The organism is Consotaella salsifontis (assembly GCF_900167365.1).
In the GTDB taxonomy this organism is placed as follows: Bacteria; Pseudomonadota; Alphaproteobacteria; order Rhizobiales; family Rhizobiaceae; genus Consotaella; species Consotaella salsifontis.
Map to the genome: position 1 here is coordinate 1 of NZ_FUXL01000009.1, position 56613 is coordinate 56613.

A 56613-nucleotide genomic window follows, 5' to 3' on the forward strand; every position below is an offset into this window, starting at 1 on the left:
CACCGTCGATCTTGGGGAAGCGGGTGAGCAGCCCCTGCATCACGGCGAAGCCACCCTCGCGGCTCGCCTTGCCATCCTGGTTGTCGGAAAGGACATTGATGCCGGGAGCGTCGGCAAAGGCCTTCTTGCAGCCCGTGACGCGATCCTGAATCGAGGAGATCGGGGGGCCGTTGATGATGACGACATCGCCCTTGCCCTTGAGCTGATCGATCAGATACTGACAGGCGATCTGCCCGGCCTGGACATTGTTGGTCATGACCGTGACGTCCGCCCCGGCCGCCGAAACATCCGCCGCGCCGACCGCGATCCCCGCAGCCTTCGCGCGCTGGACCGCGGGGGCGATGGCCACCTGATCGACAGCGTTCAGCATGATCATCTTCGCGCCCGCGGCGATGAAATTGTCGATCTGCGACGACTGCTTGGCGAGCTCGTAGTCCGCGCCGACCACCGTGATCTCGGCGCTCGGATTGGCCTTGAGAATGGCGTCCTTCATCCCCTGCACAAGCGGCACGAAGAATGGGTTGCCGAGCGTTCCGACGGTGATGCCGACGCGATCGGGGCCATCGGCGAGCGCACCGCTCGAGAAGGAGGCCGCCGCCAGCGCTGCTGCCGCCAGCAGTTTCAGTTTATGCATCATGTTCCTCCACTTCCGTTGGATGTCTCGCGCCCACGCCGGTTGCGAGACGAGCATTCGCCATGGCGAGGCGATCTGAACGATCAGCGCAATCCCGCCCTGTCGATCTGCGCCCGAAACGGGGACAGACCAACTCCCGATGACACGATGCCGTCGGACGAGCCGCGACTGGTCGGATCGATCGGACCTCCCGTCATTCTCCGCCGGATGCAACACGCGCAGCGTTGCGCGTCCAGCGCCTCGGCATGCCGTTATTGTCCGTACAAACATGACGATACGAGTGGATTCGGCGCATTGTCAAGGGCGTTGACGGAGACACAACGAGAGCATAGAAGTTTTTTGTCCGTACAATACGGTCAATTTGGATGCTGCAGTCGCGGTATCTTCGAAGTGGTCCGCAATTTGGGAGCGAGCGATGGCGCACCGCCTTTCCACCAACTACCGCATGAACCGCATCTTCCGGCCGGACAGGGCGTGCCTGATCGTCCCCGTCGACCATGGCGTCGTTTGGGGGCGCGTGCCGGCGCTGGAGTCGCCGGTCGACGTGATGCATCGTTTCATGGGCGAAGACATCACCGGCTTCATGGTGACGACCGGCATCGTCCGCGCCACCGAAGCCGACCTTGCGCGGCACCCTGCCCTGGTGCGCGTTCTGGCCATCGACGCATTCTGGCCGACCGGCAAGCCCGAGACCGGGACCGGAACGCTGGTTGCCCAGGTGGAAGACGCGGTCCGTCTTGGCGTCGATTGCGTCAAGCTGTTGCTGCCCTGGAACGTCTCGGACGCCGAGAAGGTCCTCTATTGCGAGCGCATCGGCCGGGTCATCTCCGAGGCTTCGCGTTGGGAAATGCCGGTGATGGTCGAGCCGGTCCTGCTCGCGGCTCCCCGCAGCGAAGAGGTGTTGGAAGCCGAACTCGAAGTTGCTCGCGTCGCCTATGATCTCGGCGCGGACATCATCAAGATCACCTTCCCGGGCGCGGAAGGCACCCGCAAGCTGGTGGCAGAGCTTGGCGTGCCGATCGTCGTGGCGGGTGGCGCCTTGTCGGGCGACTCGGATTCCACGATCAAGGATGCCGATGCGGCGATCTCCGCCGGAGCCCAGGGTCTCGTCGTGGGCCGCAAGGTCTGGCAGCGGCCGGAAGCCGAGGCCAAGCGCGTGATCGGCGAGCTGGCGCGCGTCAGCCGGGAAAAGTTCAAGCGCGCCTGGTGAGGCAGAAGATGGACGGCCTTTTCTGCGGCATCGACATCGGCTCGACGAACGTCAAGGTGGCGATCGTCGACGCTGGCGGCGCCACGCTCGCCGCCGAGGCGCGCCCGACGCCGCGGATCATGGCCGAGGGAGCGGTCGAAACAGACGCAGCCTATTTGACGTCGGTCCTCGAGGACATGATCGTGCGGGCCTGGCGGCGTCTTTCGACCCCCCGGCGCATCCTCGCCATCAGCGCCGCGGGCGTTGGCGAGGATGGGCTCATGGTCGATGGCGACATCATGCCGGTCGGCTATTCGATTCCCTGGTTCGACCGCCGGGCCGAGGCGGAGGCAGCACTTCTAGCCGAACACCACTCGCTGGAAGGAAGGACGGGCATTGCCATTGATCCGACGAGGACGGCGGCAAAATGGCTGTGGTCGGCGCGCCACCGTCCGCAGGAGTTCGCGCGGGGGCGGTGGTGGATTTCGCTCACCGACTACCCCCTGGCCAAGTGGGCCCATCGGCCATTCTTCAGCGAGTCGCTGGCGGTGCGCAGCGGATGTTACGACATTTCCCGGCGCGCCTTCCTTCCCGAACTTCTGGAGGCCTCTCGCGCCCCCTCGCTTGCCGACGTGGCGCTGGCGGGGAGCCGGATCGGAACCGTGGGCGGGCAGTGTTCACTCGTTCTGCGCGGCGCCGTCGCGCCCGGCGCGGCGCTCATTGCGGGCGGGCATGACCACCCGGTGGCGGCGGCCCTGATCCGCGCCGGCGCTCCGGATGCGATCGTCGACTCGCTCGGAACCGCCGAGCTGCTTCACGCGGAAACGGGAACGTGCGTGCAGCACCATCCCCCTCTCGTGCGTTCGACGGCCTTGCTCGCACCCGCTGGCGAAGCCTGCCTTTACGTCTTCGAACTGGCGTCCCAGCTTCGAGCGGTGCCGGGCCCTGCGCTGCGCGATCTTCTCGACCGTGGCTGGCCGGAGCACGCCTTCAGCGGCAGGGAGCAGGCCGCGGCGCTGATCGGCGGAGAGGCGAGACCCGAGGCATTGACCGGGGCGCTGCAGTCAGGCGAACCGGGCACGGTTTGGCAGCTTCTGGAAGCCGTGACCTTTGCCGCGCGACGGATCGTCGAGGAGATGAAGCGGGCAGGCATCCCTGCCGGCGCATTCTACACGACCGGAGGCTGGAGCCGGTCCGACGCATTTGTCCGCCTCAGAGCAAACGTTCTTGGCCAGACCATCCACCGGGTCAACGAGCCGGAGCTGGTGGCGCTGGGCGCGGCGTTTCTGGCAGCGCGGGGAAGCGGACACCCCATCGCCCGGACGCTCGACACCGCGCTGTTCCCGCCGGACCGCGCCGCGGCCGAGATCCACGAGGCCCGCTATCGCGACGCCAAGGAGCCGATCAGCCGTCTTCTAGGGCTCTCGCATCCACCGCGATCGTGACGAGATCGCTGCGGACATAGGAGCGGTAGAAGTCGAACGGCACTCCGTTTTCATCCCGCGAGATGGAACGGATCAGAAGAACCGGCGAGCCGGGGGCAAGCCTCAGGCTCTCGGCGATCTCGTCCGGCACGGTCACCGCTTCCACCTCGCGCCGCGCCGAGGAGATCGAGTAGCCGAGCGCGCGCAGCGTCCGGTTGAGCGAGTCCTTTCCTTGCAGCACCGGCTTTCCGATCAGCGCTTCGCCCACGGCTGCGGGCATGTAGTTGATCGAACGCAGAACCGGAACATCGTCCAGCGCGCGCACGCGTTCCAGCGAGAAGATCGTCGGTTGTCCCTCCAACTCCAGAAGATCGGCGACGGAAGGGGACGACTGTTCGAAGGCGGCACGAATGACGCTGGTGGCCACCCGCTTGCCTCCCTGGTGGGCCTCGTAATCGAAAAAGCCGCTGGTGACCTGGAGCATCCAGCCGCGATCGATGCCCTTGGCGACGAAGGCGCCGCGGCGCGGCACCATCTTGATGATGCGCTGATCCTGCAGGCTGCGCAGCGTTTCGCGCACGGTCGATCGCGATAGGTCGAACTCCCGGCAAAGCTCGCTCTCCGACGGCAGACGATCGTCGGGGACGTAGCGCCCCTCATTGATCTGACGCAACAGAATGTCTGCGAGCTGCTGGTAATAGGGGGTCGCTGCTGTGCGATCGATACGGTCCATGGGGCCCTGGGCTTATTTGTCCGTACATAGATTACATCCATGCATTCCGCGCATCCAGCCCAGAGAATGGAAAGCCATTTCCCGCGATGCGCATGGCGCGTCTCGTAGGGCGACGACGCACTGAAATGGCCAGAGAGGGCCTAGCAGGGTTCGATCCACGCCCCGTACGAGGGGCGACGATGATCAAATGGTAGTGCTGGCGGTCGAGCGACGTTTCGATCCACGCCCCCGTACGAGGGGCGACATGCCGAGGGGCAGACGACCGAGCGGGCCGCCTGGGTTTCGATCCACGCCCTCGTACGAGGGGCGACCAGGGGTACGGCGCGCCCGGCGGCGCAGATATCCTGTTTCGATCCACGCCCCCGTACGAGGGGCGACAGGTGCCGATGTTGTCGGATGAGGTGTAGGCCGTGTTTCGATCCACGCCCCCGTGCGGGGGGCGACGCAGAACGCCGTCTCACTGATCGGCGCGTCTTCGGTTTCGATCCACGCCCCCGTGCGGGGGGCGACCCCGCTGTCGGCGAGATCGCGACGCCGTTTGAGCAGTTTCGATCCACGCCCCCGTGCGGGGGGCGACCGGGTAGCGGATGCGAGCGCCTGACGGGCTCTGGTTTCGATCCACGCCCCCGTGCGGGGGGCGACCGTCAGGGTGTTGATTTTGACGCACTAGGTACTGACGTTTCGATCCACGCCCCCGTGCGGGGGGCGACCTAGATATTGCGGACAACGGCGCCAATGACTGGATGGTTTCGATCCACGCCCCCGTGCGGGGGGCGACATCACCGCCGAGTGCAAGACTCCCGTCAAGCTCCCCGTTTCGATCCACGCCCCCGTGCGGGGGGCGACGCGGCTTGCGAACCATGGAAAATGCGCCCTGCGGTTTCGATCCACGCCCCCGTGCGGGGGGCGACCAAGCCCGAGCAACACCTCATGTATCAAAATATGGTTTCGATCCACGCCCCCGTGCGGGGGGCGACGCCTTGTTCGCTTCAACAAATTCGGCTTTCTCAGTTTCGATCCACGCCCCCGTGCGGGGGGCGACGCGTTGCTGGGGCCGTTATGAGCCGCGCGGAGCAGTTTCGATCCACGCCCCCGTGCGGGGGGCGACAGTGATGTTTTGAACATCGATGGCATCGGCCAGCGTTTCGATCCACGCCCCCGTGCGGGGGGCGACGCCTGCTTGTCGTCAGGCTGCGACCCGGCTGTAGGCGTTTCGATCCACGCCCCCGTGCGGGGGGCGACCTCGTGACCATGCCGCCGATCGCCCGGCCGACGAGTTTCGATCCACGCCCCCGTGCGGGGGGCGACGATATAGCGCGTCAGGGCGTTCTCGATCTTCGTGTTTCGATCCACGCCCCCGTGCGGGGGGCGACCGTCGCCGCCTGCTGCTCGGCTGGCACCTTGGCCGTTTCGATCCACGCCCCCGTGCGGGGGGCGACATTACATTGAGCAGATCATTACATCGTCTATCCAGTTTCGATCCACGCCCCCGTGCGGGGGGCGACGGAAGAAGGGTGCGCTGCCGCCCAAGGAGGAGCGGTTTCGATCCACGCCCCCGTGCGGGGGGCGACCTCCCTCGAAGACCAAGCCTTCGAAGCTTTTCGTGTTTCGATCCACGCCCCCGTGCGGGGGGCGACGCACCGGCACGATCCTCCGCCGCAACGGACCTTGTTTCGATCCACGCCCCCGTGCGGGGGGCGACTCGGTTGGTGGACGGAGTATTATTTCTTTTACGTGTTTCGATCCACGCCCCCGTGCGGGGGGCGACGCGATGGCAACAACGCTCAGTTCGTTGTGACGCCAGTTTCGATCCACGCCCCCGTGCGGGGGGCGACGCAGGAGACGCGGCGGCCTGGTATGCCCGTCTAGTCGTTTCGATCCACGCCCCCGTGCGGGGGGCGACGGCTTTGGGACCGCTTCGCAGCCGCTGACGTACGTTTCGATCCACGCCCCCGTGCGGGGGGCGACGCTTGGCTGTTTTCCCGTCCCTGCGCCCAAGGACGGTTTCGATCCACGCCCCCGTGCGGGGGGCGACGGCCTTTAAATAGCGCTTTGATACGCCAGGCGGAATGATCCCGGCTGCGCGAACGATACGAGACGGTCGCGCCGCCTCGGCCACTGGATCAGGCCCTACTTCGGATTGTCCAATGATGTCCGCGACTTACACCCAGCGCGAACCTCCCGGCGATGTCCGGCACGCTTAGGGTTCGCGCGGCAACACCATGCCGGTCGCACGCGCGCCGCCCCCGCGCCTTCAGGCGGCCCTGAACGTCATCCAACCTGGCTCCTTGAGCTTATCGGCATCCAAACCGATTTGGACGCCCACTCCTCACGCCGATCACGGTGCCTTTGGCGCTCCCTGCCGGGCAAAACTGAGCGCCGTGGCCGTGCGCCGATCCTGTTCCCCAGACCATCTGCCAGCAAAGCAGCGGCATCAGGCGCCGTCACTTGCCTCTCGTGCTGATTTTGTGCTGGCGCCATGCGTAAGATTGCCGCAGGCGATCCGGTCGAATTCCCCGAAGCCGGCTCTGGACGCGCTCTTGTACGCTTCTTGCGGCGCGCTAACCGCCTTCCAAACCGGTTTGGATTCTGCTACGAGACTTCCTGCGGCGAGCAGCAAGGCGCTCTTCCGCACGGAGTGCTGGGAGGCACCATGACCCAATCAACCAACATCGACAGGGGAACACGGCGCGGCCCGCACAGCCTCACCGCAACGTTCACCCGGTCGGCCGCCTCAGTCCGGGCCTGAGAGCGGCGATGAACCTCAAGGAACTCTCCCAGCACCTCGGACTGTCGAAGACGACGGTGAGCCGCGCGCTCAACGGCTTTTCGGACGTCAACGAGGAAACCCGCAACCGGGTAATGGAAGCGGCCCGGCGCTTCAACTACGCGCCCAACGCCAATGCGCAGCGTCTTGCGACGGGACGGACGGGCGCGCTCGGCATCATGTTCCCGATCGCCGAGAACCCCTTCGCCGATCCGCTGTTCGCGGAGTTTGTCGCGGGCGTCGCCGACGGCGCCGTCCAGTGCCGGCGGGACCTTTTCGTATCTTCTGCCTTCGACGGCGAGGAGGCGGCCTATCGGCGCCTCGCCCGCAGCAAGGCGGTCGACGTGATGATCCTCGGGGCTCTCGAGGTCGAGGATCTGCGCATCCGCCTCCTGTCGCATCTCGGGCTTCAGGTGGTGGCGTTCGGGCGCACCGCCAGCTCCATCCCCTATGCCTATCTCGACATCGACAACGAGAGCGGCTGCCGCCGCGCCACCAAGCTCCTGATCGGGCTCGGCCATCGCGATATCGCGCTGATCAATGGCGATACGCGCTTCACGGCGGCCGAGCACCGGCATGTGGGTTGGCTGAGCGCCTTCACCAAGGATGGGCTGACGGTGCCGGAGCATCTCGTTGTCACCGGCGCGGCGACCGAGGAAGCCGCCTATCGCGGGGCTCGGCGCCTTCTGGCGGCAGAGCGTCGGCCGACGGCCTTCGTCTGCGCCAGCATGTATCTCGCATCCGGCTGCGTGCGCGCTATCCGCGATTGCGGCCTCGCCGTGGGCGCGGATATCTCGGTCGTTGCCCATGACGACGGCATGGCGGTGATCCGGCCGGAAGCCTTTGAGCCGTCGCTGACCGCCACCGCTGCCTCGGTGCGCGGCGCTGGGCTGCGGGTCGCGGAGATGGCCGCGGCCCTCGCAGACGGGGGCGAGATCGCCGATCTGCAGGAAGTGCGCCCCGTCGAACTGATTTTTCGTGATAGCGCCCAGCCGCCTCGCCGATCCCTCTGAGGAACGGCGCGCGGAGCGGAGCCCTGAAAGGAATACGATCAAGCCGATAGTGCTCAAAGGAACCTAAAAAACAGGGCCGGGTGGAGTGTCGATTCTTGGCGGAATACCCATGAAGCCGGCGGCCCCATAATTCAAGGGGAATACATGGACCAGAAAGTTATGGCCGTGTCCGCCGGAACAACACCGGAGGACGCGATGGGAGCGATTGACCTGAAAGCGCCGCTCGCCGGCTGGCTGATGCCGATCACCGAGGTTCCGGACCCGGTGTTCAGCGGCCGGATCCTCGGCGACGGCTTCGCGATCGACCCGACGGAGGCAACGCTGAGGGCGCCCTTCGACGGCTGCGTGACGTCCCTGCATCGCGCCCGCCACGCCGTCACGTTGAAGGCCGACAACGGCGCCGAGGTGCTGATGCACCTGGGACTCGATACCGTCGGGCTCAAGGGCGAAGGCTTCACCGCCCATGTGGCGGAAGGCGACCGGGTGCGGCAAGGCGATCGGCTGATCAGCTTCGACATGGACGTGCTGGCGCAGCTCGTCCGGAGCCTGGTGGTGCCGGTCGTTCTGACGAACGGCGAGGATTTCTCCTTCACACCGCCAGCCACAGATCGGCTTGTCGCAACCGGTGAGAGTCTGGCGCGGATCGCGCCGATCTCGGCGGGCATCGGGACCCGTCAGGCAGCGGGGGGGCCCTCCTTCCGCATGTCGGCGCGCATTCGCGACCCCAACGGCATTCATGCCCGCCCGGCGGGCATGGTCGCCGAGATTGCCAAGGCGGCCTCCTCGGAGGTTATCATCCGCTTCGGCGATCGCTCCGCGAGCGCGGCAAGCCCCGTCGGCCTGATGCTGCTCGATGCCCAGTTCGACGATGTTCTGACCATCGAGGCGAACGGCGTCGACGCCGAGGCGACCGTGCGCGCCATCGCCGAAAAGCTCGGCGCGGCCAGCGAGGCCGATGCGTCCGCAAAAGACGCCTCGGTGGCCGGGAAGGAACAGCCGGCGACGGCCCAAAAAGCCGAGCCGGCGGACGAGGCCATCGTGCCGCTGGCACCGGGTGAGGCGCTCGAAGTTCGGGGCATGACGGCCGCGCCGGGCCTTGCGCTCGGCACGTCGGTGCGCGTCGCCCTGGAGGAATTCGACATCGAGGAGGAAGGCGCCGGCATAGAGGCCGAGCGGACCTCGCTGCACTCCGCCCTGTCCAGGACCGCCGAGACCATCCGGCGCACAATGGCGTCGAGCACGGGTCAGCAGGCCGACATCATGGCAGCTCATCTTTCCTTCGTGGAAGATCCCGACCTGCGCAAGGATGCCGAAGGCTTCATTCATCAGGGCAAGAGCGCCGCTTTTGCCTGGAAGGCCGCCATCGACCAGCAGACCGCCGCGCTTCGCAAGCTCGGAAACAAGGTTCTGGCCGAGCGCGTCGCCGACCTCGAGGACATCCGCCATCAGGTCTTGGCCGTTCTCCTCGGCAAGGAAAGCAGCGCCGCGCGTCTGCCCGAGGCGGCGGTGCTCTTTGCCGCGGACATCCTGCCCTCGCAGTTCGCCCAGTTCGATGCCTCGCGGATCGCCGGCATCGTTTTGGCCGAGGGCGGCACCACGGCGCATGTGTCGATCCTGGCCGCCAGCAAGGGCATCCCGACGATCGTCGCGGCCGGCCCCGCCGCTCTCAGCGTTCCCGATGACCAGCCGGTCGTCGTCGACGCCGATCAGGGCGTGGCGCGCATCAACCCGCCGGCCGGGGACCTCGCCTCGATCAAGGAAGGGGTCGCCAGCCGGAAGGCGCGCCTCGCGGCAAGTCGAGCTGCGAGCCACGAGCCTGCGTTCATGACCGACGGGACGCGCATCGAGGTGGTAGCCAATCTGGGCGGTCCGGCCGATGTGGCGGCCGCGCTGGAGAATGGCGCGGAGGGCTGCGGCCTGATGCGCTCGGAGTTCCTCTTTCTCGACCGCGCAACGGCGCCGAGCGAGGACGAGCAGCTCGAGCATTATCAGGCCATCGCCACAGGTCTCGAAGGCCGCCCGCTAATCATCCGCACGCTCGACGCGGGCGCCGACAAGGACGTTCCCTATGTCGGCCTGCCGAGAGAGGACAATCCGGCGCTCGGCATGCGCGGCGTGCGCATGAGCCTGTGGCAGCCGGACCTGCTCAGAACGCAGATTCGCGCCATCCTCAGGGTCGAACCCTTCGGTCAGGCGAAGCTCCTGCTGCCCATGGTGGCGACGCTCGAGGACCTGCGCCGCGTACGCCGGGTCATCGACGAGGAGATGCAGTCGCTCGGCAGGACAACGCCGATCGAGGTCGGAATCATGGTCGAGGTGCCGTCCGCGGCGCTGACCGCCAGTCAGTTCGCAAGGGAAGCCGACTTCTTCTCCGTAGGCACCAACGACCTCACCCAGTACACGCTCGCCATGGACCGGATGAGCTCGCATCTCGCCGACCAGCTCGACCCGTTCCACCCAGCCGTCCTGCGGCTGATCGGACTGGCCGCCGAAGGCGCCAAGGCGCACGGCAGATGGGTCGGCGTCTGCGGCTCGCTCGCCTCCTTCCCGAAGGCGGCGCCGCTGCTGATCGGCCTCGGCGTCACCGAGCTGTCGGCCACGGCCGGCGCCATTCCCGAAATCAAGGCGCTGGTGCGCACGCTCGATCGCAAGCGCTGCGCCGAAATCGCCCAAGAAGCCCTGAAATGTGAATCGGGTGAGGCCGTCCGCCATCTGGTGGCGACCGTCTGGCCCGAGGTCTGAGGAGGACCATCATGTTCAAATCCGCATTTGGAATTCTCCAGCAGATCGGCAAGGCGGTGATGCTGCCGGTCGCCGTGCTGCCCGTCGCGGGCCTTTTGCTCGGCATCGGCGCCTCCAACTTCTCCTGGATGCCCTCCATCGTCTCGGCGGTGATGGCGAAGGGCGGCGGCGCCGTGTTCGACAACCTGCCTTTGATTTTCGCCGTGGGCGTGGCGTTGGGCCTTGCCAAGAATGACGGCGTGGCCGCGGTGGCGGCGGTCGTCGGCTTCGTGGTGATGCTCGCAACCATGGGCGTCTTCGCCCCGGTTCTCGGCGCCGAGCCGGTCAACGTCCTCGGCATGCCCTCGATGCAGACCGGCGTCTTCGGCGGCATCATCGTCGGCATTCTCGCCGCCGTGATGTTCAACCGCTACTATCGCATCCAGCTTCCGTCCTATCTCGGCTTCTTCGCCGGCAAGCGCTTCGTGCCCATCGTCACCGGCCTTGCCGCCATCGTTCTGGGCGGGGTCATGTCGCTGATCTGGCCGACGGTGCAGGGCGGCATCGACGTCTTCTCACACTGGGCGGCGGAGAATGATCCGCGCACGGCGGCCAGCATCTACGCCTTCGTCGAGCGCCTGCTCGTGCCCTTCGGCCTCCACCACATCTGGAACGTGCCGTTCTTCTTCGAGATCGGTTCCTACACCAACTCGGCCGGCGAAGTGGTCCATGGCGACATCAACCGCTTCTTCGCGGGCGATCCCACCGCCGGCATCCTGTCGGGCGCCTTCCTGTTCAAGATGTGGGGCCTGCCGGCGGCGGCCATCGCCATCTGGCGCTGTGCCAAGCCGGAAAACCGGGTGCGCGTCGGCGGCATCATGATCTCGGCGGCGCTGACCTCGTTCCTGACCGGCATCACCGAGCCGATCGAGTTCTCATTCCTCTTCGTCGCCCCGGTGCTTTATGGCATCCATGCGGTGTTGGCCGCCTCGACCCAGTTCATCGCCAACACGCTCGACATCCACATGGGCTTCACCTTCTCCCAGGGTGGCATCGACTTCCTGATCTTCAACGTTCTCGGCACCAACGCCCATAACTGGTGGATGACGCTGATCCTCGGCCCGATCTACGCTGCGGTCTATTATGGCGTCTTCACCTTCGCCATCCGCCGCTTCAACCTTAAGACTCCGGGGCGTGAGGACGAGACTGCGGGCACCGCGGTTGCTGGCGCCGCCGCCGGCGCTGGGGATCGCTTCGCCGTCGCCCGCCAGCTGGTCGACGCCTTCGGTGGGGCCGGCAACATCACCAACCTCGATGCCTGCATCACCCGGCTTCGTGTCGGTGTCGCAGAGATCGGCAAGGTTAATCAGGCCACCTTCAAGGAAATGGGCGCCGCCGGCGTCATGGTGGTCGGCCAGGGGCTGCAGGTGATCTTCGGCACCCAGTCGGAGAACATGAAGACCGACATGGAGGAGTATCTGCGCACCGCCCATGGCGGGGTGGCAGAGGGTCCTGTGCCCACGCCGGGCGCGGCCAACCGTAACGTCGCGGGTGCTCCCACCGCCGTTTCGATCGAAAAGGCCCAGGCCCTGATCGAGGCGCTGGGCGGCCGGGACAACTTCATCTCCTACGAGGCGGTGGCCGGCAGCCGCATCCGCATCGAGGTGGCCGACGCGAAGAAGTTCAATCAGGCCAAGGCGAAGGTCGCGGGGGTCCGCGCCATCGCCACGCTCGGCAATGGCAGCTACCAGCTGATCATCGGCGACGACGCACCTCAGGTCGCCGAGGCCCTGGCGGCGTGATCCTTCTAGAAACAGCGGGGTCGCGAAAGGCGGCCCCGCCCCTTACCCAGATGAATTTATGGCAGGGCGGGTCGCAAGCGGCGGCCTGCCCCGTCCTATTTCCAGGCCGCTCGCTCAGCCACGGTCAGCTCCGGCACGATGCGGCGGCCCTCATCCTGGCTGCGAAGCGCCGCCTCGATCAGCGCCATCACGGCAGAGGCCTGCTCGGGCGGCACGGGGTTCGACGCCTCGCCGCGCAGAGCCTTCAACAAGGCGGCATAGTAGCCGCGCTGATCGCCCGGCGTCGTCTTGACGCGGCGCGCCTCGCCGGTCTCTCCGACGTGCAGCCAGGCATCGTCGGAGTCCTCGCCCCAACCCTTCGTTCCCGGCATCATCCCGCTCTTGAGCTGGTCTTCCTGAATATCCGGCTCGGCCTTGACGAGGCTCGCCCTGTCGCCGTGGATGGCGAAGCGGCGCCCGCCGCCGGCCACCAGCACGCTCGCCTGGAGCACGGCCAGCCGCGCGCCGTAGCGCAGCGTCAGGCGAAAGAAGTCGTCGCTCCTGGCGCCCGGCCGTTGCGCCAGCACCGTCGCCTCCAGATCGTCGGGAAGCCCGAACAAGGTCAGCGCCTGGTCGATAAGATGCGGCCCGAGGTCATAGAGCAGGCCGGAGCCTGGCCGCCCATCCTCACGCCAGCGGTCGCGCACAGCAGGGCGATAGCGCTCGATTCGCGACTCGTAGAGCGCGACATGGCCGAGGCTGCCGGATTCCATCGCGGCCTTGACGGTGAGGAAGTCGCTGTCCCAGCGCCGGTTCTGGAAGACGGAGAGCAGGCCATCGCTCGCCGTGGCGAGCTCGACCAGATGGCGGGCCTCGGCGAGCGTCACCGTGAACGGCTTGTCGACGACGACATGCTTGCCGGCGGCGAGCGCCGCCTCGGCGAGCGGGGCATGCGTCTCGTTGGGCGTGGCGATGACCACGAGGTCGACGTCAGGATGCGTCACCGCCTCGCCCGCCTCGGCGACCACGCGCACCTCGGGCAGGCTGACCTTCACCGCCTCCGGCCGACCGGACGCGACCACGCGGATCTCATAGCCCTCGCTGCCCATCAAGAGCGGCATGTGGAACGTCTTTCCGACATAGCCGAAGCCGATGAGGCCGACCCGCGCGGGGCGGTTGGAAGACAGTGTTTTCATGGCCGTTTCGAGCCTTCCCTGAACGGTGGACGGACCAAGCCTTCGCCCACGATCTTTCCCTCAAATGCGGTTTTCTGCCATGTTTTTTAATCCGGTGCGAACCTCCGGTCAGCCTCCTGTGATCGACCCTTCGGGCGATGCCCTGTTTCTCGATTTCGACGGCACCCTCATCGAAATGGCCGACCATCCCGATCTCGTCACTGTCGAGAGCGAGCTCATCGCCCATCTCGGCGAACTGCAACGCGCCTGCTCGGGCGCGTTGGCGCTGGTGAGCGGCCGGCGCATCGTCGATCTCGACCGCTTCCTCGCGCCGCTGCGCTTTTCGGCGGCGGGTGTGCATGGGCTGGAGCAGCGGCTCGAGCCGGAGGGCGCCAGCGAGCCGATCTGCGGGCCCGAGATGCTGGACGAGGCGCGGGAGAGCATCCGCGCCGCCATCGCCGCCGTGCCCGGCCTCAATTTCGAGGACAAGGGCACCGCGCTGGTTCTGCACTACCGCACCGCGCCGGAGCTCGACGAAACCGCCAAGCGGATCATGCGCGATGCCATCGCAGGGCGCGACGATCTGGTGGTGATGGACGGCAAGCGAGTCATTGAGGTTCACCCCGCCGGTATGGACAAGGGCCGCGCCGTTGCCGCCCTGATGCAGCGCCCGCCGTTTGCCGGGCGGCGTCCGGTCTTCATCGGCGACGACCTGACCGACGAGCACGCCCTGGCTTTCGTGCGCGAACAGGGCGGAGTTTCGATCAAGGTCGGCATAGCGCAAACCTGCGCCGAATTCCGCCTTGAGGATGTCGCCGCCGTTCGCCGCTGGCTGGGCCTCAGAACCTAAACCGTTCAGACGGCGATCGGCTCGCGCACGAGATCGACGCCGAAGCGCTCTTTCACCGCCGCCTGAACGGTCGAGGCGAGGCGGTCGAGGTCGCTATAGGTGGCCTTGCCATGGTTCACGAGGATCAGGGCATGGCCCTCGTGGACACCCGCCTCCCCTTGCCGCATCCCTTTGAGGCCGCAAGCCTCGATCAGCCAGGCGGCCGACAGCTTCACCCGGCCGTCGGCCTGCGGGTACCTCGGCCCCCCGGCGATCCCCTCCGCGACCTCCGCGGCGACGATGGGGTTGTGAAAGAACGAGCCGGCATTGCCGAGCACCCGCCAGTCGGGCAGCTTGCCACGGCGCAGTTCGAGCACTCGCTCCATGACGGTCAAAACATCGGTGTCAGCCGGCAGACTGTCGAGGCCCTTGTAGCCGAGGATAGGCTGCCACGGCTCGGGCAGGACCAGCGTGACGTCGAGAATCACGTAGCGGCCGGGGACTTCCTTGAAGGCGCTGTGGCGATAGGCGAACCGGCAGTCCTCAGGCCCGAAGGAGCAAACCGTCCGCTCCAGGCAGTCATAGGCCGTGAGGCATTGAAATCGGTCTTTCAGCTCGACGCCATAGGCGCCGATGTTTTGGACCGGCGCGGCGCCAACCGTACCGGGAATGCCGGCAAGGTTTTCGAGGCCGCCGAACCCCTGCCGCACCGCCCATTCGACGAAGTCCGGCCAGTCCTCGCCGGCCTCGGCCTTTACCAGAACGCCGCCATCCTGCCGCCCGATGACGTGCCGCCCCTTGATGGCCATCAGGGCCACGACGCCCTCGATCCGCTCGCGCAGCAGAACGTTGCTGCCCCCGCCGATGACATGGAGCGGCAGGCGCTCCGATGCGGCGAATTCGACGATCGCCTCGATATCCTCGGTGCCTGCGACGACGGCGCCGTATTGAGCGCGCGAGCCAAGGCCAAAGGTGTTGTGGTCCGTCAGGTCGAAGTTCGAAATCACGTCCATGCCGCGCCCCATCTCCCGGTGCTCTCGCGCCGTAAAGGCTATTCTACGCCATGCGCTCAAAGGTCAGATAGGCCGGGCGCCGCCCCTCCCGGATGGCCTTGGCCTCGTAGCGCGTTCCCTGCCAGTGCGGAAACGGCTGGTGCCAATCCTGCGCCCGTCGCGCCGTCCAGGCGAAGGCAGGGTGGGCGGCCGTCTTGAGCAGCGTCCAGTCGACGTAGCTCTCGATGTCGGAGGCGAAGCGAAAGAGGCCGCCGGGCTTCAGGACGCGCGCCATGCGATCGAGGTTTGTTTCGCTGACGAATCTGCGCTTCCAGTGGCGCCGCTTTGGCCAGGGATCGGGATAGAGCAGGTCGATCTCGCTGACGCTTGCCGCTGGAAGGCGGTCGAGAAGCTGCGTCGCGTCGTCCTGGAAAAGGCGGAGGTTGGCGAGCGGCGTCTTGTCCAGCGCCGCCAGCATCTTCGCCATGCCGTTGACGAAGGGTTCGGCGCCGATGAAGCCCGATCCGGTCTCGCGCGCGGCATCGGCGAAAAGATGCTCGCCACCGCCGAATCCGATCTCCAGGCGAAGCTCGGTGACCGGCGCGGCAAAGAGCCGGTCGGTGCTGACCTCCTCGCCCTGAGGCGGAAGATCGAGACGGTAGCGCGGCAGAAGGTCTTCGAGAAGCGCGGCCTGGTGCGGCCGCAGCTTCGGCCCCTTCAGGCGCCCGAAGAACGCTTCGCGCGCCCGCGTGGGGTAGTCGGGCCGGCGCGGCTCGCCAGCCCCTGTCTCGTCCTCGGAACTCAAGCGGAGAGCGCCGCCTTCAGGTCGCGGATCAGGTCTGTCCGCTCCCACGAGAAGGAACCGTCGCGCCCGCTCCGGCGACCGAAATGGCCGTATGCGCTGGTCTTGGCATAGATCGGCTTGGTGAGCTGCAGATGCTCGCGAATGCCGCGCGGGCTGAGGTCCATCACCTCCCGCAGCGCCTTTTCAAGCTTCTCCTCCGGCACGGCCCCCGTGCCGTGGAGATCGACATAGATCGACAGAGGTTCGGCGACGCCGATGGCATAGGAGAGCTGGATGGTGCAGCGCTCGGCGAGCTTGGCGGCGACAACGTTCTTGGCGAGATAGCGCGCGGCATAGGCGGCCGAGCGGTCGACCTTGGTCGGGTCCTTGCCGGAGAAGGCGCCGCCGCCATGCGGCGCCGCGCCGCCATAAGTGTCGACGATGATCTTGCGGCCGGTGAGGCCGGCATCGCCGTCCGGGCCGCCGATGACGAACTTGCCCGTGGGATTGACATGCCACTTGCAGTCTTCCGCGATCCGAAGTTCGCCGAAGACCTCGCGCACATAGGGCTCGACGATGCGGCGCACGTCTTCCGAGGTCAGGTCGGGGTCGAGATGCTGGGTGGAAAGAACGAGGGAGACCACTTCGGCCGGCTGGCCGTTCTCGTAACGGATCGTCACTTGGCTCTTGGCATCCGGCCCGAGCTTGACCGCCTCGCCCTCGCCATCCTTGCGCGCCTTGGCCAGCCGCTCCAGGATCTTGTGGGCGTAGTAGATCGGCGCGGGCATGAGCTCGGGCGTCTCGCGGCAGGCGTAGCCGAACATGATGCCCTGATCGCCAGCGCCCTCATCCTTGTTGCCCGAGGCGTCGACACCCAGAGCGATGTCGGCGGACTGGGCATGGAGAAGAACGTCGATCTTCGCCGTCTTCCAGCTGAAGCCGTTCTGTTCGTATCCGATCGACTTGACGGCGCGCCGGGCGACCGCCTTGACCTTCGAGCGAATCTTCTTCTCGTCGATTGAGCAGCGCACCTCGCCCGCTATGACGATGCGATTCGTCGTGGCCAGGGTTTCACAGGCGACGCGGACGAGAGCCGGGTCCATGCCGGTCTTCTTGGCCTCACGATAAAACAGATCGACCACTTCGTCCGAAATGCGGTCGCAAACCTTGTCCGGATGACCTTCTGAAACGCTTTCGCTGGTGAAGAGATACTCGCTGCGCGCCATCGTTACTCTCTTTCTGAACGCCACATGGACCGGCCTCATCCGCCGCCGCGATCGAGCCGCGACCACGCAAAAATCATCGGATGATGTGTTGGAAAACCGTCACCAAGGCCCAATCCGACCCGCCCGCACGAAGGACTCTCGTGCTGGCGCGGGCTTGACAGACCGACAACGCCTTCGTCAAGAGACAATAGGACACAAAAGCCCTAAAACAGGGCTAATATCGGCGAAATCGTGGAGATAACGACTTAGGAGCGGTCTGCCTCGGCCATCTCTGCAAGGGAGCGGACGAGGTCGATGATGCGCCGGCGAACCTTCGGATCGTTGATCCTGACGAAAGCGCGGTTCAGCTGGAGGCCCTCGGAGCTCGACAGGAAATCGACGACATAGTCGGAGCCGGACGTTTCTTCCATGCCGCTGCCGTCGGAAGAGCTTTCGCTCCCGCCAGGAACATCTTCGAAGAAGAATGCTACCGGAACAGAAAGAACTTCGGAAATACGCTGAAGACGGCTGGCCCCTATTCTGTTCGAGCCCTTCTCGTACTTCTGCACCTGTTGGAACGTTATACCGAGGCTTTCTCCGAGCTTCTCCTGGCTCATTCCCAGCATGGTACGGCGCAAGCGCACCCGAGATCCGACATGCACGTCGATCGGATTGGGCTTCTTCTTATTCTCCGCCATAGTCTTTCACGCGACCCAAAAAAGATCCCGCCGGGTGTGTCAGGGCGCGCCGCACCGCTCCACTGACGCCCGGAGAAGGATATCAACACAACAACAATGGGACCGTGCGTAGGCGCTGCATACGGTTGAAGTCAATCAGTTGCTCTTACCCATCGTCAATGCCGTTGCAATTGCAACCGCACATGTGGCAACAAACGCACACCAGAAGGCCAAATCGATATAGCGCGCATAAAATGGCGCTGTGAGCACATCGGGAAGCGGCGCTTCGACGTTACCGGTAGAGCCCAGCGCGAGCGAATCGATCGTCCTGCCATAGGCGTCGTTGACGACGGAGATGCCGGTGTTGGCGCTCCGCACCAGGGGAAGGCCAAGGGCCACCGCCGCCAGTTCCGCCTGCCGCAGATGCTGATAGGGACCGGGCGTCCTCCCGTACCAGGCGTCGTTGGTGACGTTGAGGATGAAAGAAGGACGATTCTTGCCGGCGACGATGGCCGCGTATTCGCTCGGGAAGATGATCTCGTAGCAGACGAGAGGCAGGAAGCCGGCCGTTCCCGCAAAGGGAACAGAGCCGTGCGAGGCTCCGAGCGTGAATCCTCCCGGCATCTCGACGATCTGGTGAAGGCCGAATCGCGACAGGAGCGAGCCGAGCGGCAGATATTCGCCGAAGGGAACGAGATGAACCTTGTCCCTCGCCTCGACGATCGCCCCCTCGTCATCGATGAGATAGACGGAGTTGTAGGCAAGGCTGTTGTCGTCGCCCTCGAGGCGCGTGGCGCCCGCGGCCAGGCTTTCCCCCGGCTGGAGCATCTGCCCGAGATCGGCGATCGCTTCGGGATGGTGGGTGAGGATGAAGGGAAAAGCCGATTCGGGCCAGACGATCAGCCTGGAGCGCGGCGCATCGCGGCCTGGCGTTCCCATCTTCGACTTGCCCTGCAGCGTCACGCCGACGAGACGGCGCCAGATGCGATCCGCCTCGGCCTCGTCCCACTTGTCGCTCTGTTCGATGCCGGGCTGGACGACGAGAAGCGAGACGTCCGCCACCGTGCCTTCCTGGCTGTTCCACAGCCGCCAGGCGCCGAAGCCGAGATGCGCGACGACCAGCAGTGCGACCAGCGCCAGAGCCGCCGCGCGGCTCCTGCCGGCCGGGTCGGCGAGAAGAGCGGGCGCGGCGAAGACAAGAAGGGCACCCAGCGTCAAGCCATGCAGGCCAACGACGCTGACAGACTGCATCATCAACGGGATGGGCGCGGCCATGACGCCGATCTCGTTCCATGGAAAGCCGGTGAAGAGAACGCCGCGCGCGTATTCGGCAAGGGCGAAGGCCGCCGCGAAGGCAAAGAGCCGCCCCGCGCCCTCGCTCCAGAACAGGCGGGCCAGGACGGCGGCGAAGCCGAAGTAGAACGCCAGGATCGCCGGCAGGCCCAGGACGGCGAAGGGAATAGCCCACCAGAACTCGCCGACGTCGACCATCATCGCCGCGCCAAGCCACCAAAGTCCGGCGACGAAGTATCCGAAGCCGAACTGCCAGCCCACAACGAAGGCCGGCGCGGCGCGGCCGAGGAGGCCAGCGCCCGGCGCGCCGGCCACGCCGCCGATCAGCCAGAGAAGGATGGGAAAGGAGACGAAGGCGAAGACGGGAAGGTTGAAGGGCGGAAGGGCGAGCGTCGCGATGGCGCCAGCCAGGATAGCCAGCAGGGCGCGGCGCCAGCCTTCCAGAAGCATGACGCCACCGGCTAGGCGGGCCAGAAAGGGCGGTCGACGCACCAGGGATGACGCCGCCGCGCCCGAATATCCCGCTGCCCGCCCATCACCGAAAGGCCATTCGTTCAACGCGCCTCTCCCTGCTCCGTGCCGATGGCGAGCTCCGCCGCGCTCGCCTTTCCGCTCCAGCCGATAGGGCAAGGAGGGCACGGGGGCAATCCGTGGCGGACGGAAGAAGCGGCGCCGCCGCGCGAATGTCAGCGGCGCCAGGCCGTCAGACCAGCTCGGCGAGCGCGGCGGGATCAAAGTCCCTGAGGCCCGCGCGGTCGCCCGCGCGCACCTTCGACACCCATTCGGGATCGCTGATGAGCGCGCGTCCGACGGCGATGAGATCGAACTCGTCGCGCTCCATGCGTTCAATCAGGCGGTCGAGCCCGACGGCGGTAGAGCTCTCGCCCGCGAAGGCCGCAAGGAATTCGCCGGAAAGACCGACGGAGCCGACCGAGATGGTGGCGGCACCCGTCACCTTTTTCGCCCATCCGGCGAAGTTCAGGCCCTTCTCTCCGTCGATCTCGGGAAACTCGGGCTCCCAGAATCGACGCTGCGAGCAGTGGAGAATGTCGACACCGGCCTCGACTAGCGGCATCAGCCAGTCTTCCATGGCCTTGGGCGTTTCGGCGAGGCGCGCGCGATAATCCTGCTGCTTCCACTGGCTGAGGCGCAGAATCACCGGGAAATCGGGGCTGACAGCGGCGCGAATTGCGCTGACCACCTCGCCGGCAAAGCGCGAGCGCTCGCGAATTGTGGCGCCGCCATAGCGGTCTTCGCGGCGATTGGTGCCGGACCAGAAGAACTCGTCGATGAGATAGCCGTGCGCGCCGTGGATTTCGACGACGTCGAAGCCGAGGCGTTCAGCGTCGGCGGCGGCGCGGGCGAAGGCCGCCACGGTGTCGGCGATCGCCTCCTCGCTCATGGCGACGCCGCGCGGCTGGTCCGGCGCGAGCAGGCCCGACGGGCTCTCGACCGGCGCCTCGGGCTCCCATTCGCTAGGGCCGACCGTCGAGCCCGTATGCCATATCTGCGGCCCCATGCGCCCGCCCACTTCGTGGACGGTGTCGATCACGCCTTTCCAGCCGGCGAGTGCCTCCTCACCGTGAAAAAAGGGAATGCCGGGATGGTTGCGCGAGGCCGGCCGATCGATCACCGTGCCTTCCGATAGGATCAGGCCGACGCCGCCCAGGGCGCGGCGGCGGTAATAGGCGGCGTTGGGCTCGCCAGGAATGCCGTCGCGCGTTTTCGTGCGCGTCATCGGCGCCATGACAATGCGATTTTCGAGCGCCAGCGACTTCAGGCGAAAGGGCCGAAAGAGAATGTCTGTCTGGGAGGACATGCAGGGACTCCATTGGATCAGAGGCCCTCTAGGTATACATTGGCGACCTAGGGTCAACCACGCACTTTGAATCGCCTAGGTATCCTGGAGGTAACCGCGATGGTCGAATGCAGACACCAGCGCTTCGCGGTCGACTGCCCGAGCAGGGTTCTGATCGATCAGATCGCCGACAAGTGGACGATGATGGTTCTGACCGTCCTCGACGACGGCCCGCTGCGCTTCAACGAGATCAAGCGGCGCCTCGAGGGGGTTTCGCAAAAGGCGCTGACCCAGTGCCTGCGGCGGCTGGAGCGCAACGGCCTCCTTTCCCGCCGCGTCATCCCCGTTTCCCCTGTGGCCGTGGAGTACGAAATCACGCCTCTCGGGCGCGGGCTGCAAGCCCCGTTCAAGGCGCTCTATGGCTGGACCATGGCCAATCTCGCCGAGGTGGAGGAAGCGCGCCGCGCCTACGACGCGCAAATCCCCCGGCGGGTGGATTGAGGCCTTCTCAGGAGGTTTCGGCCAGCCCCTGGACGATGCGCCGGCGCCTGTCGCCCTGGCGGATGCGCACGATCCTGACGCGCCGGACGCGGCGCGGATCGGCATCCAGAACCTGGAACTCGAAGCCCGGCACCGCCTGAACCACCTCGCCGCGCGCCGGGACCCGGCCGAGCTCGGAGAACAAGAGCCCGCCCACCGTGTCGGCCTCGTCCTCGTATTCCGAGATATCGAAGTCCTTGCCGATGGCCGCGCACACGTCCTCGAGATCGGCGCGGCCGGCGGCGTAATAGATGCCGTCGCCGCTCTCGGTGATCATGATCTCGTCGTCATCGTGCTCGTCGCCGATGTCGCCGACCACCATTTCGAGGATGTCCTCCAGCGAGACCAGCCCGTCCGTTCCGCCATACTCGTCGATGACCAGCGCCATCTGGGTACGCGTCGACTGCATCTTCGCCATCAAGTCGGAGGCGAGCATCGAGGGCGGCACGTACAGGAGGTCGCGGATGATGCCGAGGTTCCCGACGGTGCGGGAGAGATCGACCCGCGTAAGGTCGAGCTCCTTGGCCAGGGGGCGCGAGGCCGCGCCGCGCCGAAGCGCGTCGGCCTTCGACTCGCGTGCCTGACGGGTGAGATGGGCGAGGATGTCGCGGATGTGAATCATGCCGCGCGGGTCGTCCAGGCTTTCGCCATAGACCGGCATGCGCGAGCGCCCGCTGCTCTCGAACTGCTTCATGAGGTCGCCGAGGGTGATGGTGATCTCCACCGCCTCGATGTCGGCGCGCGGGATCATGACGTCTTCGACCTTGAGCTCGCGCAGCCTCAGAATGTTGTTCAGCATCGCCCGCTCCGTGGGCGAAAAGGCGCCTTGGTCCTCGCCATGATCGAGGAGCGCATCCTCGAGGTCCTGGCGCAGCAGGCTCGGCACCTTGGGCCGAAGTCCGCCGAGAAGGCGTTTCAGAAGCCCGCCCTCCGCATGGGCCTCGCCGGCCCCGTCGGATCGACTTCGATCGGGCGAAAGGTCGCCCTCGGCCGCCTCGGCGGGAGCGTCCGTTCGCAGGCTCGCTCCGTTCGTCTCAGCCTGGTTCATTACGTCCATCGTTCCCATGTCTTCAAAACGCGGCGGCGGCGCGCCGCTGGGTGAGCACCCTGGTGGCTCGATCGCTTGTTCTGTTGCGCGCTCCCCAGGCGTCAAGCGGTCCGCCCGAGGGTCGTTTCAGTCGATGTGCGCCCCGTCGCCGGCCTCATAGGGGTCGGCGATGCCGAGATCCCCCAGCACGGCGACCTCGAGCGCCTCCATCTCCTCGGCCTCGGCCTCCTCGATATGGTCGTAGCCGAGAAGGTGCAAAAGCCCATGGACGACAAGATGGCAGAAATGATCGGCCGGCGCCTTTTGCTCGGCTGAAGCCTCGGCGAGGACGGTTTCGCGCGCGACGATGATGTCCCCGAGCAGCGGCCCCGGCGCGTCTCCCGGCTGCAGCTCGACCGCCGGAAAGGACAAAACGTTCGTCGCCTTGTCCTTGTCGCGCCATTGGGCATTGAGCGCCTTGACGGTGGCATCGTCCGCAAGAACCAGCGACAACTCGCTTGTGGCGGAGGAGAGCGCGGGAAGACGCGCGGCAACGGCGGCGACGGCACGGCGCACCAGCGCCAGCGGATCGCCCCATTGCGGGTCGGCCCAGCCCTCGTCCTCGATCAGCAGCTCGATCTCTATGCCCTCGCCCGGCCCACCGGCCGGCTTCTCCACCGAACTCACGAGGCAGCCCCCTGCTGCGCCGCGCGCCGACGCGTGGCATCGGCATCATAGGCCTCGACGATCGCCGCGACGAGGGGATGGCGGACCACATCCTTGGCCTCGAAGCGCACGGTAACGACGTTCTTGACGCCGGCGAGCACGCGCAGCGCCTCGATCAGGCCCGAGGTCTGGCCCGGCGGCAGGTCGATCTGCGAGGGATCGCCCGTCACCACCATCCTGGCATTCTCGCCGAGGCGGGTCAGGAACATCTTCATCTGCACGGCCGTGGTGTTCTGCGCCTCGTCGAGGATCACCGCGGCGTTGGCCAGCGTACGCCCGCGCATGAAGGCGAGCGGCGCGATCTCGATCGCGCCGGCGGCCAACGCTCGCTCGACGCGCTCGGCCGGCATCATGTCGTAGAGCGCGTCGTAGAGCGGCCTCAGATAGGGGTCAACCTTCTCCTTCATGTCGCCGGGCAGGAAGCCCAGGCGTTCGCCCGCCTCGACGGCGGGGCGCGACAGGATGATCCGATCGACCTGCCCGCGCTCCAGAAGCTGCGCCGCGTGGGCGACGGCGAGATAGGTCTTGCCGGTGCCGGCGGGGCCGACGCCGAAGACGAGCTCGGCGCGCTCCATCGCCCGCATATAGGCGTCCTGCGTGGGCGTGCGGGCGTGGATGGTGCGCCGACGCGTCGATATCTGCGCCAGGGCCATGCGGCCCTTTTTCTCCATGGTCGGCAGGACGAGCTGGTCGTCCTGGGCGATGGCCATGCGGATCGCCCCCTCGACGTCGGAGACGTGGATCTCGTGGCCCGCCTGAAGGCGCTCGTAGAGGTGATCGAGGGCGCGGCGCGCCTGATCCGTCGCCCCTGCCTCGCCCCTGATCTCGACCTCGTTGCCCCGCGCCCGCATGTCGACACCGAGCTTCTGCTCGATCAGGGCGAGATGCTCGTCGAACTGGCCGAACAGGGCGCCGGCAAGGCGGTTGTCCTCGAATGAAAGAACGATGTGCGCCATATCCGACGCCCCGGCGGCCTGGGTCGGCTCGGCGGTCATCTTCATGCCGTTCTCCTCGACGGCGCGTCCGCCCCTTGCGCCATCAGCGAATTCGGCAGCGTCGCGGCAATTTCGACTCGCACCATGTCGCCAACGGCGCCGCTTTCCGACGACAGCACGACAGGCTGGAGATAGGGCGAGCGCCCGACCAGCTGATGGGCATAGCGTCCCGGCTTCTCGATGAGGACATCCATGGTGGTTCCGACCAGCGAGGCGGCAAAGGCCGTCTGCTGGTCGCGGATCAGCGCCTGGAGGCGCTCCAGCCGTCCGGCCTTGACCGCCTCGGAGACATGATCGTCCATGGCCGCACCCGGCGTTCCGGGACGCGGCGAATATTTGAAGGAAAAGGCCGAGGCATAACCGACCTCGGAGACGAGGCGCATCGTGTCCTCGAAGTCCGCGTCGCTCTCGCCGGGGAAGCCGACGATGAAGTCGCCCGAAAGGGCGATGTCGCCGCGCGCCGCGCGAATGCGCTCGATCAGCCTCAGATACTCCGCCGCGTCATGCCTGCGATTCATCGCCTTCAGCACTTTGTCCGAACCAGACTGCACTGGAAGGTGAAGATATGGCATCAAGATGTCGAGATCGCGATGGGCGGCGATGAGCTCGTCGTCCATGTCGCGCGGGTGGGAGGTGGTGTAGCGCAGACGGGCGATGCCCTCGATCCGCGCCAGCCGGTGAAGCAGGCCGCCGAGCCCGACGGGCCGGCCCGCCTCGTCCTCGCCGGACCAGGCGTTGACGTTCTGGCCGAGCAGCGTCACCTCGCGCACGCCCGAGGCGGCGAGCCGTCGCGCCTCCTCCACGATCCTGGCAAGGGGGCGAGACACCTCCGCGCCACGCGTATAGGGCACGACGCAGAAGGTGCAGAACTTGTCGCATCCCTCCTGAACCGTCAGGAAGGCCGTGACGCCGCGGGCACGGATGCGCTTTTCCTCGGCCGTCGGCAGATGGTCGAACTTGTCCTCCACCGCGTAGTCGGTTTCCACCACCTTCTCGCCGGCGGCAACCCGGGCCAAAGCCTCGGGCAAGCGGTGATAGGTCTGCGGTCCGATGACGAGGTCGACGGCGGGCGCGCGGGCGAGAATCTCCTGGCCTTCCGCCTGGGCCACGCAGCCGGCGACGCCGACGCGCATCTCCCGTCCTTGCTCCGCCCGTTCGGCCTTGAGCAGGCGAATGCGTCCGAGCTCGGAATAGACCTTCTCGGCGGCCTTCTCGCGGATGTGGCAGGTGTTGAGAAGAACGAGGTCGGCGTCCTCGATGACCTCCGTCGGCTCATAGCCGTCCTTCGCCAGCGCGTCGCTCATGCGCTGCGAATCATAGACGTTCATCTGACAGCCGTAGGTCTTGATATAGACCCGACGCCGGGCGCCGCCGACGTCCGGGTTCGATGCATCTTCGCGTCGTTCGGTCATGCGCCCTTCTTTGAAGACCGTCTCATATGCTGGAGGGAAAGGAGCCCAGCCGGCCCGCTATTCCCGCTCCGGGTTTCTTTTCGGCATGGCCTGATCCGCAAAGTCCGCCTTGGAACCATGCCCAGGCATCGCCCCTTCCGAAACCCGCCTCTCAGCCTACTATATCGGCTGGCGTCGCGCCGGACGCAAGCGGCCTTGCCCGTGCATGATTGTTCGTGGCTCCGATCGCCGAGGTCGGGCGGCCCCTGAGCGCCTCGGTGAGAAGCCGCGAAACCTCCGTTTCCACCGTGCGCGCGACCTTCTTGCGGTCGCTTTCGGCGGTGATCCGCATCGGCTCGCCAAAGACGATCTCGGCATCCAGCGCCCCCTCTTTCAGCGCGGCGAGAAGATGGGGGCCGAGGGGAACGTCGCCCGGCCAGGCGAGCAGCGGGCGGTAGTAGCGCCCGAGCGGCATTCCGTTGGCCTTGGTATAGGCGATGGCGACCGGCTGGATCGAGACCTCGTCGGCCTCGGCAAGCCTGAGCGCAGCCTGCGCCGCGCCGAAGAGCGAGGTCTTGAAGGGCAGAACCTCGTTGCCGTCCGACGTTGTTCCCTCGGCGAACAGTACCATGACCTCGCCGGCGTTGAGCCGGTCGGCCACCGCGTCCACCTGGAGGCCGACGGAGCGCCTTTCGCCCCGGTCGATGAAGACTGAGCGCTGGAGCCTCGCGAGCCAGCCGAAGACCGGCCAGTCGCGCACCTCGGACTTGGCGATAAAGGACAGCTCCATGATCCGGCCGAGGGCGGGGATGTCGGCCCAGGAGGAATGGTTGGCGACGAGGAGAAGCGGCCGTGAGGAGGCGGGAACGCCGCGAATATGGACCCTGAGCCCCATCAGCGGACAGGCGATGCGATGCCAGAGGAGAGGAAGGCGCCGGGCGATGCGCCAGCCGAACCGGGTCGCCAGAAGCTGGAGCGGCAGGAGGACCGCCGTCAGAAGCGCAAGGGCAACCACGGTGAAGGCGATGCGACCCCAGGCGATCATCAAGGCTCCAGGCTTGCGCGACGGACTTGTCTGAAATGGCGCTAACTCAAGGCCCTCCGAAGCACAAGGGCGTTGCTGTGGGAGCCGCCGGCGTCGGTATAATACCCCTTGCGGCGGCCGACCTCCTCGAATCGCAGGCGGCGGTAGAGGGCGCGCGCCGGCCCGTTGCCTTCGTCGACCTCAAGGAAGAGGTGGCGGATGCGCTCTGCGTAGAGACGCTGAAGGGCGTTGTCCATGAGAAGACGACCGGTGCCCTGGCCACGGGCCGAGCGATCGACCGCGACCGTCAGGATCTCCGCCTCGTCGGCGGCCTGCCGCGCGAGGATGAAGCCGACCGCTTCGCTCCGGGGCTGGCCGATCCGCCGGGCGACGAAGCCGAAGGTGCCCGGCTGGGCGAGCAGCGAGACCATCTCGTCCGCCGACCAGCCATGGTCGAAGGTGCGCGCGTGAAGATCGGCGGCCGCGTCCGCGTCGCCGGGCTCCATCGCCGTCACGATGATCTCATCACCCGCCGTCATGCTGTCCCAGAGCGATAGGGTCCATGACCAAGGCCAACACCATTGCATAAGCGAAGATCCCCCTCCTCGCCTGTTCTACCCGGCGAGCCTGTCTCCGGACTCGCGCCATTCGTCCGCGCATCACGACAAAAGGTCACGACCTCTGTCGGCCAAGCCTTCGCAGGAATCGGTATCGTCGTGATGTCGAGGCCATGATAGCCGATCGACATGTCAATGCGGTGAAGAATCTGGCGGTAAAGAATCTGGCGGATACGAATTTCACGCCCGCGCGACGATGCCCGAGTTAGCCGCGAGCTTGGCGTCCGCGCCCCGCAGATAAAGTGGAACGGGCGCGGCCACCGGAACCTTCTGAGCGCCCAAGGCCGAGACGGACGCGATGTCCCATTCCGCATCGGTGTCGCGGTCTGCCGCCGGCAGACCCAGCGCCTCGGCGGCGAGCGCCGCGCCACTGCCGACGAAGAGAGCGTCACCGGCCAGTTCACGGAAGGCGGCATGCTCGGCGAGGGCGTCCGGCGCCGTGACCAGGGGAGCGGCGAGCGGCATGCCTTCCGGCGAGAAGAGCGCGGCGTAGATTTCGCCACGCTTGGCGTCGATGGCGGCGACAACGGGCCGCCCCTTGCGAAAATGCGGAAAGGCGAGCGCCTCCAGCGTCGTCACGCCGACCGCCGGTACGCCCAGCGCCAAGGCCAGCGCACGGGCTGCCGACACACCCACCCGAACGCCGGTGAAGGAACCGGGACCGACGGTGACGGCGATCTTGGCGAGATCGGCGTAATCGGCGGCGGCATCTGCCAGCGTCTCGCCGACAAGGCCCATCAGCACCTCGGCGTGCCCCTTGCCGAGGAGGGGGTCGCGCCGCGCGAGAAGGCGGCCGTCATCGAGGCGCGACAGCGCAACGGCGCAGCGCGCGGCCGCCGTATCAAGGGCGAGAAGAAGTCCGCTCACGGCAAGAGATCAGGCGAAACGCTCTCAGACCGCCTCGACCTGCTCGACGCCCGGCACGAAATGGCGCAGCAGGTTCTGGATGCCGTGCTTCAGCGTCGCCGTCGAGGACGGGCAGCCGGAACAGGCGCCGCGCATGTTGAGATAGACGGTGCCGTTGCGGAATCCGCGGAAGGTGATGTCTCCGCCATCCTGGGCGACCGCCGGACGCACCCGCGTTTCCAGCAGTTCCTTGATGGTGTCGACGACTTCCTTGTCGTCGGCGTCGAAAAACTCCTGACCATCCTCGGCGCCGAGGGCGGCAGGCCGCGCCATCACCGGCTGGCCCGACATGAAATGCTCCATGATCGTCGCCAGGATCGCGGGCTTCAGGTGCGCCCAATCCGCGCCATTCTTGGTCACGGAGACGAAGTCGTAGCCGAAGAAGACGGCCTCGACGCCGTCGATCTCCATCAGGCGCGCCGCGAGCGGCGAGCGGTCCTCTGCCTCCTCGACCGACAGAAACTCCTCAGTGCCCGCGTCGAGGACGACGCGGCCGGGCAGAAACTTCATGGTCGCCGGGTTCGGCGTGGCTTCAGTTTGGATGAACATGGCGGTCTAACCTCGCGCGAGCGAGCGCAAGGCGCCCGCTATGTCCCTCTCAGGTAAGAAATTCCTCCAGCCGCCGCAAGCCAAAATGGCTTGATGTCAGCAAAGGCTGGCGATCTCCTCGTCTGAGAGGGTGGCGGGCACGATGGTGACGGGAATCGGGAAAGCAGCGGAGCGCCCAGCCACGGAAGAGACCAGTGGCCCCGGCCCCTCCGTGGACTCGCTCGACGCCAGAACCAGAATGGCGATCTCGCGATCGAGCTCGATCAAGTCGCAGATCTCGTCGCGCATCTTGCCCTCGCGCACCACCAGCTCGGGCTCGATGCCCACCGACTCGCGCAGCTCGGCGGCGACCTTGGCGAGCTTGGCTTCCGCCTCTTCCGTCGCCTCGGCCCGCATGATCTTCTCGACGCCCAGCCAATGCTGGAAATCGCCGGGCTCGATCACATAAAGGAGAACCGCCGCCCCACCGCTCGCTTTGGCGCGGCGCGCGGCATAGCTCGCGGCACGCGAGCATTCGGGCGTCTCGTCGATGATCGCAAGAAACTTGCGCTTGCCGCCGGCTTCCCGGCCGATTCGTTTGGAGACCATGACCTTTTAATGGCAGGTCGCAGCCACGGCGGCAAGAGAGCCGCCGTGCCGCGAGGCTTCCCGCATCAGGCGAGCAGGCCGACGATGCGTTTGACGTCCGCCATGGTCCGCCCGGCAATCTCGGCCGCGCGCGCGGCGCCCGCGTCGAGCGTCCGGTCGATCTCGGCTGGATCGGCCAGGATGCGCCGCATTTCATCGGCGATGGGCGCCAGTTTCTCCACCGCAAGGTCTGCCAGCGCCGGCTTGAAGTCCGAGAACGGCCGGCCGCCATGCTCGCTGAGGACCGCCTCCTTGGAGGCTTCGGCAAGCCCGGCATAGATGCCGACGAGGTTGTCGGCCTCCGGCCGGCCCGCCAGCCCCGCGACTTCGCTCGGCAAGGCGTCGGGATCGGTTTTGGCCTTGCGGATCTTCTTTGAGATCTGATCGGCGTCGTCGGTCAGGTTGATGCGGGACAGATCGGACGGGTCCGACTTCGACATCTTCTTCGAGCCATCGCGAAGGCTCATGACACGGGTTGCCGGTCCTCCGATCAAGGGTTCGGTCAGCGGGAAGTAACCGTCCACCTTGGTCTCGCCCACCTGCATGGGAACGCCGAGGCCGAGCTCGGCGATGCGCGATCCGAAGTCGTTGTTGAACTTCTGGGCGACATCGCGGGTGAGCTCGAGGTGCTGCTTCTGATCCTCGCCCACAGGCACATGGGTGGCTCGATAAAGCAGAATGTCGGCCGCCATCAGGTCCGGATAGGTGAACAGGCCGACGGAGGCATTCTCGCGATCCTTCCCGGCCTTGTCCTTGAACTGGGTCATGCGGTTGAGCCAGCCCATGCGCGCGACGCAATTGATCACCCAGGCCAGCTCGGCATGCTGATGCACGCGGCTCTGGTTGAAGAGGATATGCGTCTTGGCGTCGATACCGGCGGCGAGCAGCGCGGCGGTGACTTCACGCGTCGAGCGTTCGAGCTGGGCCGGCTCCTGCCACATGGTGATAGCGTGAAGATCCACGGCGCAATAGATGCAGGGATAGCTCGTCTGGAGCGCCACCCAGCGCTTGATCGCGCCGAGATAGTTGCCAAGGTGCAGATTGCCCGTCGGCTGGACGCCCGAAAAGATGCGCGGCTCGAACTCGTTCATTTGACGACGACTCCATGGTCCGCCTGCGAAAACGGCGGCCTCGATAGTGCGGCTGGCGTTATGGCGGACCGGGCCGTGCTTATCAAGCGCGGGAATCGGGCGATGATCGAGGGTCTCGGCCTTCGTCGTGGTGGCGCAGAGCACCGTGGCGAGCGATCTTAAGGCTTCGACGGCGAGCCATCGATCCGCAAGCGCCACGGGCTCCAGCGTTCCCAGCGCAAACGAGCCCGTTACCGATGCCTCCGCGTCAATCTCGCCGCTTCGTATCCTTCTGTCGGTAGCGGAACGGAGCGTCGGCGTGGCCGTGCAGCGCCGAAAGCTCGGCGATGAAGAGCTCGACGGGAAGCATCGTCATGAGCGCATCGATGTCGGGGTGCCCGCTTGCGGCGAGGTTGACCGAATGAGAGAGCGCCTCGCCGGCGGAGCCGACATGCCAGACCGCCGCCCCGGCCTCCTCCATATCGCGGGCGAGCTGTGCCTCGCGCGCGCCGCCCAGCGTGATGAGCCCTTGCCCCGCCTCCAGCGATTCCAGCGGGCCGTGCAGATAGTCGCGGGTGCCGAAGGCCGCCGCCGGGACGCGGGCCGCCTCACGCAGGAGCAGCGCCACCTCTCCGGCGACGCCATAAAGAAGCCCCGGCGCAGCACAATCGATCGAGGTGCAGCGGGCCATGCGGGCCGCCTGCTCGCGGGCTCTCCCGGCGGCTTCAGCGAGGAGTTTCCCGGCGCGCTCGCCGAGCCCCGACCAGTCGGACGCCTCTCTTCCGGCGATGATGTCGGCCAGGATGGCGGTGGCCACGAAGGTCGAGACGAAGCTCGGGGCGCTGGGGCTGCTTTCGAGGGCGTTTCCCGTCTCGATCACCCCCTCGACGGCTGCCCCGAGCGGCGTATCCGCGCGCACCGAAACCGCCACGGCGCGGGTGCCGTGCAGCTTGTCCAGAAGGTCGAGCGCCTCGGTGCTTCTGCCCGATGCGGAAAGGATAACCACCCGGTCGGCCAGCGCCAGACCCGCCTCCGCCATCTCATCCAGGCTGAACGCATAGGCCACGATGCCCCGGGCGCGGCACTGCCTTGCCGCGACCTCGGATGAATGGAGGCTTGCACCGACCCCGGTGAACGCGATGGTCTCGCCCGACCAGCCGTCCGCGCCAATGGCACGTGCGGTGCGGGAGGCGAGCGCCACCGCCGTGTCGAGGCAGGCCGGGATCTTGTCGATGCTCTGGGTGAAATTCACGGGGACTGCTCCATCCGCTGCAAAGGATGGGCAGAGCATGTCGCAGCCGGCCTTCGGCTTCTTGTATGTTTGTGCGCCCCTCAGGGCGCTTCTAGGCGCACCACTCTTTGATACTCCTTCGGCGTGATGCCGAGCGTGCGCCGGAACTCGCGGTTCATGTGGCTTTGGTCGGAGAAGCCCGCCCGCATGGCAGCCGAGGACAGCGCGCCCCCGGCGGCGATCTCCGATTGAGCGGTTGCCACCATGAGCTGTAATCTTAGCCGGCGCGGCTGCATGCCGATGGCGTTGCGCAGAAGCCGGGAGAGCTGAAAGCGACTGAGGTCGAGATGCTCGGCCAGGTCCTCGATGCGGATCGGCCCCTCGCCATGCTCCACCGCCTCGTTCAGATGCTCGCGGAAGGCCTCGAGGGTTTCGGCGGGCGTGGTGTCCGCCTCGCTGAGAAATCCCCGCCGGGCGACGGCGTCGACGATGGCAGCGACATCGTCGAAGCCCACACCCTCGGGGCGCGTCAGCAACTCGCCGCGCAAGCCCAGCATCATGTGGAAGAGAATCCTGTCCTGGGCGATCGGGCCGCGCATCATCAGCCGTGCCCGCCCGCCTCCCAAAGGCGCGGACAGACGCCGCCACGCCTCTTCCCCGATGTTCATGACGAAGTAGTGGTTCCGCTCGCCATGCCATGCGCTGGCATGGGCGTCGAAGACATTGAACAGGATGATGGAGCCGGTGGGCTGATCGTGGCTGGTTCCGTCGCTTTCGACGGTGGCATGTCCCTCGAGGACCGCGCCGATATTGTAGGTGGGGTGGCAGTGCATCGTTCCGCTTTCCGGCGGCGACACGATGTCCAGCACATCGATCAGGTCCCCGATCCGCCAATGGGCAACTGTCCTGTCGGTCTTCATGAAAGGCGATGTCCTCCGAGCCATTCGTCCATCCGCTTAGCCGAAGGGCAATGTCTTCACAGACGCCGGTCGATGACAAGAGCCCATTTTGGGATGATGCATGCTCACCCGGTCGCGCGCTCGCCTTCGCAAACGTCAAAAAAGCCGCCGCCAGAACAGCCGGTTCATCGGGCGACCACACCGCCGTCACGGCGCGTTAGACAGCCCGACAAACGCATGACGCTCGCAAGGACCGCCTACGGAATGCCTTGCAGTTCAGCATCTTAGATGCATTTGGCGCGAGCCTGCCAGTCGCGCGACTGCACCTTGCGTGGTCGCCTCTCACAAACGTTCAAGAATGAGGCACGCACGACATGCCACCTTCGATCATTCCCGGCCGCAAGCGGTCCGGCACCAATCAGACAAGAGAGAGGAACGTCCGCATGCTCAGGAACAGTGCAGTCGCCACCATCGCTGTCGTATTGGCATCCGCCGGCGCCGCCGGCGCCCAGGAGACCGGCCCTGCCTGCTCGGCCGCGCTCAACGCTCCGGTGTCGTTTCGCATCTCGCACCAGAACTCGACCACCAGCCCGATTCATCCCCGGCTCGAGGAGATTGTCGCGGACGTCACCAAAGTCACCGATGGAAAGCTGGAACTGGCGGTCTTTCCCTCGGCGCAGCTCGGCGGCGAGATGCAGGCTCTCGAACAGGCCTCCTTCGGCGAGAACATCATTTTCTATACGACCGCCGGCGCGCTCGCCACGGCAGGGGTTCCGGAGCTGTCCATCCTCAACGGCCCGTTCCTGACGCCGACGCTGGAAAGCGCGCAGAAGTTGGAAAAGTCCGAGCTGATCAGCGGCCTCAAGGATCGTCTGGCTGAAAAGGCGGGGCTGCGGATTCTCGCCCTCAACTGGTTTGACGCGCCGCGCTCGATCCTCGGCCACAAGGGCTATCCTGAGCCCTCCGACCTCAAGGGCATCAAGATGCGCGTGCCAGAGGCGCCGGCCTATCTGCGGACCTTCGAGACGCTCCAGACGGCGCCGATGGCCCTACCCTTCTCCGAGCTCTACCTCGCGCTCCAGCAGGGTGTGGTCGACGCGGCCGAGGGCGGCATCGACGGCATGGCCGACGCCAATCTGATGGAGGTGGCCAAGACCGTCACCGTCACGGACCATTTCCGCGTCTTCTACGGCTTCGCCATGAGCGAGAGCCTTTTCGCCAAGCTGCCGGAGCCCTGCCAGACGCTCCTCAAGGACGAGTTCGCCGCCAAGGGCGAGGCCTACTCCGTGGGCATGGACGAGATCACCAAGAAGCGGGTCGCCTCGCTGAAGGAAAAAGGCGTCACTTTCGTCGATGCCGACAAGGACGCCTATCGCAAGGCGACCGAGCCCTTCTACAGCCTGTTCCCCGAATGGCCGGCCGGCCTGCTCGAGGAAGTCCGCGCCGCGATGAAATGATCGCGCCATGGGGCGACTTCTTCTCCTGCGTCTGTGGAAATTTCTCGATGAAGTGCTGCCAGCCCTGCTGGTGGCCTTCACCATCGTGATGGTCAGCGCCGACGTGCTGCTGCGCAACGCGTTCGGCCGCACGGTGCCCTACGGCATCGAGCTGTCCACCTATGCCTTCGTCTGGATGATCTTTCTTGGATCAGCGGGCGCGGCGCGCCGCGGGCGGCACTTCCACGTGGACATTCTGCATCAGAAGCTCGGGGCGCGGGTGCGGCTGGCGCTGCAGGTCGTGCTCGACCTCGCCTGCGTCGTCATCGCGGCGGTCATGACCGACATCTCCTGGGACTACACGATGCGAAGCTGGAACCGCACCTCCGAAGGGCTGCAGATGCCCCTGGGGTACTTCTACATGATCTTTCCCTTGAGTTTCGCCCTGATGGCCCTGTCGTATCTCACGCGCATGGTCGGGCTGCTGCGCAGCGGGCCGGCCGATGAGTGATTTCCTCATGCTGGATCTCGCCGGCATGGTCGTGGCCATGGTTCTCGGCCTGCCGGTGACTTTCGCCGTGCTCGGCGCGGCGCTGATCTATTTCCTCTTCCACGCCGATGCCTCTGCCCTGGTGATGATGCAGCAGGTCCAGAGCTCGCTGCGCAGCTTCCCGCTTCTGGCGATCCCGTTCTTCGTCTTCGCCGGAACCGTGATGGCGCGCGGCGGCATCGCGGAACGCATCATTTCCTTCGCCCAGGTCATGGTCGGACACTGGCGCGGCGGCCTTGCGCAGGTGGCGGTGCTGAACAGCCTGATCATCGGCTCGATGTCGGGCTCGGCCGTCGCCGATGCCGCCATCGACAGCCGCGTTCTCGTGCCGCAGATGCGCGCGCACGGCTACTCTCTTGGCTTCTCCGGGGCGGTCTCGGCGGCCTCCGCCGTCATCGCGCCGATCCTGCCGCCCTCCACCTCGCTGATCCTGTTCGGTCTGCTGGGGCAGGTTTCCGTGGCGCAGCTCTTCCTTGGCGGTGTGGTTCCGGCGCTGCTGATCGCCCTGGCGCTGATGGTCACGGTCGCCATCATCGCACGGCGCAGAAGCTATGGCGCGGTTTTGGCCGGACGCTCAAGCCGGGCGGAGAGGCTGGCAGCGCTGCGCCGCTGCGCCTTCGCCCTGATGATGCCGGTTCTCCTGATCGTGGGGCTGCGTATCGGCACCTTCACCATCACGGAGCTTTCAGTCATGGCGGCGCTCTATACGCTCGTCGTCAGCGCCTTCATCTACCGCTCGGTCGGCTGGAGCGAGCTCTGGGCCATCCTCAAGGAGACGGCCGAGACGACGGCGACCGTGCTGATCATCATGGGCGCCTCGTCCGCCTTCTCCTACATCTTCGCCGTCGAGCAGGTGCCGGCCCATGTCATCTCGGCGCTCTCGGCGATCACCGACAGCCCGCTTCTGATCCTGGTCCTGCTCAACATCGCTCTCCTGCTGCTCGGCATGCTGGTCGAGGGCGCGGCGATCATGATCCTGGCGGCGCCGCTGCTGGTCGGCATCGCGCGCCATTTCGGCATCGACGAAGTTCACATGGGCGTCGTCGTCGCGCTGAACCTGACCATCGGAACCCTCACCCCGCCCGTCGGCATCGTGCTCTTCACCATCTGCTCCATGACCGGCTGCCGGGTGGGCGAATTCCTGCGCGAAATGGCGCCCTTCTATCTCACCCTGGCGATCGTTCTGCTGCTGTTGTCGGCGGTTCCGGCGATCGTTCTCACCCTTCCCCAATGGATGTCCTGATGACCGACAAGACGAGTCCCTACATCTTTCCGTTCCAAAGCTTTCAGCATCTGGACCGGACGGAGGAGAGCGCGACGTTCCTGCCCGCGCGCACAGTGGGCACGGCCGATCTGCAGCCGCTGGTGGAGCGCTTCGCGCCACCGCTCGCCCTGCCCGCCGAGGGCAGCCTGGCAGAGCGCATCCTGGCGCTCTTCGTCCAACCCGATGTTCTCTTCGGGCAAGCCGAATTCGTGACGTCGCGCTCGGCGGAGTGGCTTGCCGCCATCGAGACGCGCATTGCTGCCGACCAGCCCATCGAGTTCACCATTCTCGGCTTCCCCTTCAAGATGCCGGTGCCGCTGAAGACCAATCGAAGGGACGCGGATTTCGGCGAGGTCGTCAGCCTCTGCCGCCTGAACCGGATCGGCGAGGCCATCGCCGCGCATCACAAGCCTGGCGCGAGGGTGCATGTCCTGACGGAGGGCCCCTTCCACGAGCTCAACGGCATCTCGCGCGACTGGGCGGACGGCTATTTCGCATCGCTCGGCCGGGTCGTGGAGCGCTTCGGGATCGGCAAGCATCTGAAGCTGCACGATCTCGATGTCGTGCTCGACGATGAGGCCGACTTCCGCCCCGCCTGGGAGGAAGCCACCGCCGACATCCGCCGCCGCCGCGAGGACGGGGATCCCGCGACGCTGACGGCGATCCGCGATGCCTTGCCGGTTCGCTTCCACAACATCGCCAACCCCGGCGTCTCCGAGGACGAACTGCGCCGCGCCTACCGAGGCGACGAGGACGCCGCCGGGCTCCGCCGCTCCATCACGGCGCGCGCCGAGGCCGGCGTCGTGGCCTATCGCGGCTTTCTGGAGGCGCGGGACAGGATCGGCCTGCTCGAGCGCCTCGTGCCGGGGGGGTTGTCCATGACCGTCTCGCCGCGACCCGGCAGGCTCGGCGTGCGGCCGCTGCCACGCCCCGCCAACAAGCTGCCCTACCATGGCGTGCCGGTGATCGAGCGTGGCGGCGCCAGCCTGCGCATCGATTACCTTTGGGATCTGCGGCACGGTGGCGGCACCTTGGAGCCGCTGCACCTCGAAGGCGACGCCGACCCCGCCCCGTTCGTCTATCGTGAGGCGTGAGCCGTGTCAGACACGACGATTGCCTTCGACCTTGGAGGCACCAAGATCGACATCTGCCGGATGACGCCGGCAGGTGAGCTTTTGAGCCGCGAGACGGTAGCCACGGCCTCGCTGCGGCCCGGCGAGCCGTCGTTTCTCGGCCGCGCCCTGGCGCTGTTCGACGCCCATGTCGGCCCGGGCGACCGCCGCGTCGGCGTAAGCTGGAACGCGCCGGTCCACGAGGGCCGGCTGCGCCAGAGCTCGCTTCTCGGTGGTCCGATCGAGCTCGATCTCGGCGCGGGTCTGCGCGACCGCTTCCCCGGGCGCGAAATCCGCGTCGAGAGCGACGTTCACGCCATGGCGCTCGGCGAATACCGCTTCGGCGTCGGGCCGGCCGCCGCGCCGATCCTGCTCATCAACCTCGGTTCGGGAGCAGGCCTCGCCTATCATGACGGCACGCTCATGCGCGGCTTCACCGGCGGCGCCGGCCTGGTCAGCCAGGAGGTGCGCCACGTTTCCGAGATCGGCGAAACCGTGACGCTGGATTATCTGCTTTCGGGGCGTGGCCTGACGCGCCTCTATCGCGGTCTGACCGGCAAGGAGCTCAGCGGGGCCGAGATCGCCGAGCGCTCGACAAGCGATGCCGAGGCCGCGCGGGTCTTCGATATCTTCGCCGAGCACCTCGGCACCTACCTTGTCACCATGTGCCGGATTTTCGATCCGCGCACCGTGGTGCTCGCGGGCTCGGTCGCCCGAGCCGCCCCGCTCTTTCTCGACCGTGCAAAGCGCATCCTCGCCGAGCGCCTCGAGCCCATCTGCCAGCCGGAGGCGGTGCGCGTCAGCACCCTCGAGGCCGCCGCCTGCCGCGGGCTGGCCTGAGCCGACCCTCTTCCCGAAATCCATCGAACAGAAGGCCATCCGATCATGTCCAACCGGACGAGCGCTTATGTCTTTCCCTTCCGCCCCTTCCGCCATCTGGACCGTGCCCGGCCGACCGCGCGCTTTCGTGACGGCGGACCCATCATCATCGCGGACCTCGCCCCCCAGCTCGAGCGTCTCGCGCCGAAGCTCGGGAAGGATGCGGCCTCCTCATCCTGGGAGGACGGTCTCATCGATCTTTGCTGCGACCCGCGCAACGTGTTCGGCCTGCCGGAATGGATCCGCGACCTCAAGGATCACTGGACGGCGATGGCCCGGCCCTTCGTCGCCGCCGGCAAGCCCATCGAGTTCACCATCCTCGGCTTCCCCTTCAAGGCGCCGGTTCCCCTGAAGACGCGGCGCAAGCTGCCCGACTTCGGAGAGCTGGTCATGCTGCGCCGGTTGCACGAATTCGCGCGCGCCGTCGAGCGCTTCCATGCCCCCGGCGCCCGCGTCCACATTTTCGCCGAGGGCGCCTTCGCCCGGGTCAACGGCATGCCGCAGAAGGATTCGGACGACTATTTCGACGCTCTTGTCGCGCTCTCCGAGGCAGCGGGATGCGGCAAGACACTGGTTCTCCACGAAACCTCGCGGATCGCCGACGAGACGCCCAGCTTCCTCGACGTGTGGAAGGAAACCACCGAGGAAATCCGCGCCCGGGCCGAGGCCGGAGACGAGAAGACCGTCACCGCGCTGCGCGAGGCCCGGCCGGTGACATTCCATCTCTGCGCGACGCCCGGCGTATCGGAGGAGGAATTGCGCCTGGCCTATCTCGGCGATCCGGCCGCCGCCGCTCTGCGCGCGGATCTGGAACGGCGCAGCGACGAGGGCGTGATCCAGTATCGCGCCTTCCTTGAGGCTCGCGACAAGGTGCAGCTCCTGGAAAAATTCGCTCCCGGCGCGCTGGGGCTAACGGTTTCACCCCGGCCGGGCCGGATCGGCGTGCGTCCCCTGCCCGAGCCGGCGGACGTGCTGCCCTATCACGGCATGCCGGTGTGGAACGAGGACGAGCAGAGCCTGCGGATCGAATATCGGTGGGATCTCCTGACGTCGAACCGCGACTGGACCGGGCTGAAGCTGGAAGGCGACAGCGATCCCGAGCCGTTCCTGCTCCTCGATTGAGGAGAGGCGAGGCCCGGCGGATGGCGGGCTCCCGCCGGGCCTCGAGCGTCACCGCGCGGCGATAGAACAGCCATGCAGCCGACCATTGTCATCGCCTCGATCTGGTCGTGCGTTACGAAAATCATAGTGACATCCAGCTCCTGGTGGAGCTTCGCCAATTCGAGGCGCATCAGGGTACGCAGCGCGGCATTGAGGTTTGAAAGAGGGTCAACAACGGCCATCGTCAGATCGTGCGGCGCCGAATGCGGATCCTCCTTCCCGCGTCCTCCGGCGCCGACGGCTTCGTTGTTTTCGCCCTCCTTCGAGGTTTCGGCCGGATCGTCAGGCGGCGCGCTGCTGGCTTGCGGCGCGCATCAGCGGCGCTTCCGTCACCTTGCGGTCGTCGGCGAGCTCGCGATGGCTGCGGATGCCCTTCTTCTGAAGAGCCCCGTGATAGGCCCGCACGGCCTCCTCGGGCGCGACCGCGCCGTTCACCACCTCGCGCATCAGCCGCACGACCTCCAGCGGATCTTCCGCGAGGTTGATCTTGCGGCCGAAAAGCGCCAGGCGGCCGCCGAAGCGCTCGGCCTGGGCGATCAACTCGAAGGTGTCGCGCGTCGTGCCGGCGCCGCCACCCAGCACACCGACGACGAGGGAAGGATCGAAGCTGGCCAGCTCCTCCAGTGCCTCGGGACCGTTGAAGGGGATCTTGAGGAACTGCGGCCGGTGAGCCTTCAGGACGCCGGCGAGGCAGCGCAGGATGCAGTCGTTCACGTATGCGCCGATCTGCTCCGGCTCCAGCCCGCACGGGACGTTGGGGTTGAAGACCTCGAGAAAGTACTTGAAGCCGTTTGCCGCCGCGTCGGCCCGAAAGGCGGTGAAGGCTTCCAGCGCGGCCGCGTCGGCCTCCACGTCGTTGAGGAAGGTGATGGAGTAGAGCCCAAGGTCCGTGCCGGTGATCGGCGCGCCGGGCTCCGGCGTGTCGGTGCCGTACATCACCTGCGAGAGGTTGGCCGTTCGGAACGGTCGGGAGGGCCTTTTCGGATAGATGGCATGGCGGACGCCGCCCCAGCAATCCGTGGTGTCGTTGGCCCGGATGGCGGGCTTGACGGCACTGCCCGCGAAGGCGCCGCGCTCGTGAAGCAGCTCCAGGTTGGAGGCCGAGACGAGCATGATATCGACGATATCCTGCTCGATGATCGCCTGGATGTTGTCGAGGAATTCGGAGCGGGTGTTATAGCGCTGCCAGCTTCCATCGGCGTTGCGCCTCGGTGCCGACGCCGAGACGCCGGACCCCATGTCGCCGTCCTTGGCGTCGGCGATCATGAAGTCGGCGGGCGTGTAGCGCCCGGCGCGAATGTTCTCCAGCTTCTGTTCGAGACGCACCAAGTTCCATCCTCCTGCCGATGACCGACGCTGCGTCCGATCGGGCAGGATCAGGTCATGCTGGTTTCCACCTCACAGCCGACTCGCTTCGCAATCGGTCATAACCGTTCATAACACACCATTTTCGTTCATTGCAATACTCCATTCGGCGTCATGGAGCGTGTGCTCGGCAATATGAACGCTATGCTGGGTGGGAAGAAGGGAACTTTGACCGAGTTTGGAATGAGATGGTGGCGCACTTTCTTCCGCCCGGCCCTGCAACGTCAGGCGGGCAAAACGTGAGCATAGCGCGGCCCCGGCTTTGCGCCGCGTAGCGTACCCCACCGTGACGCGGTGGGTGGAAAGGGGTCGGGCAGCTTCTCGACTGAGCGGCTGGATAGCTGCCGTTCATCGCTTTTGATGGCACTGCAACGACAATTACGTCGAACGCCTCATCTGTGTTTTGCCAGTGGCGAGCGTCTGTCCTTCACGTTGTGATCGCTTCTTGCGCAGTCTGGTCGATTGAGTGCGGTCTCCAGACCGCCGTCACCCTCGCAACGCTTCGTTGAGAAGAGGCCGTCCCTGCGTCGCCAGCCAAGCGCGAAAGCTCGTGAGGTCTGGGTTGATGGCCCGCATCAGATCCAGGTCGATCGGCTGCGAGAGGGGGCCACGCTCCAGGCTTTCTGCCATGTGTGCCAGGTCGGGATTGGTCGACAGAACGGCGTCGGGCAGGCGCGCATAGCTAATGGGTCGCCCGCTCGCCTGCGAGAACGCGGCGGCGAGATCTAGACCCGTCAGGCGATCGCTGGCCAGCGGCACAACCTGCCCGGCGAAACGCTCCCTGTCGTAAAAGACCGCGGCAACAAACCGGCCGATATCTGCCAGGGAAACGACATGCATGGACCCCTGGGGTTCGACCAGTGATGTGTAGCGCCCTTTGTCAAGGCCCGTTCCCGGCCGTACGAGCATGTCCATGAAGATCGAGGGACGGAGGATCGTCGCCTCGGGCAAGATGCGGCGAACATGTGCCTCGATCCGCGGCTTGGCGTCGAACCGCGCAATGCCCGTAGGCACCGTTCCGGCGCTGGCACCGGACGAGTAGACGAAATGCGGAATGTCCTCGTCCGCCGCCAGTTCCGCGATGGCGATTCCATGACGGACTTCGTCTTCTGCTGACAAAGTAGCCGGCAATGCGCTGAAGACGCCATGGACCTCATCCATCGCGGCACGCAAAGATGCCGTGTCATCGAACGTCCCCCGTGCGAGGCGAGCACCGGCTGCGGCAAGTTCGGCAGCGGCTGGCTTCGACGAGTCCCTCACGAACGCGCGGACACTCCATCCTCGGTTCAGCAGCACTCGCGCGACAGATCCACCCTGGCGCCCGGTTGCGCCCAATACGAGTATAGTCTTGTGTGCCATGGCCAGAACCAATGTTGCGAAAGTCGGCATTGTATAGAAGCTAAAACCTGGGAGAAGACGGCACTTTCGTCAGCGCGAGGCACACGAATGATACCTTCGGCAGATTATTCCGGTAATGGTGGAACCGAGGAGACGAACCTCGACGAGACCTTCCGCCCGATTCCGGCGAACGGCATATGCGAACGCCTCGGCGACAAGTGGACCGTACAGGTCTTGTGGCGCCTGTCGCGGGCTGGTGAGCGGCGTCTCCGCTTCTCGGCTCTGCAGAGGGAAACCGAGGGGATCACGCAGCGCATGCTGACGCTCACGCTCCGCAACCTGGAGCGAGACGGACTGGTGACGCGCCACTATTATCCAGAAGTTCCACCAAGGGTTGAATACGAGTTGACCGGGCTGGGCATCGGCATCCTCGATGCACTGCAAGGCGTGAGCCACTGGGTCCAGAGCAACATGCGAGTTATCGAGCGAAACCGCCACGCTTACGACAAGGCGCAGAAGCGCTAGTAATCGGCAGATTGGGAGTGGCAACAACTTGCCACGATTTTATACCGTTCGATGACGGCTTTCGGGGCAACCCTTTATCTTAGAGAACGACTTGAAAGGGTCGAAAGCAGCCGACCGTGATGCGTCAGTCAATGTAGCGCACTCCCACGATGGAATGCAGACCTGGGACGTGGGGGAACGGTCGGCCGTCCTCAGCCTTCGGCGGGAAGCGGCACCACCGTGACGTTGACGTCGAGGGAACGCAGCAATGAGAGGTGCTCCGGCGAGATGTCCTCGTCGGTGATGATCTCGTCGATATCCGACACCTCCCCGAAGGTGCAGAAGGCGGGCGCCTGGAATTTCGAGCTGTCGGCCAGGAGAATGGCGCGTCGGGCCGCCTTGATCATCGAGCGCTTGACGGAGGCCACTTCCAGAGAGGCGTCGGTGAGAAGGCGACCACTGACGGCGTAGGTGCCGACGATGCACAGATCCGGATGGATGTTCTGCATGAAGGCCTCGCCCGGCTCGCCGAAGATCAGGCTGGAGCGCGGCCGCACGGTGCCACCCGGCACGATGACCTTCCAGTTGGGTGCCTCGGAGGCCATCTTGGCGATGTCGAGATTGTTGGTGACGGCAGTGAGGGCGAGGTCGCGCGCAAGGGCGGCGCGCACCGCCTCCATCACCGTCGAGCTGCTGTCGAAGATGACGCTTTCGCCGGCCTTGATCTTCTGGGCCGCGGCGGCGCCGATCGCCTGCTTCTGGCGATGCTGAAAGGCGGCATTGAAGGTCGGCTCGCGCTCGAAGGTCGCGCGCAACGGCGGCACCAGAAGGGCGCCGCCATGGGTCCGCTCGAGATAGCCTTCCTCGGTCAGCTGCTCGAGATCGCGCCGTATCGTCGAAATGGAAGCGCCGGTCTCCTCGGCGAGTGCCTGGATGGATGCGGCGCCCTCGACCCGGATGCGCTCCAGGATCAGGGCGCGGCGCTTTGCCGGAATGAGCTCAACCCGCTTCGAAGACGCTTCCATGCCATTCCTCGTTCCCGCGAGACACGTCACCCGGGAGCAAGAGTGAGGCCGTTCGGCATCCGATCGGGCCGGACGGGACCGGGAGGGAGGCCGCTCGACACGCCGCGATGGTCGATCCGCGGCCGCCCGGCGCTCCCCGCGCCTTCGCCACATGAGGTCATCTTATGCCATAGGCCGTCACCCGCCGCCACCTGCGTTCGCCGTCGATCGGCTGCGGATCATCGCCGCCGGTCGATGGTGCGGAACCACCGGCGTGATGGCGGGCGGCTACCAGATCGTGTAGCCGCAATCGACCACCACCAGCGATCCCGTCATGGCACTCGAGGCGTCGGATGCCAGGAAGAGCACGGAGGACGCGATCTCGTCGGGCCGGGCGACCCGATTCATCGGCGTCATTTCCATCCAGATCGGATACAGCGAGGGGTCGCCGAAGCTGCGGTTCGACATGACGGTGTCGACATAGGTCGGCGCGACGCAGTTGATCCGAACGCCCCGATGGGCCCATTCCCCCGCGAGCGAGCGCGTCATGTGATGAACACCCGCCTTGGCCGCGTTGTAGTGGACCTGGCGTTGCGGCTTGTTGGAGATCAGGCCCGACATGGAGCCGAGGGTGACGATCGCGCCATGCCCGCGCTCAAGCATCGCCCGACCGAACTCGCGGCAGCACCAATAGGCGCCGTTGAGGTCGATATCGATGACCTTGAGCCAGACGTCGTCCGCCATCTCCTCGCCCGGCGTGTCGGGCCAGGCGATGCCGGCGTTGGCGATCAGGATGTCGATGGCGCCATGGCGCTCATTGGCTTGCCGCGCCGCCTCAGCAACGTCCTTGGAGCTCGTGACGTCGAGAACGACAGCATCGACCTCGTGGCCGAGCTCGGCAAGCTCCCGCCGGCCCTCTTCCAGCACCGCCGGGTCCCGGTCGGAAATGACAACCGCCGCGCCCGCCTCCAGCAGGGCTCGGGCGGAGCAAAGTCCGATGCCGCGCCCTCCCCCAGTGATGAAGGCGGTCCTTCCTTTGAGATTGAATTTCTCCAGATACATGACGAGGCCTCGCACGCGATAAGAGGGTTCGGCGAACCGCCTCGGCTCGCCTCACCCGCGACCGACAGGCTTCCATGGGCCTGCCTTCCATCCTTCGGGCGCGCCGAACGCGGCGGCGCCGGTCCCCTCGATCGCGGCGGGCGGGGCACCGGCGCAAGGGGCACAGTGGCTCGCAAGGTCCCGCCGCGACGGCCGAGCGCACCGCCCCGCCAAAGCGGGGCGATGCCTCAGGCTAATTGACGTAGCCGGCCTGCTGCATGGCGCGCTCGGTCGCGGCCTGCGCGTCCTTGAGCGCCTGATCGATCGAGGTCGAGCCGGCGACGGCGGCGGCGAAGTACTGTCCGACCATGGTCCCGATCGCCTGGAACTCAGGGATTCCGACGAAGGAAATGCCTCGATAGGGCACCTTCTCCTGCGTCGCGTCCATCATGTTCGCCGTGCTGATGGCATCCATGGTGAGCTTCGCGAAGGACGCCGCCTTCTGGTACTCCGGGTTGTCATAGGTCGACTTGCGCGTTCCCGGCGGCACACTGGCCCAGCCGGTCTCCTCGGCGACCATCTTGATGTAGTCCTTGGACGTCGCCCAGTAGATGAACGACTTGGCGAGGTCTGGATGCTGGGACGAAACGGGGACCGCCAACGCCCATGCCCAGAGGCTGTGGCTTCCCTTCTCGAACTTGCCGATCGGCTCAGGGGCATAGCCGACCTTGCCGACGACCGTGCTTTCCTTCGGGTTCTCCAGGAAGCCCGCCGACACGGTGGCATCCATCCACATGGCGCACTTGCCGCTGGCGAAGAGAGACAGGTTTTCGTTGTAGCCGTTGGAGGAGGCGCCCGGAGGGCCATAATCCCGCAGGAGGCCGACATACATCTCCAGCGCCTCCTTCCATTGAGGCGTGTCGAGCTGCGCATGCCAATCCATATCGAACCAGCGGGCGCCATAGCTGTTGGCCACGGTCGTCATCTGGCCGATGTTCTCGCCCCAACCCGGCTTGCCGCGCAGGCAGATGCCGTAGACGCCATGCTCGGGATCGTTCAGCTTGGCCGCGAGCTCCTTCACCTCGTCCCATGTCGGCTGGTCGGGCATGGCGACGCCCGCCTTCTCGAACAGGTCCTTGCGGTAGAGCGTCATCTGGCTCTCTACGTAGAACGGGACGGCGTAGAGCTTTCCTTCATAGGAAAGACCGTCGCGCACGGCCTGGAGCACGTCGTCCATGTCGTAGGATTCAGGAGGATTGTCGAAGGGGACGAGCCACCCCTGCTTTCCCCACATCGGCGCCTCGAAGAGCCCGATGGTGAGAATGTCGTACTGACCGCCCTTGGTGGCGATATCCGTGGTCAAGCGTTGCCTGAGAACATTCTCCTCCAGAATGACCCAGTTCAGCTTGATGTCTGGATGCTCCTTTTCGAACGCCTTGGAGAGACGCTGCATGACGATCATGTCGCTGTTGTTCACGGTGGCGATCGTCAAGGTCGTCTCGGCCATGGCCGACGTCGACAGCAGGATGGCGCCTGAGGCGGCAACCAGATTCACCCATCGTTTCATCACTTGTCTCTCCTCCTCATTGTTTTTCTGAAAGTCATCGTCGGGGCGGATCGCCAAGGCCTCAGCCAAGGCGGCCCCGCTTCATTCGCGGGCGCCTCCCAGCACGAGCAGGCAGCCGGCGGTGAACGTGTCGCCGAGGCCGAGGGTCGTCGCCGGAGCCCGCAAATTGGGCGACGCGCAGGAAACGAGATGCCATCCATCGCAGAGCGCGCCGTCGGCGAGAGGCGGTTCGGCAAAGGAGGCGCCGTCCGGCACCCTCGGCCGCGAAACGGGCCGTCCCGCCTCGGCGCGCGCGGAGGCGAGCAGACACCCCATCATCAGGGCATCGCGCTCGACCGCGGGATCGTCGAGCGTCACCGAGGCCGCCCAGTGATCGGCGTGGACGCACAGCCGCCGCAGCCCGAGGCGCACCGCCGTCTCCCTCATGGCGGAGGCCGTCTCCTGGCCCTTCGTCAAGGACCGCAGTTCGGATTCGCTCATCCCCACCGAGGTGACGACGGAGGCGAAGCCGTCCAACAATCTCCAGCATGGCGCCGGATCGGCATAGGTCGACAGCTCGAGATGGACGGTCTCAAGGCCACGCGCCCGCCACTGATGCACGAGCGCCGAGATCCGTCCCACCTCCTGATCGAGTTCGTTGTCGGGGACACAGCCGAAGCCGGCGATCAGACCGGCGCCCGCCTCGCCGGCGAGCCCTGTGCTCAGCGCTTCGAAGGCGTCGTCCCGCTCCAGCCCTGGATCGCCGAAGCGCACGATGATGCGTGAGGAACGCGGCGGAACGACGCCCGCCGCCGGCCGACCGGCCGTGAACTCGAAGATGAAGATGTCGGGGCGAGCGACGCCGGCCGGCCGAACATCCCGCACGGCGACCTTATGGCCAGCCTCGGCTAAAGTCAGGTCGCCCGGCACGCAGCGCAGCATGTGAGCGCTGCGGTCCTCCAAGGCGAGAAGCGTCGGCGCGCCAAGCGCCGTCAGAACCATGGCGGCGTGCGGGCCGGTGCCGCCGAAGGCGTGGTCGACGGGCAAATGCTCAGCGAGCCATGCTGGCCCCTCGGGCCACTCCACCCGGATCTCGCCGCCAACGCCGTTCGTCATCCGCCCGATGATGGTCGCCATGAAATCCGCCGCCGCCGCGCTGTCCAGCGTCAAATCGGCCGGGACATCGTGCATGGAAATGCGGGCGTCGATGCACGCACTCATCCCGCACAGCGTCACTCGCGACCGGCGTATGATTTCGGGCGCGCGCATCAGCAGGGCCGCGTAAGCCTCGGCCCAGTCGCGCATCGAATTGTTGACCATGATCCTCCCCGACACCGTCTTCCTGCTTGTGGTTTCGCTGGTTCGCGTCGGTATGATCCGACGGTATAATGACGCCTTATGACTGTCAATGATAGCTTTTAGCGATTTATGACGTTTAATGGTGCCTTCTTGTGGCGCGCGATGGTCGCCCGTCGAGATTACACCGAGAAGCCCAACCCATCTCGCGTCTGGATGGCCTTACTCAATGGCCGCCGCGCGGCGGCAACCGGATCGTCGCCGCAAGGCCGCCTTCGGCCCGGTTGGAAAGCGTCAGCGAGCCGCCATGGGCTTGCACGATGCCGAGCGCCGTCGCCAGTCCAAGACCAAGTCCCCCTGTATCGCGGCTGCGGGAAGTCTCCAACCGGACGAAGGGCTGAAACGCTTCCTCGATCCGCTCCTCCGGCAAGCCGGGACCATCGTCCTCGACGACGATGACCGGTCCGTCCGCCTCTGCCGTCAACTTGATGACGGCACCGCCACCATATTGGACGGCGTTGTCGACAAGGTTCGATAGCGCCCGCTTGAGCGCGATGGGCCGGCAGGGGTAGGGCGTTGGTTCAGCGGGCGCGGCCACGACCTTGCTCCCGGCGAGCGCGAACTCCTCCGCGACGGCCTTGACGAAGGCGGCGAGATCGATTTCCCTGGTTTCCTCCTCCCGGGCTTCCGCCCGCGTGAAGTTCAGTGTCGCCTCTGTGATGGCCGCCAGTTCGTCGATCGTCGCGACGATGCCGGCGCGCGCCTCCTCGTCGTCGATGAACTCCGCCTTCAGGCGCAGCGTGGTGAGGGGCGTGCGCAGATCGTGGCTGACGGCCGCCAACAGGCGCAGACGGTCCTTGACGAAGCGCCCGAGACGATCCTGCATGGTGTTGAAGGCGCGGGTCGCAACGACGACCTCCGCCGGTCCGGTCAGCGGCAGGGGCTCCACCGACTCCCCTCGGCCGAGACGCTCGGCGGCATCGGCAAGGCGCCGCAGCGAGCGCGTCTGTGCGCGAACCGCGAACACGACCACGAGCGCCACGGCGAGCGACGATATCAGGAAGGACGGCAGCACCAGCCGTCCGCCCGCATCAGGCACCGCGACAGCGTCACGCACCTCCAGCCAATGGCCATCCGCGAGCGGCACCGTCATCCTCACGGCAGCGTTGGGTGGCTGGCGCGCGAGCCATGCTCCCGGCCCGCCCATCATCCCGGAGCCCATTCCGCGCCCCGCCATGCCCATCCCGGCGCCGCCTCCGCCGCCTCGCCGCAGGCGGCCAAGTCCTTGGCCACGGGGGGCCGGCATCCCCTCTGGAACGAGATCGGCACAGAAATCACGATGGTCGGCCAACGGCTCGATCGCGACGGTCGGCGCGCCGCCGGCGTCCGCCAGCTGTGTCCGCAGAACCTCGGCGATCTGCTTCTCGGCATCCGTCATCGCGCGCGGCTCGGGCGCCTGATCCGCCACGCGGGCGCAGGAGTGCATGGACCAGAACGCGTCGGCCAGCCGCCCCCGTTCCTCCGGCGGCGAGGAGGCGACGAGGCGCACCAGCGTGACCGCCTGAGCCACCGCCTGGCCGTGGAGCATCGCCTCGACCACCGCGTCCTGCTCGTCGCGCAGAACAAGGACCAGGGCCCCTTGCGCGAGCGCCAACGTCGCCACGATCAGGAGGACAAGGCGCGCCGCCAGCCCACGGGGCCAGAGGCGACTCATCGCTCTTCTTCAACCGGCGCGGCGAAGGTGTAGCCGTCGCCCCAGACCGTCTTGATGAGGATCGGGTGCTGCGGATCGGGCTCGATCCTCCGCCTTAGCCGGCTTACAAGATTGTCGATGCTGCGGTCGAAAACCTTGGCGGCGCGTCCCTGCGTGAGGTCAAGCAGTTGGTCGCGCGTCAGCACGGCGCCGGGATGGCTCACGAAGGTCTGGAGCAGACGGAATTCGGCGGTCCCCATGTCGACGCTCTGTCCGGCCTCGTCGAAAAGCGCGTGCTGCTGTGGGTCCAGCGTCCAACGATCGAAGCGATAGCGCGCCGGCGTTTTTGGCCTCTCGCCATCCGGCGGGCCGCCAACGCGTCGCAGGATGGCGCGAATGCGCGCCAGGAGCTCGCGCGGGTTGAACGGCTTGGTGACGTAGTCGTCGGCACCGAGCTCCAACCCGACGATGCGATCCGTCTCCTCCGAAACGGCGGTCAGGAGCACGATCGGGATGTCGCCGGTCTGACGCAGACCACGGCAGAGCGACAGGCCGTCCTCGCCCGGCATCATGATATCGAGCACAACGAGATCGATGGCCGCCGCCTTCATGACCTGTCGCATGGCATGGCCGCCATTGGCGACGCTCACCCGCATGCCGTTCTTCTCGAGATACTTGGCGAGTAGCTCGCGGATCTCGCGATGATCGTCGACGACGAGAATGTGCGGTGTCTTTTCCATCAGGCCGGTTCCACCATGCTGACGAGCCCGCGCGGATCGCAGGAAGCCGATGCGGGAAAGAGCGTCGTCCGAGCCGCGCTCCAAGTCCAGACGGCCCGCCGCGACATAATTGTATCGAGATGTATCGGCGCCGGCCCTCATGACATCTCATGACGAAAAGGCCTTCCGGCGGCAAACTTCGATGCAGGTTTTTTCCTAAGTCATGGGTGAAAGACCGGTCGTGAGCGGTTTTTCGGAGCGAACGGATCAACCGGGTGGAGGACCCGCGCAAGCGGCCTCCCCGGCCATCCCGGCAAGAGGAGAACCAGACAATGAAACGCCTGCTGATAGCAATCGCCGCCCTCGGCGCCACCGCCATCGCCATCCCCGCCGCCGCCCAGGCGTTCGGCCCCGGACGGGGCCCCAATGCGGGTTACGGCTGGTCGCAAGGCTGCGGCGGCCCCGGCTTCATGATGGGTCGGGGCGGCGGATATGGTCGCGCGGCGATGATGAACGGCGCCGGCCCACGAGGCATGATGGCCACCGGTAATCCAGCCGGTCGCGGCGGCGGAAGACTCACCGCCATCGACACGAACCGGGACGGCGCGATCACGGCGGAGGAAGCCGCCACGGCGGCGGACGAGGTCTTCGCCACCATGGATGCCGATGACGACGGCTCCCTGACGAAGGACGAATACATGGCCGTGCGCATGGGTCCGGGGAACGGCTGGAACACCGCCCGTCAGGCCGCCCGGCAGACCCTGAAACAGGACCGCTTCGCCGTCATCGATGCCGATCATGACGGACGGGTCAGCCGCGCCGAGTTCATCGAGGGCGCCAGGGCTCACTTCAGTGCCGCCGACACCGACGGCGACGGCCAGGTTACGCCCTGGGAGTTCCGCCAGGCTCGCTGGAATTGATGCGCGGCCGGCTTCGCGCCAGGGCCGGCGGTTCGCCGCCGGCCTCTTTGTTGCGCGGCGAGCGCCACACGCCTAAGAGATGGCGGTTTTTTTTGAGGGAGGCCCCCTGACCATGTCGCTCGCACGATACCAGAGACTGCGCCGGCTCGTTCTCGCCTTCCTTCTTCTCCTCGTCCTCCTCGCGCTCCTCTTCGTGCGTTCCAGCTGGCAGGACGAGGATATTCACGAGATGATCGAGCAGATCGGCCTCGGCATCATCGTCGTCGGGATTGTCGGGCGCATCTGGTGCACGCTCTATATCGGCGGGCGCAAATCGGCAGAGATCGTCGAGGCTGGGCCATATTCTGTCACCCGCAACCCGCTCTATGTGTTTTCGACGCTGGCGGCGGCGGGACTCGGCGCGCAGAGCGGCAGCCTCACCATCGCCCTTCTGACGGCGATCGGATGCTATATCGCCTTCAACGTCGTCATCCGACGCGAGGAGAAGTTCCTCTCGGAAAAATTCGGAGCGCCTTACAGGAGCTATCTGGAGCGGGTGCCCCGCTTCTGGCCGAAGCCATCGCTTTTCCGCGATTCCCCCGAGCTCAACGTCAACATGCGGCGGGTCTATGCCACGCTCTACGACGGGCTGGTTTTCTTTGCGGCGATGCCCGTGCTGGAGTTCGTCGAGATCCTTCAGGACAAAAGTATTTTGCCGGTTCTGCTAAGGCTTCCCTGAACCGGGCATGCGCAAAGGCACGGTGGCGTCTTGTCTCAAAACAGGCGGCGGCCGCTACGACCGCCTCCCCAGCCGTCTCACGTGCGTTACGCTTTTCGCGCCTGACTGACCGCCTGCTTCATGGCGGCAGGGTCGACGACACCGGGAAACAGCGTGGTTCCGATGACATAGGCGGGCGTTCCCATCAGGCCGAAGCCCTCGGCCTGGGTGCTGTTCCTCTGGAGGACGGCGTTGATGCGCTCCTTGTCCTTGACATAGGCGTCGTTCAGCGCGTCCGGGTCGAAGCCCGCCTTCTCCAGCACGGCGTTGATCTCCTGCGGCGAGAGGCGCCCCTTGGTCGCCATGAGCGCGGCCTGCGCCTTGGCGTACCCCCTGCCGGCCGCCAGGGTCAGCCGCGAGGCATAGATCGAGGGCGGGCCGAAGATCGGCCAGTCCTTCATGACCAGACGGATATTGCCGTCCTCCTCGACGACCTTTTCCAGGTCGGGATGCGCCTTTTTGCAGTAGGGGCATTGGTAATCGAAGAACTCCACGATGGTGACGTCGCCCTTCGGATTGCCGAGCACGGGAATGCGAGGATCGCGCAGCACCGCCTCCCGTGACAGCGGATTGTCCGCCTCGCCGGGCGCCGCGTCGGCATGGCGCGCGAGCAGGGGGGCGGTGGCCAGTCCCGCCGAGGCGAGCAGCAGGCGGCGGCGGGTGAGCGGCGCGTGGATCATCGGGCGGGCTCCATTCGGGATGGCGTTGCGGGGAAGGCCGAAGCAGCCCGGAAAACACCGCCTCGCCGCTGCCGATGCAAGGCATTGACGCCACGATGCCGGAAATTTGTATGGTTGACCGGCAGATTTCCCGGCGAAGGCAGGTGATCCCCTGCCGCGCTAGCGCCGTTCGACGGAGGCGGGACCAGCCGCCATCGCGGGGGAGGCCGGCGCCTCGCTTTCCAGAGCGCCCTCGCCGAGCCGGATCATTGTTGTCGGAATGATCCTGCGCGAAGGGCCGGCATCCTGCCCGTTCATCTGCGCCAGGAGGCAGTCGAACACGGCGTCGGCCAACTGCTGCTCGTCCTGCCGGATAGCCCGCACGGTGTTGGGCAGGACTTCGAGGATCGCATCGTAGTCGAAGGTTCCGATGACCAGCCCGGCGGGAATCCGCCCGTAACGGGACTTGATGGCATGGAGCGCGCCCTTGAGGATCAAAAGCGAGGAACACAGAATTCCCTGCGGCCGCACGCCTTCTTCGGCAAAGAGGCGCGTGACCAGCTTGATGCCCACATCGATCGTATCGGCGCCCTCGGCGATCACGCGGCCCTTGCCCGTGCCGCCCGCTGTCTCGGCCAAAGCGGCTTCGAAGCCGCGAATACGCTCCTGGATGCTGGGATTGGCGGGATTGCCGCACAAAAAGGCGATGTCCTGCGCTCCGCCCTCGATCATTTCGCGCGTGATGGTGCGGGCGCTGTCGAAATGGTCGCTCAGGATCGCGATCGCCTTGTCGCCCTCGAACACCCGGTCGATCAGCACCAGCGGCAGCCGCTTCTTGCGCAGAGGCAGCGCATGGTCGCCGCGAGGACAGCACGGGGCGATCACCAATCCATCGACGCCCCGGGTCACGAGATTGTCCAGGGCGCGCTGCTCGATGGCCGGCTCCTCGGATGTCGACGTCGTCACCAGCACGAGCCCCTCGGCGCGGCATCGCACCTCGAGCGCCGCCATCAGCCGCGCGAAAAAGGCGTTGGAAAGGTCCGGAACGACGAAGCCGATGACGTGGCTGCGCCGAAGCTTCAGGTTGCGCGCCGTCTGATTGATCACATAGCCGTGCTCGGCGACGTAGCGCTCGATGATCTCGCGGGTGCGTCCGCTGATCCGGTAGCGATCGGCCTGCCCCTTGAGGACCAGCGTCACGGTTGTCCGTGAGTAGCCCGTCTCGCGGGCGATCTCGTCAATCGTCTTGGACATCAGGACCCTGAATCAACCTGAGCGGGAACGCTCGCCACCCACCATACGCAGCCCTTATGAAGCGAGCGCTGCCGCGCATCAAACGACATTTCTCCTTCAGGACGCGGGAGAGCCTGTCGGGCGTCGACCCACCTGACCGCAAAACGCGTTTCGCCCAACGGGCAGGAAGCCGCTTTTCCCGCGCCCCAGGGCATGTCGTCACGGCCGAGATTCGCCGCCTGACAAAATGCCGCATCCGCGAAATTTGGCCTGTTGATTCCGCTGATCACGCAGATTTGGGCCTCGGGCAAGCGGAGGAAAGAGATCCGGCCGGCTTGCCTCGCCGAAAGTTTCAAGCTATCCATATCTCGATGCTAACTCGTAGCAGCTAACGAATACAAGAGAGCAAACGGCTCGGCGTTGGTCTGACGAATGGCGTCCAGGGAGTGGAGGAACAGCGCGGCCCGGCAGGGATCGAGGGGTTTTCAGTTTGGCGAACTGCCAGCGGAGGCTTCTTCGGGACCTGCCCGATCGGGACGCGTGACAATTTGTCTTTCCGCCATCTCTTGACGGTCCTGCGTCCTGTCTCACGCCGCCGGTCCGAAGGCCCTGCCGCCTTCGGCGCACAGCGAGACAAAGGATGAATATCATGTCGAACGAGTCTCAAACCCCGCAGGATCGCCATTCGGGGGTTTGGCCCGTCATGCTGACGCCCTTCACCGACGAGATGGAGATCGACTGGGCGTCGCTGGAGCGCCTGATCGACTGGTACATCGGGGCGGGCGTCCACGGGCTGTTCGCGGACTGCCAATCGAGCGAGATGTTCTTCCTCACCGACAAGGAGTCGGTCGAGCTGACGCGCTTCGTCGTCGACTACACCGCCGGCCGCGTTCCGGTCGTCGCCTCGGGCCACACCGCCGGAGCGCCCTCGCGCCAGATCGAGCAGCTCCAGGCCATCGCCGAAACCGGCGTCGACAGCGTCATCCTGATCTCGAACCGGCTCGCCACCGCCGATGAAAGCGATGCGGCCGCCCTCAAGCGCCTGATCGCGTTGACCGAGAAGATCCCGACTTCGGTCGGCATCGGCATCTACGAGTGCCCCTATCCCTACAAGCGCCTGATCTCGGACGAGATGGCGAAGTGGTGCGCCCAGTCGGGGCGGTACACCTTCATCAAGGACACGTGCTGCAATCTCGAAACGCTGAAGCGCCGGGCCGCCATCGTCGAGGGCACCCAGCTCCACATCGCCAACGCCAATGCCCAGACGCTGCTCGACAGCCTCAAGGCCGGCGTCCACGGCTACAGCGGGGTGATGGCCAATTTCCACCCCGAGCTCTACGTCTGGCTCGTGGAAAACTGGCAGTCGCAGCCGGAGAAGGCCGAGATCCTGTCGCACTACCTCACGACCGCCGCGCTCGCCGAGTCGCTCGACTATCCGGTGTGCGCCAAGGCGTTCCAGAAGGAGATCGGCAATTTCACCACCGATCGCTGCCGGACGCGCCCCATCGGCGGCTACTACGCCAACCACTTCCCCACGACCATCCGCCAGATGATCGCCCTCGGCAACGAGATGAAGCAGCTGCTGTCGATCGGCTGACCGCCCTTCGACAAGCCGCCCTTCCCTCGCCAACGAGACATTGAGCCAACTCATGCCGCAGCGCTCCGTCAGCCTCCTTAAGAAAAGCTTCGTCGTTCCGCAGGATCACGAGCTCTTCAGGAATTGCCACGCCTCGACGCTCGTCCTCCTGCCGAACGGCGAGCGCCTCGTCGCCTTCTTCGGCGGGGAGCGGGAAGCCGCGGGCGACGTGGCGATCTGGCTGGTGCGCGGTGACGGCGAGAATTGGCAGCCGCCCCGCCGCCTGATGGCCGAGGACGGCCTCGCCCACTGGAACCCTGTTCTCATGGCAGAGGGCGAGACAGTCTGGCTGTTCTACAAGGTCGGCCCGACGGTCCACGATTGGACAACGCGCTGGAGCGTTTCCCACGACGGCGGCCAAAGCTGGTCGCCGCCCGAGGCGCTAGTGCCCGGCGATCCCGCGCCGCGCGGACCGGTCAAGAACAAGCTTCTCGCCATGTCGAATGGCGAGTGGCTGGCGCCGGCCTCGGTCGAAACGGCGACCCGCTGGGATGCCTTCGTCGACATCTCCGGCGACCGTGGCCGCTCCTGGCGGCGGGTGGACATCCCCCTGGAGCACCGCGCGGGCGGAACGGCCGAAAGCGGCAAGGCCATCTGGTCGGGGCTTTCCGAGGAGGCACTCTGGGAGAGCGATCCGGCGACCGTCTTCAAATGGGACGGCGTGATCCAGCCCTCCGCCTGGGAAGCGCCCGCCGGGCACATCCATATGCTGATGCGCTCGACGCGCGGTTTCCTCTACCGCACCGATTCCACCGATTTCGGCCGCAGCTGGACGAGTGCCTACTCGACCGAACTGCCGAACAACAACAGCGGTATCGATCTCGCCCGTTTGAACGACGGCACGCTGACCCTCGCCTTCAACCCCGTGACGGGCAACTGGGCGCAGCGCAGCCCACTTTCCATCTCCCTCTCCGGCGATGGCGGCGAAGCCTTCGAGCGCCTTCTAGACCTCGAAACCCAGGAGGGCGAGTTCTCCTATCCCGCGATCATCGCGGACGGGGAGACGCTCCATGTCACCTATACTTTTAACAGGAAAAACATTGTCTACTGTAGCGTCGTTTTAAGATAACAAAATGCCCCTCCGCGCCGCAATTCTTCTGCGGACAATGCGGAGAGGAAACCAACAAGAACACCCAAGGAGAAGACATGCTCAAGACACTCGGATTGGTCTTCTGCGGAATGCTGGCGCTGGGCAGCGTCAGCGCTTCGGCGCAGGAAATTACCTACCCCAAGAAGAACATCACCGTCATCATCCCGAAGAACCCGGGTGGCGGCACCGACACCTCCGCGCGCCTGACGCTTGAATACGCCAAGAAGTATCTGCCGTCGGGCGTGATCTTCGTGCCCGAGAACAAGCCGGCGGGCAACGGCGTGACGGGTCTCATCGAGGCGGCGCGGGCGCGGCCGGACGGCCAGACCCTGGTCATGACCACGGTCGAACTGGCGATGTTCCCGCACCAGAACAAGTCGCCCGTGACCTACAAGGACTTCACCGGCCTTTTCGCGCCGATCGCCGATCCCTGCTCCATCGTCGTGCGGGCCGACAGCCCCTACAAGACCCTGCAGGAGTTCGTGGACGCGGCGAAGAAGCAGCCGGGTGAGCTCCAGGTCGCCAATTCCGGCACCGGCGCGATCTACGATCTGGCGACCATCAACATGGAGAACCAGCTCGGCATCAAGCTCAAGCACATCCCCTATTCGGATGGCATTGGCCCCGCAATCGCCTCGCTGGTCGGCGGCCATGTCGACGCGGTGATCACCACCCCGGGTGCCGCCAAGCCGCAGGTCGACGCCGGCGCGCTGCGGATTCTCGGCGTCATGGACTCCAAGCGCTTCGCCCTCTTCCCCGACGTGCCGACCTTCAACGAGGCTCTCGGCGCCGG

Annotated in this window: 50 protein-coding genes, 1 pseudogene and 1 CRISPR repeat array (1 of these 52 only partly in view); of the genes and pseudogenes, 19 read left to right on the top strand and 32 right to left on the bottom strand. The window is 66.1% G+C overall.

The features are described 5' to 3' along the window. Window positions 1–634 (bottom strand): substrate-binding domain-containing protein (locus B5D38_RS13445; RefSeq protein ID WP_116002735.1); only part of this gene is annotated, 634 nt, incomplete at its 3' end. Between the two features lie 415 nt (window positions 635–1049). Here B5D38_RS13445 and B5D38_RS13450 point away from each other — a divergent pair. Further along, window positions 1050–1844 carry a class I fructose-bisphosphate aldolase gene (locus B5D38_RS13450; protein WP_078708954.1) on the top strand — a complete coding sequence of 265 codons (795 nt, stop codon included), beginning with the start codon at window positions 1050–1052 and terminating at the stop codon, window positions 1842–1844. A gap of 8 nt (window positions 1845–1852) precedes the next feature. Then, the gene (locus tag B5D38_RS13455; protein ID WP_078708955.1) at window positions 1853–3268 is read left to right on the top strand and encodes an FGGY-family carbohydrate kinase; all 1416 of its coding nucleotides are present in this window, start codon (window positions 1853–1855) and stop codon (window positions 3266–3268) included. Here the strand turns inward: B5D38_RS13455 and B5D38_RS13460 are convergent. Further along, window positions 3228–3980 carry a GntR family transcriptional regulator gene (locus tag B5D38_RS13460; protein WP_078708956.1) on the bottom strand — a complete coding sequence of 251 codons (753 nt, stop codon included), beginning with the start codon at window positions 3978–3980 and terminating at the stop codon, window positions 3228–3230. The genes B5D38_RS13455 and B5D38_RS13460 overlap by 41 nt on opposite strands. A gap of 212 nt (window positions 3981–4192) precedes the next feature. After that, window positions 4193–6015: direct repeats of the CRISPR family, unit length 32 nt; unit sequence GTTTCGATCCACGCCCCCGTGCGGGGGGCGAC. Window positions 6016–6737: 722 nt separating this feature from the next. On the opposite strand from B5D38_RS13460, the gene B5D38_RS13465 reads away from it, so the two are divergent. The 3 genes from B5D38_RS13465 (at window position 6738) to ptsG (ending at window position 12283) form a co-directional block, all read left to right on the top strand. Next, window positions 6738–7760, top strand: a complete 1023-nt coding sequence (locus B5D38_RS13465; protein ID WP_078708957.1) for a LacI family DNA-binding transcriptional regulator — start codon at window positions 6738–6740, stop codon at window positions 7758–7760. A 144-nt stretch (window positions 7761–7904) separates the two neighbouring features. Further along, the gene (gene ptsP, locus B5D38_RS13470) at window positions 7905–10502 is read left to right on the top strand and encodes a phosphoenolpyruvate--protein phosphotransferase (RefSeq protein WP_207552950.1); all 2598 of its coding nucleotides are present in this window, start codon (window positions 7905–7907) and stop codon (window positions 10500–10502) included. Between the two features lie 11 nt (window positions 10503–10513). Further along, on the top strand, window positions 10514–12283 hold the full coding sequence (ptsG, locus tag B5D38_RS13475; protein ID WP_078708958.1) for a PTS glucose transporter subunit IIBC: 1770 nt from the start codon (window positions 10514–10516) through the stop codon (window positions 12281–12283). Between the two features lie 95 nt (window positions 12284–12378). Here ptsG and B5D38_RS13480 read toward each other — a convergent pair whose 3' ends face one another. Beyond that, window positions 12379–13458: an oxidoreductase gene (locus B5D38_RS13480; protein ID WP_078708959.1), complete on the bottom strand. Its 1080-nt coding sequence runs from the start codon at window positions 13456–13458 to the stop codon at window positions 12379–12381. A gap of 79 nt (window positions 13459–13537) precedes the next feature. Here B5D38_RS13480 and otsB point away from each other — a divergent pair, with 79 nt between their 5' ends. Further along, on the top strand, window positions 13538–14287 hold the full coding sequence (gene otsB, locus B5D38_RS13485; protein ID WP_078709098.1) for a trehalose-phosphatase: 750 nt from the start codon (window positions 13538–13540) through the stop codon (window positions 14285–14287). 5 nt (window positions 14288–14292) lie between these two features. Here otsB and murB read toward each other — a convergent pair whose 3' ends face one another. The 6 genes from murB to B5D38_RS13515 all read right to left on the bottom strand — a co-directional run bounded on the left by murB (window position 14293) and on the right by B5D38_RS13515 (window position 21036). Then, on the bottom strand, window positions 14293–15291 hold the full coding sequence (gene murB, locus B5D38_RS13490) for a UDP-N-acetylmuramate dehydrogenase (protein WP_280949392.1): 999 nt from the start codon (window positions 15289–15291) through the stop codon (window positions 14293–14295). Window positions 15292–15322: 31 nt separating this feature from the next. After that, window positions 15323–16063 carry a tRNA (guanine(46)-N(7))-methyltransferase TrmB gene (gene trmB / locus B5D38_RS13495; RefSeq protein WP_078708961.1) on the bottom strand — a complete coding sequence of 247 codons (741 nt, stop codon included), beginning with the start codon at window positions 16061–16063 and terminating at the stop codon, window positions 15323–15325. Beyond that, window positions 16060–17268: a methionine adenosyltransferase gene (metK, locus tag B5D38_RS13500; RefSeq protein WP_078708962.1), complete on the bottom strand. Its 1209-nt coding sequence runs from the start codon at window positions 17266–17268 to the stop codon at window positions 16060–16062. Before metK ends, trmB begins: the two co-directional genes overlap by 4 nt. A 245-nt stretch (window positions 17269–17513) precedes the next feature. After that, on the bottom strand, window positions 17514–17945 hold the full coding sequence (locus tag B5D38_RS13505; RefSeq protein WP_078708963.1) for a helix-turn-helix domain-containing protein: 432 nt from the start codon (window positions 17943–17945) through the stop codon (window positions 17514–17516). Window positions 17946–18080: 135 nt separating this feature from the next. Next, complete coding sequence (gene lnt, locus B5D38_RS13510) at window positions 18081–19775, bottom strand: apolipoprotein N-acyltransferase (protein WP_245319213.1); 1695 nt, start codon at window positions 19773–19775, stop codon at window positions 18081–18083. Window positions 19776–19920: 145 nt separating this feature from the next. Continuing rightward, window positions 19921–21036: an NADH:flavin oxidoreductase gene (locus tag B5D38_RS13515; RefSeq protein WP_078708965.1), complete on the bottom strand. Its 1116-nt coding sequence runs from the start codon at window positions 21034–21036 to the stop codon at window positions 19921–19923. A gap of 99 nt (window positions 21037–21135) precedes the next feature. Between B5D38_RS13515 and B5D38_RS13520 the strand changes: the two genes are divergently transcribed. Further along, window positions 21136–21516: a winged helix-turn-helix transcriptional regulator gene (locus tag B5D38_RS13520; protein WP_078708966.1), complete on the top strand. Its 381-nt coding sequence runs from the start codon at window positions 21136–21138 to the stop codon at window positions 21514–21516. A 7-nt stretch (window positions 21517–21523) separates the two neighbouring features. Here the strand turns inward: B5D38_RS13520 and B5D38_RS13525 are convergent, their stop codons facing one another. The 12 genes from B5D38_RS13525 to B5D38_RS13580 form a co-directional block, all read right to left on the bottom strand. Further along, window positions 21524–22603 (bottom strand): hemolysin family protein, encoded by a 1080-nt coding sequence (locus tag B5D38_RS13525; RefSeq protein WP_078708967.1) that lies wholly within the window; start codon window positions 22601–22603, stop codon window positions 21524–21526. Between the two features lie 126 nt (window positions 22604–22729). Continuing rightward, complete coding sequence (gene ybeY, locus B5D38_RS13530) at window positions 22730–23269, bottom strand: rRNA maturation RNase YbeY (protein ID WP_245319216.1); 540 nt, start codon at window positions 23267–23269, stop codon at window positions 22730–22732. Then, window positions 23266–24309 carry a PhoH family protein gene (locus tag B5D38_RS13535; RefSeq protein WP_245319218.1) on the bottom strand — a complete coding sequence of 348 codons (1044 nt, stop codon included), beginning with the start codon at window positions 24307–24309 and terminating at the stop codon, window positions 23266–23268. The genes ybeY and B5D38_RS13535 overlap by 4 nt, the downstream gene beginning before the upstream one ends. After that, window positions 24306–25715, bottom strand: coding sequence for a tRNA (N6-isopentenyl adenosine(37)-C2)-methylthiotransferase MiaB (gene miaB, locus B5D38_RS13540; protein WP_078708968.1), 1410 nt, complete (start codon window positions 25713–25715; stop codon window positions 24306–24308). The genes B5D38_RS13535 and miaB overlap by 4 nt, the downstream gene beginning before the upstream one ends. 151 nt (window positions 25716–25866) lie before the next feature. Then, window positions 25867–26739 (bottom strand): lyso-ornithine lipid O-acyltransferase, encoded by an 873-nt coding sequence (olsA, locus tag B5D38_RS13545; protein ID WP_078708969.1) that lies wholly within the window; start codon window positions 26737–26739, stop codon window positions 25867–25869. Window positions 26740–26780: 41 nt separating this feature from the next. Beyond that, entirely contained in the window at window positions 26781–27257 is a 477-nt protein-coding gene (locus B5D38_RS13550; protein WP_245319219.1) for a GNAT family N-acetyltransferase, read from the bottom strand. A gap of 258 nt (window positions 27258–27515) precedes the next feature. Next, window positions 27516–28202: a tRNA (adenosine(37)-N6)-threonylcarbamoyltransferase complex dimerization subunit type 1 TsaB gene (tsaB, locus tag B5D38_RS13555; protein ID WP_078708971.1), complete on the bottom strand. Its 687-nt coding sequence runs from the start codon at window positions 28200–28202 to the stop codon at window positions 27516–27518. 24 nt (window positions 28203–28226) lie between these two features. Further along, a complete protein-coding gene (locus B5D38_RS13560) occupies window positions 28227–28790 on the bottom strand; it encodes a NifU family protein (protein WP_078708972.1) in 564 nt (187 codons plus the stop codon). A gap of 96 nt (window positions 28791–28886) precedes the next feature. Beyond that, window positions 28887–29378, bottom strand: a complete 492-nt coding sequence (locus B5D38_RS13565) for a universal stress protein (RefSeq protein ID WP_078708973.1) — start codon at window positions 29376–29378, stop codon at window positions 28887–28889. A 65-nt stretch (window positions 29379–29443) separates the two neighbouring features. After that, window positions 29444–30508 carry a tryptophan--tRNA ligase gene (gene trpS, locus B5D38_RS13570; protein WP_078709102.1) on the bottom strand — a complete coding sequence of 355 codons (1065 nt, stop codon included), beginning with the start codon at window positions 30506–30508 and terminating at the stop codon, window positions 29444–29446. Between the two features lie 247 nt (window positions 30509–30755). Beyond that, window positions 30756–31739 carry an SIS domain-containing protein gene (locus tag B5D38_RS13575; RefSeq protein ID WP_078708974.1) on the bottom strand — a complete coding sequence of 328 codons (984 nt, stop codon included), beginning with the start codon at window positions 31737–31739 and terminating at the stop codon, window positions 30756–30758. Between the two features lie 80 nt (window positions 31740–31819). Next, entirely contained in the window at window positions 31820–32638 is an 819-nt protein-coding gene (locus B5D38_RS13580; RefSeq protein ID WP_165690864.1) for an AraC family transcriptional regulator, read from the bottom strand. Window positions 32639–33060: 422 nt separating this feature from the next. Between B5D38_RS13580 and dctP the strand changes: the two genes are divergently transcribed. From dctP to B5D38_RS13610, 6 genes are read left to right on the top strand one after another with little or no spacing between them, the layout of a single operon-like run. After that, window positions 33061–34074 (top strand): TRAP transporter substrate-binding protein DctP, encoded by a 1014-nt coding sequence (gene dctP / locus B5D38_RS13585; protein ID WP_165690865.1) that lies wholly within the window; start codon window positions 33061–33063, stop codon window positions 34072–34074. Window positions 34075–34081: 7 nt separating this feature from the next. Continuing rightward, window positions 34082–34564 (top strand): TRAP transporter small permease, encoded by a 483-nt coding sequence (locus B5D38_RS13590; RefSeq protein WP_078708977.1) that lies wholly within the window; start codon window positions 34082–34084, stop codon window positions 34562–34564. Next, a complete protein-coding gene (locus B5D38_RS13595) occupies window positions 34557–35846 on the top strand; it encodes a TRAP transporter large permease (RefSeq protein WP_078708978.1) in 1290 nt (429 codons plus the stop codon). Before B5D38_RS13590 ends, B5D38_RS13595 begins: the two co-directional genes overlap by 8 nt. Beyond that, window positions 35846–36961 carry an L-tyrosine/L-tryptophan isonitrile synthase family protein gene (locus tag B5D38_RS13600; RefSeq protein ID WP_078708979.1) on the top strand — a complete coding sequence of 372 codons (1116 nt, stop codon included), beginning with the start codon at window positions 35846–35848 and terminating at the stop codon, window positions 36959–36961. Before B5D38_RS13595 ends, B5D38_RS13600 begins: the two co-directional genes overlap by 1 nt. A gap of 3 nt (window positions 36962–36964) precedes the next feature. Then, window positions 36965–37819 carry an ROK family protein gene (locus B5D38_RS13605; RefSeq protein ID WP_078708980.1) on the top strand — a complete coding sequence of 285 codons (855 nt, stop codon included), beginning with the start codon at window positions 36965–36967 and terminating at the stop codon, window positions 37817–37819. A 45-nt stretch (window positions 37820–37864) separates the two neighbouring features. Further along, window positions 37865–38980 (top strand): L-tyrosine/L-tryptophan isonitrile synthase family protein, encoded by a 1116-nt coding sequence (locus tag B5D38_RS13610; RefSeq protein ID WP_078708981.1) that lies wholly within the window; start codon window positions 37865–37867, stop codon window positions 38978–38980. A 59-nt stretch (window positions 38981–39039) separates the two neighbouring features. Here B5D38_RS13610 and B5D38_RS22565 read toward each other — a convergent pair. The 3 genes and pseudogenes from B5D38_RS22565 to B5D38_RS13620 form a co-directional block, all read right to left on the bottom strand. Next, window positions 39040–39189: pseudogene (locus B5D38_RS22565) on the bottom strand (ABC transporter ATP-binding protein); the annotation flags it as partial. 112 nt (window positions 39190–39301) lie between these two features. Then, window positions 39302–40348 carry a hypothetical protein gene (locus tag B5D38_RS13615; RefSeq protein WP_078708982.1) on the bottom strand — a complete coding sequence of 349 codons (1047 nt, stop codon included), beginning with the start codon at window positions 40346–40348 and terminating at the stop codon, window positions 39302–39304. Between the two features lie 522 nt (window positions 40349–40870). Beyond that, entirely contained in the window at window positions 40871–41773 is a 903-nt protein-coding gene (locus tag B5D38_RS13620; RefSeq protein WP_342587358.1) for an NmrA/HSCARG family protein, read from the bottom strand. A gap of 57 nt (window positions 41774–41830) precedes the next feature. Here B5D38_RS13620 and B5D38_RS13625 point away from each other — a divergent pair, with 57 nt between their 5' ends. Beyond that, window positions 41831–42247, top strand: a complete 417-nt coding sequence (locus tag B5D38_RS13625) for a winged helix-turn-helix transcriptional regulator (RefSeq protein ID WP_078708983.1) — start codon at window positions 41831–41833, stop codon at window positions 42245–42247. Window positions 42248–42438: 191 nt separating this feature from the next. Here B5D38_RS13625 and B5D38_RS13630 read toward each other — a convergent pair whose 3' ends face one another. From B5D38_RS13630 to B5D38_RS13655, 6 genes are all read right to left on the bottom strand, one after another. Further along, window positions 42439–43251 (bottom strand): DeoR/GlpR family DNA-binding transcription regulator, encoded by an 813-nt coding sequence (locus tag B5D38_RS13630; protein ID WP_078708984.1) that lies wholly within the window; start codon window positions 43249–43251, stop codon window positions 42439–42441. Between the two features lie 267 nt (window positions 43252–43518). Beyond that, on the bottom strand, window positions 43519–44292 hold the full coding sequence (locus B5D38_RS13635; protein WP_078708985.1) for an SDR family NAD(P)-dependent oxidoreductase: 774 nt from the start codon (window positions 44290–44292) through the stop codon (window positions 43519–43521). Between the two features lie 232 nt (window positions 44293–44524). Next, window positions 44525–45838, bottom strand: a complete 1314-nt coding sequence (locus tag B5D38_RS13640) for an ABC transporter substrate-binding protein (RefSeq protein WP_078709104.1) — start codon at window positions 45836–45838, stop codon at window positions 44525–44527. Window positions 45839–45919: 81 nt separating this feature from the next. After that, the gene (locus B5D38_RS13645) at window positions 45920–47137 is read right to left on the bottom strand and encodes an ADP-dependent glucokinase/phosphofructokinase (RefSeq protein WP_078708986.1); all 1218 of its coding nucleotides are present in this window, start codon (window positions 47135–47137) and stop codon (window positions 45920–45922) included. Between the two features lie 202 nt (window positions 47138–47339). Next, window positions 47340–48827 carry an ATP-binding protein gene (locus B5D38_RS13650; RefSeq protein ID WP_078708987.1) on the bottom strand — a complete coding sequence of 496 codons (1488 nt, stop codon included), beginning with the start codon at window positions 48825–48827 and terminating at the stop codon, window positions 47340–47342. After that, window positions 48824–49546 (bottom strand): response regulator, encoded by a 723-nt coding sequence (locus B5D38_RS13655; RefSeq protein ID WP_078709105.1) that lies wholly within the window; start codon window positions 49544–49546, stop codon window positions 48824–48826. The genes B5D38_RS13650 and B5D38_RS13655 overlap by 4 nt, the downstream gene beginning before the upstream one ends. A gap of 311 nt (window positions 49547–49857) precedes the next feature. Between B5D38_RS13655 and B5D38_RS13660 the strand changes: the two genes are divergently transcribed. Next, window positions 49858–50445, top strand: a complete 588-nt coding sequence (locus B5D38_RS13660) for an EF-hand domain-containing protein (protein WP_078708988.1) — start codon at window positions 49858–49860, stop codon at window positions 50443–50445. Between the two features lie 112 nt (window positions 50446–50557). Further along, a complete protein-coding gene (locus B5D38_RS13665; RefSeq protein WP_078708989.1) occupies window positions 50558–51163 on the top strand; it encodes a methyltransferase family protein in 606 nt (201 codons plus the stop codon). 86 nt (window positions 51164–51249) lie between these two features. Here the strand turns inward: B5D38_RS13665 and B5D38_RS13670 are convergent, their stop codons facing one another. Beyond that, on the bottom strand, window positions 51250–51882 hold the full coding sequence (locus tag B5D38_RS13670; RefSeq protein ID WP_078708990.1) for a DsbA family protein: 633 nt from the start codon (window positions 51880–51882) through the stop codon (window positions 51250–51252). A gap of 159 nt (window positions 51883–52041) precedes the next feature. Beyond that, complete coding sequence (locus B5D38_RS13675; protein WP_078708991.1) at window positions 52042–53115, bottom strand: substrate-binding domain-containing protein; 1074 nt, start codon at window positions 53113–53115, stop codon at window positions 52042–52044. Window positions 53116–53743: 628 nt separating this feature from the next. Between B5D38_RS13675 and B5D38_RS13685 the strand changes: the two genes are divergently transcribed. The 3 genes from B5D38_RS13685 to B5D38_RS13695 form a co-directional block, all read left to right on the top strand. Beyond that, window positions 53744–54691 (top strand): dihydrodipicolinate synthase family protein, encoded by a 948-nt coding sequence (locus tag B5D38_RS13685; protein WP_078708993.1) that lies wholly within the window; start codon window positions 53744–53746, stop codon window positions 54689–54691. Window positions 54692–54743: 52 nt separating this feature from the next. Then, window positions 54744–55799 (top strand): sialidase family protein, encoded by a 1056-nt coding sequence (locus B5D38_RS13690; RefSeq protein ID WP_078708994.1) that lies wholly within the window; start codon window positions 54744–54746, stop codon window positions 55797–55799. 77 nt (window positions 55800–55876) lie between these two features. Continuing rightward, on the top strand, window positions 55877–56613 hold the 5' portion of the coding sequence (locus tag B5D38_RS13695; RefSeq protein ID WP_078708995.1) for a tripartite tricarboxylate transporter substrate binding protein. 241 nt of this gene lie beyond the right edge of the window; only the first 737 of its 978 coding nucleotides appear in the window; it begins with the start codon at window positions 55877–55879; the stop codon falls past the right edge of the window.

Coding starts and splice junctions, on each gene's coding strand:
- B5D38_RS13560 (WP_078708972.1), bottom strand. CDS start 28,790: ATGTTCATCCAAACTGAAGCCACGCCGAACCCGGCGACCATGAAGTTT.
- B5D38_RS13565 (WP_078708973.1), bottom strand. CDS start 29,378: ATGGTCTCCAAACGAATCGGCCGGGAAGCCGGCGGCAAGCGCAAGTTT.
- dctP (WP_165690865.1), top strand. CDS start 33,061: ATGCTCAGGAACAGTGCAGTCGCCACCATCGCTGTCGTATTGGCATCC.
- olsA (WP_078708969.1), bottom strand. CDS start 26,739: ATGATCGCCTGGGGTCGCATCGCCTTCACCGTGGTTGCCCTTGCGCTT.
- B5D38_RS13505 (WP_078708963.1), bottom strand. CDS start 17,945: ATGGCGGAGAATAAGAAGAAGCCCAATCCGATCGACGTGCATGTCGGA.
- B5D38_RS13525 (WP_078708967.1), bottom strand. CDS start 22,603: ATGAACCAGGCTGAGACGAACGGAGCGAGCCTGCGAACGGACGCTCCC.
- B5D38_RS13685 (WP_078708993.1), top strand. CDS start 53,744: ATGTCGAACGAGTCTCAAACCCCGCAGGATCGCCATTCGGGGGTTTGG.
- B5D38_RS13535 (WP_245319218.1), bottom strand. CDS start 24,309: ATGAAGATGACCGCCGAGCCGACCCAGGCCGCCGGGGCGTCGGATATG.
- B5D38_RS13635 (WP_078708985.1), bottom strand. CDS start 44,292: ATGTATCTGGAGAAATTCAATCTCAAAGGAAGGACCGCCTTCATCACT.
- B5D38_RS13450 (WP_078708954.1), top strand. CDS start 1,050: ATGGCGCACCGCCTTTCCACCAACTACCGCATGAACCGCATCTTCCGG.
- ptsP (WP_207552950.1), top strand. CDS start 7,905: ATGGACCAGAAAGTTATGGCCGTGTCCGCCGGAACAACACCGGAGGAC.
- B5D38_RS13630 (WP_078708984.1), bottom strand. CDS start 43,251: ATGGAAGCGTCTTCGAAGCGGGTTGAGCTCATTCCGGCAAAGCGCCGC.
- B5D38_RS13610 (WP_078708981.1), top strand. CDS start 37,865: ATGTCCAACCGGACGAGCGCTTATGTCTTTCCCTTCCGCCCCTTCCGC.
- miaB (WP_078708968.1), bottom strand. CDS start 25,715: ATGACCGAACGACGCGAAGATGCATCGAACCCGGACGTCGGCGGCGCC.
- B5D38_RS13675 (WP_078708991.1), bottom strand. CDS start 53,115: ATGTCCAAGACGATTGACGAGATCGCCCGCGAGACGGGCTACTCACGG.
- B5D38_RS13660 (WP_078708988.1), top strand. CDS start 49,858: ATGAAACGCCTGCTGATAGCAATCGCCGCCCTCGGCGCCACCGCCATC.
- metK (WP_078708962.1), bottom strand. CDS start 17,268: ATGGCGCGCAGCGAGTATCTCTTCACCAGCGAAAGCGTTTCAGAAGGT.
- trpS (WP_078709102.1), bottom strand. CDS start 30,508: ATGAACGAGTTCGAGCCGCGCATCTTTTCGGGCGTCCAGCCGACGGGC.
- otsB (WP_078709098.1), top strand. CDS start 13,538: ATGTTTTTTAATCCGGTGCGAACCTCCGGTCAGCCTCCTGTGATCGAC.
- B5D38_RS13590 (WP_078708977.1), top strand. CDS start 34,082: ATGGGGCGACTTCTTCTCCTGCGTCTGTGGAAATTTCTCGATGAAGTG.
- B5D38_RS13670 (WP_078708990.1), bottom strand. CDS start 51,882: ATGATCCACGCGCCGCTCACCCGCCGCCGCCTGCTGCTCGCCTCGGCG.
- murB (WP_280949392.1), bottom strand. CDS start 15,291: ATGGGGCGCGGCATGGACGTGATTTCGAACTTCGACCTGACGGACCAC.
- ptsG (WP_078708958.1), top strand. CDS start 10,514: ATGTTCAAATCCGCATTTGGAATTCTCCAGCAGATCGGCAAGGCGGTG.
- B5D38_RS13645 (WP_078708986.1), bottom strand. CDS start 47,137: ATGGTCAACAATTCGATGCGCGACTGGGCCGAGGCTTACGCGGCCCTG.
- B5D38_RS13650 (WP_078708987.1), bottom strand. CDS start 48,827: ATGAGTCGCCTCTGGCCCCGTGGGCTGGCGGCGCGCCTTGTCCTCCTG.
- B5D38_RS13465 (WP_078708957.1), top strand. CDS start 6,738: ATGAACCTCAAGGAACTCTCCCAGCACCTCGGACTGTCGAAGACGACG.
- B5D38_RS13655 (WP_078709105.1), bottom strand. CDS start 49,546: ATGGAAAAGACACCGCACATTCTCGTCGTCGACGATCATCGCGAGATC.
- B5D38_RS13520 (WP_078708966.1), top strand. CDS start 21,136: ATGGTCGAATGCAGACACCAGCGCTTCGCGGTCGACTGCCCGAGCAGG.
- B5D38_RS13480 (WP_078708959.1), bottom strand. CDS start 13,458: ATGAAAACACTGTCTTCCAACCGCCCCGCGCGGGTCGGCCTCATCGGC.
- B5D38_RS13460 (WP_078708956.1), bottom strand. CDS start 3,980: ATGGACCGTATCGATCGCACAGCAGCGACCCCCTATTACCAGCAGCTC.
- B5D38_RS13595 (WP_078708978.1), top strand. CDS start 34,557: ATGAGTGATTTCCTCATGCTGGATCTCGCCGGCATGGTCGTGGCCATG.
- B5D38_RS13665 (WP_078708989.1), top strand. CDS start 50,558: ATGTCGCTCGCACGATACCAGAGACTGCGCCGGCTCGTTCTCGCCTTC.
- B5D38_RS13550 (WP_245319219.1), bottom strand. CDS start 27,257: ATGACGGCGGGTGATGAGATCATCGTGACGGCGATGGAGCCCGGCGAC.
- B5D38_RS13455 (WP_078708955.1), top strand. CDS start 1,853: ATGGACGGCCTTTTCTGCGGCATCGACATCGGCTCGACGAACGTCAAG.
- B5D38_RS13620 (WP_342587358.1), bottom strand. CDS start 41,773: ATGCCGACTTTCGCAACATTGGTTCTGGCCATGGCACACAAGACTATA.
- B5D38_RS13580 (WP_165690864.1), bottom strand. CDS start 32,638: ATGAAGACCGACAGGACAGTTGCCCATTGGCGGATCGGGGACCTGATC.
- B5D38_RS13600 (WP_078708979.1), top strand. CDS start 35,846: ATGACCGACAAGACGAGTCCCTACATCTTTCCGTTCCAAAGCTTTCAG.
- B5D38_RS13625 (WP_078708983.1), top strand. CDS start 41,831: ATGATACCTTCGGCAGATTATTCCGGTAATGGTGGAACCGAGGAGACG.
- B5D38_RS13690 (WP_078708994.1), top strand. CDS start 54,744: ATGCCGCAGCGCTCCGTCAGCCTCCTTAAGAAAAGCTTCGTCGTTCCG.
- B5D38_RS13640 (WP_078709104.1), bottom strand. CDS start 45,838: ATGAAACGATGGGTGAATCTGGTTGCCGCCTCAGGCGCCATCCTGCTG.
- B5D38_RS13515 (WP_078708965.1), bottom strand. CDS start 21,036: ATGTCCTCCCAGACAGACATTCTCTTTCGGCCCTTTCGCCTGAAGTCG.